Genomic DNA, 57,671 nt, shown 5'->3' on the forward strand with positions numbered 1-57,671 from the left:
CTGTCGCAAGAGGATTAATTATGGTGGCTGAACTGACCGCGCTACGCGATCAAATTGATGAAGTTGATAAAGCGCTGCTCGATCTGCTGGCCAAACGTCTGCACCTCGTCGCTGAAGTCGGCGAGGTAAAGAGCCGTTATGGATTACCGATTTATGTTCCAGAGCGTGAAGCCTCAATGCTGGCTTCACGCCGCAAAGAAGCTGAGTTGCTCGGTGTCCCGCCTGACCTGATCGAAGATATTCTTCGTCGGGTGATGCGTGAATCCTACACCAGCGAAAATGATAAAGGCTTTAAAACGCTGAATCCCGATCTGCGCCCGGTGGTGATTGTCGGTGGCAGAGGGCAGATGGGGCGTCTGTTTGAAAAGATGCTCACGCTGTCCGGCTATCAGGTGAAGATCCTTGATAAAGAAGACTGGGAACAGGCTGAGAGTATGCTGTCTGATGCCGGAATGGTGATCATCAGCGTACCGATCCACCTGACCGAGCAGGTGATTGCCGGGCTGCCGCCATTGCCTGACGACTGTATTCTGGTCGATCTGGCATCGGTAAAAAACAGTCCGTTGCAGGCGATGTTGGCGGCGCACAGCGGCCCGGTTTTAGGCCTGCACCCGATGTTTGGTCCTGACAGTGGAAGCCTGGCGAAGCAGTTAGTGGTGTGGTGCGATGGCCGTCAGCCAGAGGCCTATCAATGGCTGCTGGAACAGATTCAGGTGTGGGGCGCGCGTCTACACCGCATCAGCGCGGTGGAACACGATCAGAACATGGCCTTTATTCAGGCGCTGCGTCACTTCGCAACCTTCGCTTATGGCTTACATCTGGCCGAAGAGAATGTGCAGCTCGAACAGCTGCTGGCGCTCTCCTCGCCAATCTACCGGCTGGAGTTGGCGATGGTGGGCAGGCTGTTTGCTCAGGACCCACAGTTGTATGCGGACATCATTATGTCGTCCGAGAATAATCTGGCGCTGATTAAACGTTACTACGAGCGATTCGGTGAAGCTATCAAGCTGCTGGAGCAGGGCGATAAGCAGGCGTTTATTACCAGCTTCCGCAAAGTGGAGCACTGGTTTGGCGATTATGCCCAACGTTTCATGCTGGAAAGCCGTACGCTGCTACGCCAGGCGAATGACAGCCGACCGTAATCTCTCCATTAAAAGGCCGGAAACGGCTTTTTTCTATTCACTGCAAAAAACCGCATCCTTAAATATCTGCTGAGCCCTGGCTGACAGTAAAAATGCTGCCAGTGGTTGCGCACGCTCCTGACACACGGCAAAAGCATAATCAGCCGTGATTTGCCAGGGCGCGGGAATGGATAGCGTAACCAGGTTTCCCTTCTCTTTCAGCAATGGCGCGTAGCTCTGATAGCCAATAAACATCTCAGCCTGTTTGGTATTCAGTAACCAGCTCGCAGCCAGTTCTCCGGCCGGGATGGCTGTGCTTTGCGGGCCACCAACCAGTGGCATCGCTCGCTGCTTTAACGCCGTGCCTTCTCCGGGATGCGTCGCGTCAATACGATCAAAAAGCTGCCAGGTATAATCGCCTGACGGATCGCTTAATGGCGTGGACGTTGCCAGGCGCAAGTGCGGATCCCGCAACAGATCTAACCAGTCACGACCTTGTGCAGCCAGCGTAGCGGTAACGCTCAGACAGAGTTGATTGTGGGTAAACAGGGCGGTATGGATTGCCTGTCCTTTCTCAACCAAAGTCTGAGGATGGGCTGAATTGGCTGACGCAAACAGATCGCAGGCTTCGCCCTGTTCGATGCGTTGCAACAGCAGGCCAGCAGGACCAAAATCAGTCGTCACGCTGATGCCACTTTCCCGTTCGAATGCCATCATTAATCTGGGCCAGACCACCCGCAGGCTGCCGGCCGCTAAGACCGTTATGCTGCACATCAATTACCGCCAACGTAGTGAGTACGGTAGAAACGTTGATACCAGCTGTCGGCTCTTTTCTGCATATCGATATCGCTGAATTTTTCAGGATACAGCTTCTTCGCCATCCACAGTTCGCCCAGTGCCAGCGCTTCCGGCATTGGATAACCCCAGGCCTTTGCATACTCAGGCATCAGATAAACGCGGTGATTTTTTACCGCATCTACGGCTTGCCAGGCTGGCTGCTGATTGATCTCATCGATCACTTTTGGGTAACGGTCCTGTACAAAGATCACCTGCGGGTTCCAGGCGATGATTTGCTCCATCGAGACCTGCTTGAAGCCTTTGACCGTGGCTGCCGCGACGTTCAACGCACCGGCATGTGCCATCATCAACCCGGTGTATTTTCCGGAACCATAAGTCGTCAGATCCGGATTGGCCATATAAGCGCGGATCCGCCGTTCGGCAGGAATGTCTTTCAGTCGATCCGCCGTTTGCTGGCGCTCGTCAAAAGTCGCTTTAATCAGCGCTTCGGCCTGTGGCTGATGGTTTACCACCTCACCGATCAATCTGATCCCGTCCTTCAGGCCCTGGTTATAAGCCTGATCTTCGTTCTGTAACTGAGGGGTCAGTTCACCTTGCTGTTTCTCATCACCGCTACGCAGTGAAATCGCAATCACCGCAATGCCAAGGTTTTGGATCTGGTCGATCATCTCTTTCGGGGCGTAGTTGGTGACAAAAACTACCTGCGGATGCAGCGCGACCAATTTCTCCACGTCAACATGCGTCAGATCGCCCAGCGCAGGAATGGTGGCCAGCTGCGGGACCAGACGCTGATAGCCGTCTCCTAACTGTTGTTTCCAGTTACCCAGAATGCCAACCATGGTATTGGTCGCGTCGAGCTGGACTAACAGGTTCAGCGTCTGATGCTGCAGAACCACCACGCGATCGACACGATCCGGGATGGTGACCTGCCGGCCTAACTGATCGGTGACCTGACGGGCAGCCTGGGAGCAAAAAGGAGCAAGGGCGAGTAGGGCGGTAAAAGCAGCAGTCTTGAAGGCGCGCAACATGGTGATTCCCTGAGTAACGTTATATAAAGCATAATATAGCGTTAGGTCGAAAGGAGACAATGATTCTGCGCAAACAAGTCGAGGAGGCATCGGCCGGGGTTGAGATGGCCAATGCCTGGAAGGCGTTAAAGCTTATTCAGGTTCAACCGGGATAACGTTTTCGCTCGGGTAGCAACCCAGCACTTTCAGGGAACGGGTAATCGGCGTCAGCTCTTTCAATGCCTGCTGAACCTCATCGGAACGCAGGTTGCCCTGGAAATCGATATAAAACATCTCTTCCCATGGATTGCCGTTGATGGGACGGGATTCCAGCTTACTCATCACCAGGTTGTGCTGACGCAGAACCAGCAGGGCTTCTACCAGCGCACCCGCTTGCTGGCCTGTAGCCATAATCAGCGTGGTTTTAGCGGGAACCTGCGGCGTCACCTCTACCGGTTTGCGGGCGAGGATAATGAAGCGGGTGATATTTTGCTTCTGATTCGCCAGGTTACGTTCCAGTACCTGCAGCCCATAAAGATCTCCGCCTGCTTCGCTACCAATGGCGGCAACTTTAGGCGAGTTCATGGCGGCGACTTTTTCCATCGCGGCAGCAGTGCTTTCGGTGTACTCAATTTTCCAGTGCGGATAGCGATTAATGAACTGGCTACACTGCTGGAAAGGCTGAGGATGACTGTAAACCGTCTCGATTTGTTGCAGATCGGTGCTGCCGTTGACCAGCACGCAGTGATCGATCGGAATGGTCATCTCGCCGACAATTGAAAGGCTGGTCAGTTGCAGCAGGTCATAGACATCGTTGATCGAGCCGGAGCTGGTATTTTCGATCGGCAACACCGCATAGTCCGCCTGGCCGGTTTCAACCTGATTAAAGATGTCCTGGAATTTCAGACAGCCGCTTTCGATAAATGTCTCAAAATGGCGCGCGGCGTAGTTGCGTGCAGCCAGATGGGAGTAAGAACCTTTCGGGCCGAGGAAGGCAACGCGTGCGGATTGAGCCGTGGTCTTATTGAGGTGCTTTTGCAGCAGGGCTTGCTGCGTCAGCACCGAGTCTTCGATAATCAGCTGAAACAGACGCGTGATGTAATGCGCGTCCAGCTTGTGGCCTTTGCCAAGGGTAATCAGATGCTCAAGCAGGTCTCGCTCGCGGTCGATGTCGCGGATAGGGCGATGTGTTGCCATCTTCGCCGTTGCAACCTCAATCGCCAGCGCCCGGCGTTGAGCAAGCATATTCAGCAGTTGTTCATCCAGCGCGCTGATTTTATCGCGCAGGCCGAGCAGGGGATTCTCAGGGGTCATAAGGCTACCTGTCAGATGTTCATAAAAAAAAAGCCTCCCGCTGGGGAGGCTTTGTAGTTCGTCTTCGCATTCATTCTTACACGACGAATTGCCTCCCAATCAGGGGAAGGTAAAGAAGGTAAAAAAGAATGCGAAGAAGAACGGTCGTTTGTGCATTGTGCTATCCAGAACCGGAGAGCGTTTAAAGTAACCGCTGCAATTTATTTCTGTCAATAAAAAACGCGCCCTGAGGCGCGTTATCTTCCTTTTGACGTCTATTCCTGATCGATGATGCTCAGGTCTTTCACACTGGCATTGGCGCGGCGCGCTTCACCTTTATGCTGAACCTTGTTCAGCTGGCGTTCCAGTTTTCCGATCAGATCATTGATAGCCGTATACATATCATCATGCTTCGCGCTGGCGACCAGCGGGCCATTTGGCGTATTGATGGTGGCATCAGCGACAAATTCCTTCGGCTCCTTTGAAAGAACGATATGGGGTTTTATCAGGTCAGTTTGCCATTTTTCGAGCTTGGCGAGACGGTCTTCGACATGTTGGCGGATAGCCGGAGTGATTTCCATGTGCTTGCTGGTAATGTTCAGAACCATAGTGCTTACCTCTCTGTCATTTCCGTCGAATGTAGGTCCAGCATACCTCGAAAAAGAGGTTTATGCGTGATTCACATCACGTTTTTTTGTCACTTTTTGTCAATGTGGAGAAATCTGTGAGATGGGAGGAGAAATGCTGAAATGGGGGTTGTCGGGGCGCTTTTTAGCGGGCATTATTGACTGGATAACTCAGAAGAGAACTGGGCAATTAGCAGGAATTCTGAGCAAAAAAATGGCAGCCACGGGCTGCCATTTTTCATTTCAACGCTTAAGCCTGATTTGCTGCAATCAACTTAGCGACTTTGTCCGCTTCAGCATTTAACTGCAGCTGACGGTATGCATTTTCCATCAGTGGCAGTGCCGTGCGCGTAGCCTGAGTGTCCGGATAATCTTTCATCATTTGCTCAACACGGTTAACTACTGCGACATAAGCCTCGCGCTTAGTGTAGAATTGAGCAACGGATAATTCATATTTCGCCAGACGATCTTTCAGATACACCAGACGCTTTCTTGCATCTGTTGCATATTGACTGTTCGGGTAACCGCGCAGCAGCTGAGAGAAATCATGGAAGGCGTCACGCGCATGCGTCGGATCGCGGTCAGAGCGGTCGATGCCGAAAAAGCCCTGCAGTGCGCTATCGTCCAGCGCCATATCCGTCAGACCACGCATATAAATCACGTAATCAATATTCGGGTGGGTTGGATTCAGACGCATGAAGCGGTCAATTGCGGCCTGCGCCAGCGGCAAATCGGCATTTTTGTAGTAAGCGTAGATCAAGTCTAGCTGAACTTGCTGGGAGTAAGGGCCGAACGGGTAGCGGTTATCAAGCGCTTCCAGTTGCGTTATTGCTCCTTTAAAGTTACCGTCCTGCAGTTTTTGCTGGGCTGTGGCATAGATTTCAGAAGGCGGATTGTCAGGCACCGTTTCCTTCGAACCGGAACAACCAGCCAATGCCAGGCTCAACGTGGCTGCAGCCACCAGATATTTCATACGCGTCATGACGATTTGATTATCCTCAGAGTGTTATTCAGGAAGCTGTCCATGTAGCTCCCGATAGTGACCAGGTACAATAGCACATTATATTAAACGGCATCGCCGTGAAAACCCAACGTTAACGAAGAAGCTGTTTATGGCACAACAAGTAAAACTCAACGCAACGGTATCCGAATCACAACTCGGACAACGCTTAGATCAGGCTTTGGCCGAATTGTTCCCTGATTATTCTCGATCTCGTATAAAAGAGTGGATTCTCGACCGTCGCGTCACCGTCAATGGCGTAATCATCGACAAACCGAAGGAAAAAGTGCTCGGTAGCGAACAAATCGCTATTGATGCTGAAATTGAAGAAGAAGCACGCTGGGAAGCGCAGGACATTCCTTTAGACATCGTATATGAAGATGAAGACATTCTGGTCATCAACAAACCACGCGGTCTGGTTGTCCATCCCGGTGCCGGTAATCCCGATGGCACCGTGCTGAATGCACTGTTGCATCATTTCCCGGCCATCGCTGACGTGCCGCGTGCGGGTATCGTTCATCGCCTCGATAAAGACACAACGGGTCTGATGGTGGTGGCGAAAACCGTTCCAGCGCAAACGCATCTGGTGGAATCTTTGCAGTTAAGAGAAATCACCCGTGAGTATGAAGCTGTGGCGATCGGCAGAATGACGGCGGGCGGTACGGTTGACGAGCCTATCAGCCGTCACTCCACCAAGCGTACGCATATGGCGGTTCACCCAACCGGTAAACCTGCCACTACGCATTACCGCATCATGGAGCATTTCCGTGTGCATACGCGCCTGCGTCTGCGTCTGGAAACCGGCCGTACTCACCAGATCCGTGTCCATATGGCGCACATTAACCATCCGCTGGTGGGCGATCAGTTATACGGTGGCCGTCCGCGTCCGCCGAAGGGCGCGTCGGAATCATTTATTGCGATGCTGCGTAAGTTCGATCGTCAGGCTCTGCATGCCACCATGCTTCGCCTGTACCATCCGATTAGCGGCATTGAAATGGAATGGCATGCGCCGTTGCCTCAGGATATGGTTGACCTGATCGCAGAGATGAAAGCGGATACCGCTGAATTCAAGGATCAGATGGACTGGTAATGAGCCTGATCACGCCTGACTGGACGCTGCCTGCCACTGTGCGGGCATGCAGCTCAACCCGGGTGGGTGGCGTAAGCTGCTTGCCGTGGGACTCATTGAATCTTGGCGCACATGTGGGGGATAATCCTCTGCATGTGCAGGCTAATCGTCAGCGTCTGGTTGAGCTGGGCGAGCTGCCTGCAATGCCAGTCTGGCTTGAACAAGTTCATGGTACTGAGGTGCTTCACCTGACGGGCGGTCAACCTGACAGCTTAAAGGCGGATGCCGTTTACACCCGTCAGCGCGGAATAGCTTGCGCAGTGATGACAGCCGACTGTTTGCCGGTGCTTTTTTGTTCTTCAGATGGCAAGGAAGTGGCGGCGGCACATGCTGGCTGGCGAGGTCTTTGCCAGGGCGTACTGGAATCGACGCTGGCAGCATTTAATGCGCCGCCGGAAGAGATACATGCCTGGCTGGGGCCGGCGATCGGGCCAGACGCTTTTGAAGTGGGTCCCGAGGTTCGGGACGCATTTTTAGCGCAAAAAATGCACAGTGACAGGGCTTTCAGGCCTGTTGGTGAAAAATATTATGCGGATATTTGGCAACTTGCCAGAGAGCGTTTAGTCCGCAGCGGAGTGCGCCACATCTCGGGTGGCGGCCTTTGCACCCTCTCAAAACCCACTGAATTCTTCTCCTTCCGACGCGATGGCATCACCGGCCGTCTGGCAAGTTTGATCTGGCTGATATAACCTAGCGCCATAAGACGGTCCAGAATGATGTATTTTTCACCAAAATATTTAGGTCATTAAACTTGAAAATTTGAGGGATGACCTCATTTAATCTCCAGTAGCAATTTGACCTGAATGGGGGAATTATGCGTCTGGATCGTCTTACTAACAAATTCCAGCTTGCTCTCGCCGATGCCCAGTCTTTAGCCCTGGGTCGCGACAATCAATTTATCGAACCTCTCCACTTAATGAGTGCATTACTGACTCAGGAAGGCGGATCCGTACGTCCTTTACTGACCACCGCCGGTGTTGATACCGCTGCTTTGCGCAGCAGTGTTGAACAGGCTATCGGCCGTTTGCCGCAGGTGGAAGGAACGGATGGCGATGTTCAGCCTTCTGCGGACCTGGTTCGTGTTCTGAATTTCTGTGACAAGCTGGCTCAAAAACGTGCTGATAATTTCATTTCATCCGAACTGTTTGTTCTGGCTGCTCTTGAGTCGCGCGGTTCGCTGGCCGATCTTCTGAAATCTGCCGGTGTGACCACTGACAAACTGAGCAAGGCAATTGACCAAATGCGTGGAGGCGAAAACGTGAACGATCAAGGGGCTGAAGATCAGCGCCAGGCACTGAAAAAATACACCATCGACCTGACCGAACGTGCTGAGTCCGGCAAACTGGACCCGGTGATTGGTCGTGATGAAGAAATTCGTCGCACCATTCAGGTTCTGCAGCGCCGTACAAAAAACAACCCGGTTTTGATCGGTGAGCCTGGTGTAGGTAAAACCGCTATCGTCGAAGGGCTTGCCCAGCGAATCATAAATGGCGAAGTGCCGGAGGGGCTGAAAGGGCGCCGGGTGCTTTCTCTTGATATGGGTGCGCTGGTGGCCGGTGCGAAATACCGCGGTGAGTTCGAAGAGCGTCTGAAAGCCGTACTGAACGATCTCTCTAAACAGGAAGGCAATGTCATTCTGTTTATTGATGAGCTGCATACTATGGTTGGCGCAGGTAAAGCTGACGGCGCGATGGATGCCGGTAACATGCTCAAACCTGCACTGGCTCGCGGTGAGCTTCACTGCGTGGGCGCGACCACTCTCGATGAGTATCGTCAGTATATTGAGAAAGATGCGGCTCTGGAGCGTCGTTTCCAGAAAGTGTATGTGGCTGAGCCAACCGTGGAAGATACCATCGCGATCCTGCGTGGTCTGAAAGAGCGTTATGAGCTGCACCACCATGTGCAGATCACCGATCCGGCTATCGTGGCTGCGGCAACCTTATCGCATCGCTATATTGCCGACCGTCAGCTGCCGGATAAAGCCATCGACCTGATTGATGAAGCCGGTTCCAGCATTCGTATGCAGATTGATTCAAAACCGGAATCTCTGGATCGCCTGGAACGCCGCATCATCCAGCTGAAGCTTGAGCAACAGGCTCTGAAGAAAGAGACTGACGATGCCAGTATCAAACGGCTGTCTATGCTGGAAGAAGAGCTGAACCAGAAAGAGCGTGATTACTCTGAGCTTGAAGAAGAGTGGAAATCGGAGAAAGCCTCTCTTTCCGGCACTCAGACAATTAAAGCTGAGCTGGAACAGGCGAAGCTGGCAATGGAACAGGCGCGTCGTCTTGGCGATCTGGCTCAGATGTCTGAACTGCAATACGGGAAAATCCCTGAGCTGGAAAAACAGCTGGCTCTGGCTACGCAGTCTGAAGGCAAAACCATGCGTTTGCTGCGTAACCGGGTAACCGAAGTTGAAATTGCTGACGTGCTGGCTCGCTGGACCGGGATCCCTGTCGACAGGATGATGGAAGGGGAGCGCGATAAGTTACTGCGTATGGAGCAGGATCTGCATCAGCGTGTGATTGGACAGAATGAAGCGGTCGAAGCCGTGTCGAATGCGATTCGCCGTAGTCGTGCGGGTCTGGCGGATCCTAATCGTCCGATTGGTTCATTCCTGTTCCTTGGCCCGACAGGGGTGGGTAAGACCGAGCTGTGCAAAGCGCTGGCTAACTTTATGTTCGACAGTGACGATGCGATGGTACGTCTCGATATGTCCGAGTTTATGGAGAAGCATTCAGTATCCCGTTTGGTGGGTGCACCTCCAGGTTATGTCGGATATGAAGAGGGCGGTTACCTGACTGAAGCTGTCCGTCGCCGGCCGTATTCGGTGATCCTGTTGGATGAGGTGGAGAAAGCGCACCCGGATGTCTTCAACATCTTACTGCAGGTTCTGGATGATGGACGTCTGACGGATGGTCAGGGTAGAACGGTCGACTTCCGCAACACGGTGGTGATCATGACCTCTAACCTGGGCTCCGATCTGATTCAGGAACGGTTTGGCGCGCTTAGCTATCCGGAAATGAAAGACGTGGTGATGACGGTAGTCGGTCAGCACTTCCGTCCGGAGTTCATTAACCGTATAGATGAGCTGGTGGTCTTCCATCCGTTGGGTGAGCAGCATATTGCTTCTATAGCCAAGATTCAGTTGCAGCGTCTTTACGATCGCCTGGCCGATCGCGGATATGACTTACACATTTCCGATGCTGCGTTGCATAAGCTTGCTGAAAATGGCTATGACCCGGTTTATGGTGCTCGTCCGTTGAAGCGTGCTATCCAGCAGCAGATCGAGAACCCGCTGGCGCAGCAGATACTTTCTGGTGCACTGATCCCGGGTAAAACGATCGAAATGGATGTAAAAGACGATGCCATAGTGGCTCAGCAGTAATCGCGGTAAAAATAAAAATGGGCCTTCGGGCCCATTTTTGTTTAATAAGTGGTCGTAAAAGGGGCCAATTTGGCGTTTTGGGTTGAAAATTGAGCGGTTGAATGTTTTTTTGCATTTAGCCCTTGTCAGTCTCCAGAAATTCCCTATACTGCGCCTCCACTGACACGGAACAACGACTTACGAGTCACCGGGTCAGAGGTTCAGGAAGCTGAATCGCCAGAGAAAAACTTCCCAAAAAGAAGTTGACTCTGAAGGAGGAAAGCGTAATATACGCCACCTCGCAGTAAGGCGCTAAGGCACTTACCGCAACGCTCTTTAACAATTTATCAGACAATCTGTGTGGGCACTCGCAGGATTGATATCAGCGCCGCAAGGCGCAAAAAAATATCAAGCCTTAAGAGTGAACACATAATGAAATTCATTATGACGTTTTACACTTGAGCACCGCTGAACTTGTTTCAGCAAATCGAACTTTTAATTGAAGAGTTTGATCATGGCTCAGATTGAACGCTGGCGGCAGGCCTAACACATGCAAGTCGAACGGTAGCACAGAGAGCTTGCTCTCGGGTGACGAGTGGCGGACGGGTGAGTAATGTCTGGGAAACTGCCTGATGGAGGGGGATAACTACTGGAAACGGTAGCTAATACCGCATAACGTCTTCGGACCAAAGTGGGGGACCTTCGGGCCTCACACCATCGGATGTGCCCAGATGGGATTAGCTAGTAGGTGGGGTAATGGCTCACCTAGGCGACGATCCCTAGCTGGTCTGAGAGGATGACCAGCCACACTGGAACTGAGACACGGTCCAGACTCCTACGGGAGGCAGCAGTGGGGAATATTGCACAATGGGCGCAAGCCTGATGCAGCCATGCCGCGTGTATGAAGAAGGCCTTCGGGTTGTAAAGTACTTTCAGCGGGGAGGAAGGCGATAAGGTTAATAACCTTGTCGATTGACGTTACCCGCAGAAGAAGCACCGGCTAACTCCGTGCCAGCAGCCGCGGTAATACGGAGGGTGCAAGCGTTAATCGGAATTACTGGGCGTAAAGCGCACGCAGGCGGTCTGTCAAGTCAGATGTGAAATCCCCGGGCTTAACCTGGGAACTGCATTTGAAACTGGCAGGCTAGAGTCTTGTAGAGGGGGGTAGAATTCCAGGTGTAGCGGTGAAATGCGTAGAGATCTGGAGGAATACCGGTGGCGAAGGCGGCCCCCTGGACAAAGACTGACGCTCAGGTGCGAAAGCGTGGGGAGCAAACAGGATTAGATACCCTGGTAGTCCACGCCGTAAACGATGTCGACTTGGAGGTTGTGCCCTTGAGGCGTGGCTTCCGGAGCTAACGCGTTAAGTCGACCGCCTGGGGAGTACGGCCGCAAGGTTAAAACTCAAATGAATTGACGGGGGCCCGCACAAGCGGTGGAGCATGTGGTTTAATTCGATGCAACGCGAAGAACCTTACCTGGCCTTGACATCCACGGAATTCGGCAGAGATGCCTTAGTGCCTTCGGGAACCGTGAGACAGGTGCTGCATGGCTGTCGTCAGCTCGTGTTGTGAAATGTTGGGTTAAGTCCCGCAACGAGCGCAACCCTTATCCTTTGTTGCCAGCGAGTAATGTCGGGAACTCAAAGGAGACTGCCGGTGACAAACCGGAGGAAGGTGGGGATGACGTCAAGTCATCATGGCCCTTACGGCCAGGGCTACACACGTGCTACAATGGCGCATACAAAGAGAAGCGAACTCGCGAGAGCAAGCGGACCTCACAAAGTGCGTCGTAGTCCGGATCGGAGTCTGCAACTCGACTCCGTGAAGTCGGAATCGCTAGTAATCGTAGATCAGAATGCTACGGTGAATACGTTCCCGGGCCTTGTACACACCGCCCGTCACACCATGGGAGTGGGTTGCAAAAGAAGTAGGTAGCTTAACCTTCGGGAGGGCGCTTACCACTTTGTGATTCATGACTGGGGTGAAGTCGTAACAAGGTAACCGTAGGGGAACCTGCGGTTGGATCACCTCCTTACCTGAAGATACTCTCCCGCGTAGTGTCCACAACAGATTGTCTGATAGAAAACGTAATGAGCAACAGTAACAGAGTCCCCATCGTCTAGAGGCCCAGGACACTGCCCTTTCACGGCTGTAACAGGGGTTCGAATCCCCTTGGGGACGCCATCTCCTGATAATGAGTGAAAGACATTATCAACCCGTATCTCAAAACTGATTCTCTCCGCAAGGACGAGTCACGTTTGAGATATTTGCTCTTTAACAATCCGGAACAAGCTGAAAATTGAAACGACATGTCGTTTTCATTCTCCGTAATAAGAATGAAATCAACGATATGTTCGAGTCTCTCAAATGCTTACAACAGCAATGTGTCTTTCGGGACGCTTGTGGGTTGTGAGGTTAAGTGACTAAGCGTACACGGTGGATGCCTAGGCAGTCAGAGGCGATGAAGGGCGTGCTAATCTGCGATAAGCGTCGGTAAGGTGATATGAACCGTAATAACCGACGATACCCGAATGGGGAAACCCGGTGCACTTTGGTGCATCATTGCAACATGAATACATAGTGTTGCAAGGCGAACCTGGGGAACTGAAACATCTAAGTACCCAGAGGAAAAGAAATCAACCGAGATTCCCCCAGTAGCGGCGAGCGAACGGGGAACAGCCCAGAACCTGAATCAGTTTGTGCATTAGTGGAAGCGTCTGGAAAGTCGCAGGGTACAGGGTGATACTCCCGTACACAAAAATGCACTTGCTGTGAGTTCGATGAGTAGGGCGGGACACGTGACATCCTGTCTGAATATGGGGGGACCATCCTCCAAGGCTAAATACTCCTGACTGACCGATAGTGAACCAGTACCGTGAGGGAAAGGCGAAAAGAACCCCGGCGAGGGGAGTGAAACAGAACCTGAAACCGTGTACGTACAAGCAGTGGGAGCACCTTCGTGGTGTGACTGCGTACCTTTTGTATAATGGGTCAGCGACTTATATTCTGTAGCAAGGTTAACCGTATAGGGGAGCCGAAGGGAAACCGAGTCTTAACTGGGCGTTAAGTTGCAGGGTATAGACCCGAAACCCGGTGATCTAGCCATGGGCAGGTTGAAGGTTGGGTAACACTAACTGGAGGACCGAACCGACTAATGTTGAAAAATTAGCGGATGACTTGTGGCTGGGGGTGAAAGGCCAATCAAACCGGGAGATAGCTGGTTCTCCCCGAAAGCTATTTAGGTAGCGCCTCGTGAACTCATCTTCGGGGGTAGAGCACTGTTTCGGCTAGGGGGCCATCCCGGCTTACCAACCCGATGCAAACTGCGAATACCGAAGAATGTTATCACGGGAGACACACGGCGGGTGCTAACGTCCGTCGTGAAGAGGGAAACAACCCAGACCGCCAGCTAAGGTCCCAAAGTCATGGTTAAGTGGGAAACGATGTGGGAAGGCACAGACAGCCAGGATGTTGGCTTAGAAGCAGCCATCATTTAAAGAAAGCGTAATAGCTCACTGGTCGAGTCGGCCTGCGCGGAAGATGTAACGGGGCTAAACCATGCACCGAAGCTGCGGCAGCGACGCTTATGCGTTGTTGGGTAGGGGAGCGTTCTGTAAGCCGTCGAAGGTGGACTGTGAGGTCTGCTGGAGGTATCAGAAGTGCGAATGCTGACATAAGTAACGATAAAGCGGGTGAAAAGCCCGCTCGCCGGAAGACCAAGGGTTCCTGTCCAACGTTAATCGGGGCAGGGTGAGTCGACCCCTAAGGCGAGGCCGAAAGGCGTAGTCGATGGGAAACAGGTTAATATTCCTGTACTCGGTGTTACTGCGAAGGGGGGACGGAGAAGGCTATGTTAGCCGGGCGACGGTTGTCCCGGTTTAAGCATGTAGGCGGAGAGTTTAGGTAAATCCGGACTCTTTTAACGCTGAGGTGTGATGACGAGGCACTACGGTGCTGAAGTAACAAATGCCCTGCTTCCAGGAAAAGCCTCTAAGCATCAGGTAACACGGAATCGTACCCCAAACCGACACAGGTGGTCAGGTAGAGAATACCAAGGCGCTTGAGAGAACTCGGGTGAAGGAACTAGGCAAAATGGTGCCGTAACTTCGGGAGAAGGCACGCTGGCGCGTAGGTGAAGGGACTTGCTCCCGGAGCTGAAGCCAGTCGAAGATACCAGCTGGCTGCAACTGTTTATTAAAAACACAGCACTGTGCAAACACGAAAGTGGACGTATACGGTGTGACGCCTGCCCGGTGCCGGAAGGTTAATTGATGGGGTTATCCGCAAGGAGAAGCTCTTGATCGAAGCCCCGGTAAACGGCGGCCGTAACTATAACGGTCCTAAGGTAGCGAAATTCCTTGTCGGGTAAGTTCCGACCTGCACGAATGGCGTAATGATGGCCAGGCTGTCTCCACCCGAGACTCAGTGAAATTGAACTCGCTGTGAAGATGCAGTGTACCCGCGGCAAGACGGAAAGACCCCGTGAACCTTTACTATAGCTTGACACTGAATATTGAACCTTGATGTGTAGGATAGGTGGGAGGCTTTGAAGCGTGGACGCCAGTCTGCGTGGAGCCAACCTTGAAATACCACCCTTTAACGTTTGATGTTCTAACCTGGCGCCGTAATCCGGCGTGGGGACAGTGTCTGGTGGGTAGTTTGACTGGGGCGGTCTCCTCCTAAAGAGTAACGGAGGAGCACGAAGGTTAGCTAATCACGGTCGGACATCGTGAGGTTAGTGCAATGGCATAAGCTAGCTTGACTGCGAGAGTGACGGCTCGAGCAGGTGCGAAAGCAGGTCATAGTGATCCGGTGGTTCTGAATGGAAGGGCCATCGCTCAACGGATAAAAGGTACTCCGGGGATAACAGGCTGATACCGCCCAAGAGTTCATATCGACGGCGGTGTTTGGCACCTCGATGTCGGCTCATCACATCCTGGGGCTGAAGTAGGTCCCAAGGGTACGGCTGTTCGCCGTTTAAAGTGGTACGCGAGCTGGGTTTAGAACGTCGTGAGACAGTTCGGTCCCTATCTGCCGTGGGCGCTGGAAGATTGAGAGGGGTTGCTCCTAGTACGAGAGGACCGGAGTGAACGCACCACTGGTGTTCGGGTTGTCATGCCAATGGCATTGCCCGGTAGCTAAGTGCGGAAAAGATAAGCGCTGAAAGCATCTAAGCGCGAAACTTGCCTCGAGATGAATCTTCCCTGGGCCTTTAAGGCCCCTGAAGGGACGTTGAAGACTACGACGTTGATAGGCCGGGTGTGTAAGCGCAGCGATGCGTTGAGCTAACCGGTACTAATGACCCGTGAGGCTTAACCTTACAACACCAGAAGCGTTCTGGTGGTGTCTGAGAGACACGAACAATATTTTCAGCTTGAACCGGATAAATTTGCGCGGCCCTATGGCGGCGTGAATAACAGAATTTGCCTGGCGGCTTTAGCGCGGTGGTCCCACCTGACCCCATGCCGAACTCAGAAGTGAAACGCCGTAGCGCCGATGGTAGTGTGGGGTCTCCCCATGCGAGAGTAGGGAACTGCCAGGCATCAAACAAGCAGACAAGCCTCATGCGAAAGCATGGGGCTTTTTTGTGTGCGTAAAAAGCAAAAATCCACGCCAGACCCGCCTCAAAACGGCTCCCGGACTCCCCAGGCCCGCCTGATAACGGCCAAAACCCACCACTGAAATCCTGAAGCACCCCAAAACCAGAAAACTAAAACGCCGTGCTGACGCACCACGCCCTTCATTTATGGCGATCTTAAACACTTACTCTATAATCCGACCTGCTTCACAGTTCTGTAACGTTAATACTTAAAACAATTCATTAACATCTTGCCGGTAAGGTTTACTACCGGTTGTTGTTTCACTTCTATCGCTAATTATTAGCAAGGAATAATAAAAGAGGTTAATTCTATGGCAGATGCCACGTCAGAACGGCAGCCTGAGGCTACGGCCGATGCGCTCTCCACGCGCCAACGTATCTGGGCAATTGTTGGTGCATCATCAGGGAATCTGGTCGAATGGTTTGATTTTTATGTCTATTCATTCTGTTCTCTCTATTTTGCTCACGTCTTTTTCCCGTCAGGAAACCCAACAACTCAGCTGTTACAGACCGCAGGCGTCTTTGCCGCTGGCTTTCTGATGCGACCCATCGGTGGCTGGCTGTTTGGCTACATTGGCGACAAGCACGGTCGTAAGAAATCAATGCTGATTTCGGTCTGCATGATGTGTTTCGGATCGCTGGTGATTGCCTGTTTACCGGGTTACGACACCATCGGTGTCTGGGCGCCGGCTTTACTACTGTTAGCGCGTTTGTTCCAGGGGCTGTCTGTAGGCGGCGAGTACGGCACCAGCGCAACCTATATGAGTGAAGTCGCTGTAGAAGGGAAGAAGGGATTCTATGCTTCATTCCAGTATGTCACCCTGATTGGTGGGCAATTGATGGCACTGCTAACCGTGGTGGTGTTGCAGCAGATCCTGAGTGATGAAGAACTTCGTGCATGGGGCTGGAGAATACCGTTCGCAATCGGAGCCGTGCTGGCCGTCGTTGCACTCTATCTGCGCCGTTCCCTGAATGAAACATCCGATCAGAAAACCCGTCAGCATAAAGATGCCGGATCGTTGAGAGGTCTGTGGAAACACCGTCGCGCGTTTATTATGGTGCTTGGTTTTACGGCGGGCGGCTCGCTAAGCTTCTATACCTTTACCACCTATATGCAGAAGTATCTGGTAAACACGTCGGGTATGGATGCGCGAACGGCCAGTATGCTGATGACCGCTGCACTGTTCATTTTTATGCTGATTCAGCCGTTGATTGGAGCGTTGTCAGATAAAATTGGACGCCGGAGCTCAATGCTGATCTTTGGTGGGCTGGCGGCGATATGTACCGTGCCGGTGCTGACATTGCTGCAAAACATCAGCAGTCCGTGGGGGGCATTTGGACTGGTCATGATCTCACTGCTGATCACCAGCTTCTACACGTCGATCAGTGGGATCCTGAAGGCAGAGATGTTTCCACCGGAGGTACGCGCGTTAGGTGTGGGACTGTCTTACGCGGTAGCCAACGCTTTGTTTGGCGGTTCAGCAGAATATGTGGCGTTGTCGCTGAAGGCGGCGGGCAGCGAGACCAGCTTCTTCTGGTATGTCTCGGCGATGGGGGCCGTTGCATTCCTGGTGTCGCTGATGCTGCACCGAAGAGGGAATGGCATCAAGCTTTAACGGGCAAGACTCCATAACGTGTAGCCGGTGGCAGCACCGGCTACATCCCAACTGAAATCTTTCCAGCTCCAGCCAGAACCTCCCTCCCGACTGTCGTACAACTCTTTCGCCGCGCCCAAACTGAGCGCAAACATCAAGCCAAAGCTGGCGCTTCGGCCTTCGCTCCAGTGTTGTTTATCGCCATAAGCACTTCCCGCCGCCGACAGTACCGCAGAGGAAACAAAATGCTCCGCTTTATCCTTGCCGGTCCAGCTGTCGTTGGCCATATGGGTACAACCGGTGCAACAGAGAACCATCAGCAACACGAGTTTGCGCATTACTTCTCCTTAAAAAAAAGCCCCGTCACTGACAGGGCCTGATTTAAGCGAACTTACAGAATGCGGCTAATCAGCCTGTCGATACGGATACGGCGCAGACGGCGGATCAGCTTACGCACTTTAAGCGGGTAATCGGCAATGCTTTCCAGATCGCGGAAGTGTTCAACCACGGTGGTGTTTTGACGGATCAGCGCCAGCTCGTGGCGGCTTTGCTCAACCAGCTGCTGGAGTGGATCGTGGATGAGGACGGCATTTTCCAGATCGAGACGCCATGCGCGCGGATTCAGGTTATTCCCGGTAATAAGCAGCCATTCGTCATCTACCCACATGCCTTTAAGATGGTAGCTGTTCTCGCCGTCTTTCCACAGGCGAACCGTCAACTGGCCGTTAGTGACGTAATATTGCAAACGGCTCAGGAAGCGGCGCAGGTTGATCTCATACAGGTAAGGCAGGGCACCGATAATCTTGAACGGCTGATCTTCAGGGATGTAGAAGTCATTCGCCGTTTTATCCCCGACGATGATCTCAACTTCGCGGCCCTGACGCAGTAACCAGATAATGTTGCGCACCAGGATGGCGGGCATATTGAAGTACGGAGTACAGAGCGTCAGCTTTTGCTCAGCACAAGGCATCAGGTGGAAGATGGTTTTGTTGAGCAGGCTGCGTTTGCCCAGCCCAACTAACGGAGTCACTGCCAACTGTTCATTATTGGCATCGCCTTCGAACTCATAATCAAACCCGCGCAGATCCTGGCGGAACTGACGAGTTTCATTTTTGATTTCCGGACTTTTTGGCCGCTCATGCTGATCGAGACGATGCACCGCTTCAGCCTGGATAAGGTTGGTTTCTATCCAGTCGAACATGGTGTTAGCCAGCGTGGGATTGGTAATCAGCTGATAGCGGTCATAACGGTATTTATCATGCTGATGCAAGTAGACGTCATTGAGGCTGGCACCGGTGTAAAAAAGGGTATCATCGATGATCGACCCTTTCAGATGCAGCACGCCTAAGGCTTCACGGGTATTTACCGGCACGCCATAAACGGTGATGTGAATGTCAGGGTGAGCATCTGCCAACTCACAATACCAGTCGGCATTGGTTGCCGTACGCGCTGCGCCAATACGACCACGCTGTGCGCGGTGCCAGTCCACAAGGACACGGACATCCAGCTCAGGGCGAAGGCGTTTGGCTTCATACAGCGCGTTGAGAATGCTGCGACCACCGTCATCGTTTTCCAGATAAAGCGCCACAATACAGATACGATGTTTCGCACCGGCGATTTTCTCAAGCAAAGTCTTACGGAAATCAGCCGCTGAATACAGCGTCGTGAAGTCAGCAGCCGACTGAGACAGTTTTGGCAGTTGCGCAAGGTGCTGTTGGTGTTTATTACGTTTGAATTTAGACAACATCACAGTGCGTATCTTCTCTGTTCATAGAATGGCCTTTTGCCATAAAATCATCACCCTAACCGCGAATATTACCATTAGTCGGGCCCGATGGTTTTAGTTTTACGTTTCCAGACATTATCAGGGTGGCGAAAAAGGCAGCGAAAGGGCCACAATGCCGTCTTCAATCTGCACATCAACCCTAAATCCCAGTTTGCGTGCCAGCGTAATCATCCCCTGATTGCCCGGCATGGTAATACCGTTTAACTGCTGTAACCCATGTTGACGGGTATAGATAATCATTTTCTCCAGCAGCCGCCGACCCAGGCCCAGCCCTTTAAGATCGGAACGTACCAGCACGGAAAACTCCGCATCGATGTTATCGGCATCGGAAATAGCACGCGTCACACCAATGATCTCATCACTGCCATTTTGCTGACGGACAGCAACAAAGGCCATCTCTCGATCGTAGTCGATCTGCGTCATGTTAGCCAAATCGTCATGAGTGAACTCATTGATCTCACTGAAATAGCGATAATAAAGATCTTCCTTCGTCACCCGGCTAATGAACTGGCGTAACAACGGCTCATCTTCAGGCAGGATCGGGCGGAACAGGCAGCTCTCGCCATTTTTCATCTCAACCCATTCTTCAAGCGCATGAGGATAAGGGCGAATAGCCAGACGCGCTTCGGGATCGCCGACAAAATCAGCCAGTTGCATGGTGACATCCAGCAGTGAGAATTCAGACCCCGACGCCAGTAGAGGATGAATGTCCAGCCGCACGATCTCAGGGCAATCAACGATCAGGTTGGAAACCTGCACGAGCACCTGGCTGATGCCGGCAATATCCAGCGGCTGGAGCGCGCTGCGGCTGCGGATTTTACCGCTCTTGATGGCCTGAATAACCAGATAGCGCGCCAGCGTCATATTCAGCGGCGGTAAAGCAACCACCGCCTGTTTGTCGGCTTGCCACTCAATGCCACCTTCTCCCAGCATGATCATCGGTCCAAACACCGGGTCCTGTTCTACCACAATTCTTAACTCCTGGGCTCCGGCACGGTTGGCCATGCTTTGCACTAAAAGCCCATGAATATTTGCCTGCGGCAAGGCCAGTTTGACGCGATCGATAATGGCTTCTGCTGCCTGCTCAACTTCGCTGGCGGTGCGCAGATACAGCATCACACCCTGAACCTCCGACTTATGGGGAATGTCCGGCGACCGCAGTTTCAGCGCAACGGGATAGCCAATCTGACCGGCGATGTGCACCGCTTCGGCACTGTCGCTAGCAATCCAGGTTGGCAATGTATTGAGCCCATAGGCGCGTAAAATGGCCTGAACTTCATGCGTGTCGAGCGTAATGGCGCCATCTTCCAGCGCCTGGCGGATCAAATGATGAGCCTCAGCGGTATTCGCCGTCAGGTTCGGCGGCAGAGCCGGCGTTTCACGCAACTGCTTCTGGTTGCGACGGTACTCCACCATATGCATAAAGGCGGTGACCGTCCCTTCAGGCGTGCGGTAGGTTGGGATACCGGCATCACTGAACAACCGGCGCGCATCCAGTGAAGAGAACTCTCCGCACCAGTTGGTCAACAGAGAAATCTGTTTGGCGCGGGGATGTTTAAGGATGGTTTCAATCAGCCTTTGTGCAGTCAGCGTGGCGGGTGCGACAGCGCTGGGAGCGTGAATAATCATCAGCGCGTCAATGTCCTGGCTATCCAGCAAGCGCGAGACCACCTGAAGATAGCGATCCGGTGTGGCATCATCCTTTAAATCCAGCGGATTACCTGCGCTGATCTCATCAGGCAGCAGGCTTTGCAGGTCAGTGAGCAGTTCCTCACTTAATTGTGCCAGCTTGCCGTTTCTGGCATCCAGCGCATCAAGCGCAAGTGCCGCGGGGGCCGCGCCATTACTGACGATCATCAACCGCTCGCCGCGCAACGGGCGCATATGGCTAAGCGTTTCTACCGCTGAGAACAGCTCATGGGTGTCCTGTACCCGCAACAAACCCGCGCGCTGGATAGCGGCATCCCAGGCGGCATCAAGGCCGGCATGGGTTTTCAGTAATTGTTGTGCCTGCTGACTGCGACCGCTTTTGATCACCAGAATCGGTTTATTCCTTGAAGCACTGCGCGCCGCAGAAACAAAGCGCCGGGCGTCGCTGAGATGCTCCAGATAGAGCAGGATCGCGCTGGTTTTGCCATCTCTGGCGAGGAAATCCAGCAGGTCGTCGGCATCAATATCCAGGCTGTCGCCAAGTGCAATAAACCAGGAAAATCCGAGTTGCCGTTGCTGAGCCCAATCCAGGATAGTATTAGAAACTGCGGCAGACTGAGAGATAAAGGCGAGTTTTCCCTGTTGAATCGGGACAGGGGAGAAGCTGGCGTTTAAGCCCTGCCAGGGAGCCAGCAGGCCAAGACTGTTGGGGCCAAGCAGACGAATTTGCCACTCGCTGGCACACTGCTTTAGCGCATCAAGCTGACTGGCGGGCGCCGAAAGAATGATGCAGGCTTTACAGCCGCGCTCACCCAGCGCTTTCAGCAAGTCGAGGTTGCGGCTGGCATGGGTACAGAGGACAGCAAGATCGGGTGATAAGGGCAGGCTGGCGATATCAGGCCAGGTGAGCACGCCACAAACGGCCTGGTATTTCGGGTTGACCGGCAGGATTGGGCCGTTAAAACCGCCCGCCAGCAGGTTACGCATCATCAGATACCCAGCGCGATCCGGTCGTGAAGAGGCACCAATCACCGCAATCGATTTAGGTCTTAACAGCGCTTCTAATCCGCGTTGGCTCATTTCCCCTCCCTTCGAAAAGATTCATCCTGATTCTAACGCTTTCTGGCCAGTCTGCCGCACTCAGCCGGAAAACAGCGTTAAGGATAAAGCGATCAGGGAATAACTTCCTCGTGCGAAGCCGCATTTTGATGAAGTGGGTGATGCGGTTTGCCGGCTAAATAGCGATGGCGGAACAGGTCGAAATGGCGGAACAGCGCTTCACCGGCCGCAGTATCACCTGCCTGAAGCAGCAGCTCAGCCGCCACTTCCGCGGTACAGTGCTGACCTTCGCCATGCACTTCACGCAACTGATAGTTCGACGGTCTGGTCAGCGTCAACGACATCACCGGGAAGGTATCCAGCCAGGGGCTTTTACGGAACATCTTACGGGCTTCAGTCCAGGTGCCATCGAGCATGATAAAGAGGGGCGGTTTGCCTGTCATCGGCGGGATGTTCATCACCGGACGCCCGGCATCGGCATAGGACTCGGGGAAAACGACTACCGGCTGAACATCGGGATTTTGCACCGCCGCCAGCAGTGCCGGATCGGGATCGATGCGTGACCAACCAAAGGCTTGCGTGTCCGGCAGTATATCAGCAATTAAGCGACCGGTATTGCTTGGCTTCATTGGTTCTGTATCAAACATCACCAGACAGAAACGGCTGCGGGCTTGCTGCGGCGCCATCGTTGCGCACAGGCAGTTTTTCCTCGGCAGCAGGCAGCGTTGGCAACGAATGGTACGGTTTCCGCGTGCCAGGAAGGGGCGAGTGGCGCGAGCAAGGCGTTCGGCGCGCAGGCGCAGGACAGCGTTTTCAGTCATGAGCGTTAATCTGAGGAAAACGTCATTCTAACGGGATTGGCGGTTAAGCAGTAGTGGCCAGGCAAGCCTGACCACGGAGGGAAGATCAGATGTTTTCGTTCAGCCATTCATCGAATTGCGTCTTCGGCATTGCGCCATTGAGCATATCGACCATCTTGCCCTGCTTATACACCATAATGGTAGGAATACTGCGGATACGGAAACGGGCGCTAAGCTCAGGCTCCGCTTCGGTGTTCACCTTAATAAAGCGCACTTTACCGTTACGTTCGTCAGCGACGTTTTCATAAACCGGGGCGAAGTTGACGCAAGGGCCACACCACGGCGCCCAGAAGTCGATCACCACAGGCAGTTCATCCTGCAGATATTTATCCAGCGTGGCGGCAGTGGCGTTAACCACTTCACCGGTAAATAATTCGCTGCCGCAGCGGCCGCATTTCGCGCCATCAGTGATACGCTCTGGCGGAACGCGATTCGTCGCCTGGCATGAAGCACAAACCGTATTCATTGATTCACCTCGGTGATGAGTAGGGGGTAAGCATTCACTTACCGCATTCCTGAGTAAAAGTGACGATAATTATGGTTGAGAGAGTCTCAGCCAACAAAGTGGTTTGTTCAATGGGTATAATAGGCTGTGGCTGACAGAATTTTCAGCATCTTCAACCCGGGAGAAGCGCGCTCTCTGCCCGGATAACGCGTGCAACGCGGTTTTAGTGGAAGTTGATAGCTAAGCGCCGCCACATCAGGTACTCTGCGCGCTTCGCGCTCAGCCAGGTGGAGGGAAAATGAACGACGAATTTAAAGGTAAAAGCGGCAAAGTCAAAGTGATGTATGTCCGCGGTGATGACGAGAGTAGCAAGGGCGGGCAAAATCCCCGCACGGGTAAAGGTGGACCTCGTCAGGATGGCAGTCGTCGTCCTTCTTCACGTAGTAACACAGACAGCAAACCGCGTGGCGGGCGCGATCGCGACGTAGCACCGGGTGATTCACCATGGCGTACGGTTTCACGCGCTCCGTCTGCAATTGATGACAGCAAACCGGATCACGGTGGCATCAGCGGAAAAAGCTATATCGACCCGGAGCAGATCCGCCGTCAACGTTTGGAAGAGACGCGTGTGTATGGCGAAAACGCCTGCCAGGCCCTGTTCCAGAGCCGTCCTGACTGCATCGTGCGTGCCTGGTTTGTCCAGGAAGTGACCCCGCGTTTCCGCGAGGCGCTGAAATGGATGGCGGCTAACCGTAAGGCTTATCATGTGGTGGACGAGGCCGAACTGGTCAAAGCGTCCGGCACAGAGCACCACGGTGGCGTCTGCTTCTTGATCAAAAAACGTGTCGGAATGCCAGTCAGCGAATGGCTTTCCAACGCGGGCGAGAAAGATTGTGTTGTTGCTTTAGAGCAGATTGGTAATCCACACAACCTGGGCGGCATGATGCGCAGCTGTGCGCACTTTGGTGCGAAAGGGTTGCTGGTGGATGATGCTTCTTTACTGGAGTCCGGTGCCGCAGTGCGCACGGCAGAAGGTGGAGCAGAGCATGTTCAGGCCATCAGCGGCGAAAGCTTTGCTGAAGGGTTGAATGCATTCCGTAAGGCGGGCTATACCATCGTCACCACGTCAAGTCATAAAGGAACCCCGTTAGCGCAGGCTGAACTGCCAGCGAAAACGGTACTGGTTCTGGGACAGGAACGTGATGGTCTGTCAGACAGCACCTGGCAACAGGGCGATCTGAGCGTCTCTATCGGCGGCACCGGCAACGTTGAGAGTCTTAACGTTTCGGTAGCGACCGGCATTCTGCTGGCAGAATGGTGGCGTCAGAACGCTTAAGCTGTTGCTCTAAAGAAAAACGGGCCCCGCAAGGGCCCGTTTTTTTTGGCTGAAACTCAGCAATCGTCAGTGTGCGCCACTGCCGCCACCGCCAGCACCAAATGGCGGACGGGCGAACCAGATCAATACCAGCAGGAACAGGAACACCGCCGCCGACGCCCAGAAGATCTCATTGGCGGAGATAATCAGCCCCTGATTGGTGATCTGTTGGGCAATCCAGGCCGAGGCCTGATCGTGGGTCATTCCCAGTTGCTCCAGCTTGGTATACATCTCCTGCGAGATAACGTTGTAAGCGTTCACTGACTCGCTAAGGTAGCTGTGGTGCATCGATTCCCGATCGGTCCACATGGTTGTGGTGATCGAGGTGCCGATGGAGCCCGCCAGGGTTCGCGTAAAGTTCGACAGGCTTGAGGCCGCCGCCATCCGATCGGGAGGAAGCCCGGAAAGGGTGATGGTGGTCAGTGGCATAAAGAAGCAGGCCACCGCAAAGCCCTGAATAAATTGCGGCCACGCCGAGGCGCCAAAATCCATTCCCGGTTCAAACGTATACGCTCGCCAGTAGAAGCAGACGGCATACATGATGAAGCTGAAGGTCACCAGTTTTCGCATATCCAGCTTATGCGCGAACCGGCCGATGATCGGCGACAGGATCACCGGCAATATTCCCACCGGTGCCGAAGCCAGCCCCGCCCAGGTTGCCGTGTAGCCATAGACTTCCTGTAGCAACTGCGGCAACAGGACAATCGAGCCGAAATAGAGCATATAGGCCAGACTGATCGACAGGCAGCCAATGGTGAAGTTTCGCGATTTGAACAGCGATAAATCCACAATCGGATGGTCATCCGTCAGCTCCCACACCAACAGGACAAGCAAAGCGATGACCGCCACCACCGTCAACACAACTATTTCTGGTGAGCTGAACCAGTCCAGCTCTTTACCCCGGTCCAACATCACCTGCAGGCAGCCTATGCCAACGACCAGCAACACCAGCCCGACGGTATCTATCGGCCTGATCACGGTCTCCGTTTCCCGGTTTCGCAAGGTTTGCAGCGTCAGCATCACTACCACCACGCCAATCGGCACGTTGATAAAGAAGATCCAACCCCAGTGATAGTTATCACTGATCCAGCCACCGAGGATCGGCCCGCAAATGGGCGCCACAATCACCGTCATCGCCCATAACGACAGGGCGACGCTTCGCTTCGCTGGCGGATAGTTGTTGAGCAGCAAACTCTGTGAAAGCGGGATCAGCGGGCCTGCGACCACACCCTGAACCACGCGGAAGAAGATCAGCATGGTCAGGCTGTCGGACATGCCGCACAGCCAGGAAGCCACGGCAAACGCCGCCGTGGACCACAGGAACAGCTTCACTTCGCCTACGCGCTTGGCCAGCCAGCCGGTAATCGGGATGGAGATGGCGTTAGCCACCCCAAACGACGTGATAACCCAGGTGCCCTGAGAGTTTGAAGCGCCCAGGTTACCGGCGATGGTCGGGATAGCCACGTTGGCGATGGTGGAGTCCAACACCTGCATAAACGTGGCCAGCGACAGCGCGATGGTCATCAGAACAAGCTGAGTACCCTCAAGCGGTTTTTGTGCCATAACAGCCTCCCGCTTGCTTAACCTGCATTGGCGCGGATGATTTCAGCAATCATCTTGTCCGCAGGCGCCAGATCCAGAGCCAGCGCATTGGTTTCATAAGCTGGCGCAGAGCGCACGCTGGTGGCCAGCACGCCGCCATCGGTATTGGTGGTATCGACCGTCACCAGCGTAGACAGACCTATACGCAGTGGATGCTGGGCGACTTCCTTCGGATCCAGCTCAATACGCACCGGCAGACGCTGAACCACTTTGATCCAGTTGCCGGTGGCGTTCTGTGCTGGCAGCAGCGAGAAGGCGCTACCGGTACCCATGTCCAGACCGACCACTTTGCCGTGATAAACCACGTCGTCACCATAAATGTCGCTGACAACGGTGGCAGACTGACCGATGCGAACGCCGGCTAACTGAGTCTCTTTGAAGTTGGCATCGACCCACAAATTGTTGGCCGGAACGATGGCTAACAGCGGCGTGGTGGAGGAGATTTGCGAACCAACCTGCACGCTACGGCGGGAAACATAGCCATCAACCGGACTGACCACTTCGGTACGTGCTAATGCCAGCCAGGCATCACGCAGTTCAGCCGCGCTCTGTTTCACCGCCGGCTGATTTTCCAGCGACGTGTTGAGGATCATTGCCTGATTTGCATTGTATTGCTGCGTGGCAACATCCAGCTGAGCTTTCGCGGTGGCGACGGCATCACGCGCATGTTGCAGGTCTTCACGACCAATCAGGTTCGCAGCCCCTAAAGGCTCGCGACGTTTTAAATCTGACTGAGCCTGTTCCAGCGCGGTCTTTTGCAGATCGATGGTAGCCTGATACTGCTTACCATTAATGATTAGCTGGTGAGTCTGACGAACCGTTGTCGCCAGAGCGGTCTGCGCTTTTTCAAATGCCTGTTGAGCATCGGTTTTATCCAGCGTGACCAGCACATCGCCTTTTTTGACATAGTCGGTATTGTCGAACCACACCTTATTGACGCTACCTGAAACCTGCGCCATCACCTGCGCCTGGTTGCCTGCAACATACGCATCATCGGTATCCTGATAATGGCGCAACACCATAAACCAGTACACCAGGTAAGCCACCCCGATAACAATGAACAGCACAGCAAGAAAAAGTAACGCTATTTTACGTGTTTTCTTCTTTTTAGCCGGCGGTTGCGGGTTTTGGATCTCCGCATTTGCACTCATGGTCTTCTCCACTTATCCATGCCAACCGGGCATGGCTCAAATGAGTCATGCCCGGATTCTAAAATGCCAGCGGGTTAGCGCTGGCATAAATCAAAAATTTGCGGTCTAAAATAGCGGTTACTGGCAGGCAGGTTGTCGCACAATATGCTATTGAAGGAAAGGTTATCTGGAAAGGGCGGTGACCACTTCCTCTTCGTCCATTTGATCCAGTCGGGTCAATAGCTTACGGGTGATCCCTTCGAGCTGAGATTTTTCTGAAGGATTCAGTGAAGACCACAACAGCTGCAGACATTTATGCTGAGGTGGCAGCAACTGACGCAGGAACTCATTCCCTTTATCGGTCAGGTGCAGGTGCAGGCAACGGCGATCGCTATCGCTTTCACGGCGTTCAATCCAGCCGCGTTTTTCCAGTTCATCGGCAATGCGAGTCGCGTTGGTGCGGGATGATCCCAGCGCAGCGCTAAGTTCTGAAGGCTGAATGCTGTGATTTTCCTGCGCATCAAGGGTAATCAATGCCATAAACAACGTCTCGTTAATTCCCTGAGCCTTGAGCATTTTGTTGCGGTTTTCCAGCAGTTTGCTCTGCATGTGCATGCACAGACGCGTCAACATGATTTCCTGCAAAGGGAAATCTTTCTGGCGGTTAGCGCGGAAATTTAGCATCTGTTCAATGGGAGAAAACGAACTTTCCATCTGGGACCTCATAAGTTGCAACTGGTATCGTATCGATGGTGATAAGTCAAAACATCAATCCTGTCGGCAGGGGTTGTTCACATGCCAGTGGACACCATCAGTAATTTCCAGGTCACTCCATAACCCAGGGCGCTCAGCAGCATCAAAAAGGGCGATACTGCTGGTGTTATAAAAGGTAATACCTGATAAGCCTAAGCCCCTGAGGGTAAGCTCAAAACGGTCATCAATCTGAAGAAGCCCGAGAACGCCAGTTAACAGCACTCTGCTGATTGGCGCGACTCGGGCTCTGCTCAGTTGCAGACCGGTAATCCCCCACCGTCACGGCGGAGTTGATTTATTGGCGTGCGGTAATACCGCAAAGAGCGAATCAAACAGCGACGCTCCAACCCGCACACTCAGTAACAAGATGGTCGTATTCTTGCCGGGTCCTTTACTCTGCTGTGGGGATCGACACCACCGCTCAACGCAAAGCACCGGGACGCAATAATGTGGTTAAAACAAACAGGCTGGTTGCTGCGAGCAACACACAATAGAAGAAGATCACGTGCAGCGAGCGGGGCAAATTGTCGGGACATTCTGAACGTCTTCCTGCCTGTGACTTAATAGTTTCATACGAAAAAATAACTAACCTGTATAAGTGCAGACTAACCATACCAGAGTGTGTAAACGCATAACAGGGCAGTCACCCTGAAATTTACGCAATTTACTATTTGCAGGCTAAGAAGTAGCCTGCTCATTATGTGCGCCGCGCCACCAGCTTAAAATATTAAGCAAAGTTAACAAAGCACCGGCACTACAAACGCCATACCAGCCAGCATGTTGAAACGCCGTCGCGGAAACCAGCGAGCCCACGGCACCGCCGATAAAGTAACTGGTCATATATCCGGCGGTTAAGCGGTTGCGTGCCTCGGGCATCTGCCGGTAGATAACACTCTGATTTGTAATGTGAACGGCCTGCACCGCTAAATCCAGCAGGATGATACCAATGATTAATGCAATCAATGAGTGACTTCCCAGCGCGGTGATCCCCCAGGAACACAGCATAATCGCCAGCCCGACGGTGGTGGTTAAGCGGGCTTTGCCTTTGTCGGCCAGCGTGCCGGCTTGTCTTGCCGCCAGTGCGCCCGCTGCACCCACCAAACCCAGTAACCCGATGGTCCCTTCAGAATAACCATAAGGCGGGGAAGCCAGCAGGAAGGCCATCGATGTCCACAACACGCTGAAGTTGGCGAAGGCGAGGCAGCCGGTTATGGCGCGGGTTCTTAACAGAGGGGAATGCGCATACAGGCTGAAAATAGAGTTGAGCAACTGTACGTAGTTCAACGGAACCGATTGCTTGAAGCGCGGTAAAAAGCGCCATAAGGCCAGGGCCATCAGCACCATAAGGACGCTGGCGACCCAATACACCGTGCGCCATCCTCCGAGTTGGGCAAGGCCACCGGCGACGGTTCTGGCTAACAGGATCCCCAGCAGCAAGCCGCTCATCACCGTGCCAACCACCTTGCCGCGTTTTTCCGGCGCGGCCAGGGTGGCGGCTAAGGGCACCAGAATCTGCGCCACAACCGAGAAGAGTCCGGTGAGCACGGTGCCCAGTAACATTAAGGGAAGTGTTGGAGAAAGGGCGGTGATCACCATTCCTCCCGCCGCCAGCAGGCTCATGATGACAATCAGGCCACGGCGTTCCAGCATATCTCCCAGCGGCACCAACAGCAGGAGTCCGGCGGCATAGCCAAGTTGGGCGGTGGTAACGATAAAGCCGGCTTGATTAACGGAAAGATGAAACGTGCGGGCGACGGTCTCCAGCAAGGGCTGTACATAATAGTTACAGGCAACCGACAGACCTGTTGCCACGGACATCAGGGCAACCAGAGAGGGAGTAAGACCAGCTTGCGGGGATTTCATCGCGCTCAGTATGGTAGTAAAAATCTGAGGGGCAATGGTAACTCAAATTACTATTTCACTCACAGATTAATTAACAGGACAAACCAGTACGAAAAAGGGGCGACGCCAGCGCCACCCCTTTCTACCGCGAAGAATGCAGTTTATTTCGCTGCAGACATCGCGTCTTTCACCCAACCATCAAACTGTGCCTGGTGACCTTTGATCCAGCCATCAACGTGCGCGTTAATGTCGGCTTCAGAAGACTGGCCCTGATGCATACGGGAGTTCTGTGCATTGATATCCGCAATAGGCAGCTTCATCTCTGAGAACAATTTCGCCGCTGCCGGGTTTTTCTCAGCCCAGGCTTTGTTGGCGACGATATGCATGGTGTTGACCGGGAAACCGTAGTTCGCGCCGTTCGGCAGCTTGGTATCCACATCTTTCTGTGCGCCAGGCATAGAAGAGAAGGGTACCTGCAGCCAGACGGTATCGCGGCCCGGAACCAGCACATCGCTCACCCAATAAGGCGTCCAGGTGTAATACAGGATCGGTTTACCTTCTTTGAAGCGGGTGATGGTATCGGCAATCATCGCCGAATAGTTACCCTGGTTATGCACCACGGTATTGCTCAGGTCATAGGCTTTGATCTGGTGGTTAATCACCGCTTCACAGCCCCAGCCTGGCGTACAACCCGTCAGGTCAGCCTTGCCATCGCCGTTGCTGTCGAACAGCTTCGCCAGCTTAGGATCTTTCAACTGGTCGATACGGGTAATGTGGTATTTCTCGGCGGTTTTCTTGTCGATCAGGTAACCCTGTGCGGCACCCTGAACATAGGTGCCTTCGCGGAAGAACTTCTTATCGCCGCCGGCTGCGTTGTACATATCATCATGCAACGGCTTCCAGTTAGTGGCGATAAAGGTGCCGTCACCCGCAGCGATAGTGGTATAGGCGACGTTGTAATCCACTTCACTTGGCTGATCAACGGTGTAACCCAGTTTTTCCAGCGCACGGCTGACCAGCAGGGTCTGGAAGGTTTCTTCTGAAATGGTGCTTTGAACCGGCTTAACGGTAATGCCTTTGCCTGGCAGATCGGCGGCGGAAACCTGAGTGGCGACCAGGGTAGTCAATGCGGCGGCTAACAATGCTGTCTTACGCATGGGATATCCTTTTTTGAGTTATCGTAGCTTGGGCTGCCGGTGGCGCGGCGGGCACGCCACCAGCAGCAGAAGGTGTTACTTGATAAACGGACGGGTAAACAGGCCCAGTGGTCCGGTGTTGTACCAGCGGCGAGCGCCCCGGCTGCGGCTGTCGCGGCCAACGGACTGCGTCAGACGGTCAAGGATAATGGCGAGGATAACGATGCCCACGCCACCGACGGTAGCCAGACCCATATCCAGACGACCAATTCCGCGCAGAACCATCTGGCCCAGGCCGCCGACTGCGATCATCGAGGCGATTACCACCATCGACAGTGCCAGCATCAGCGTCTGGTTTACGCCAGCCATAATGGTGGGCATCGCCAGCGGCAGCTGCACTTTAAACAGCATCTGACGTGGGCTGGCACCAAAGGATTCACCGGCTTCAATCAGATCGGCGGGCACCTGCTTAATCCCCAGGATGGTCAGACGAACAATCGGCGGCAGTGCAAAGATAATGGTGACCACCACGCCCGGCACGTTGCCGATACCGAACAGCATGACAATCGGCACCAGATACACGAAGGCCGGGGTGGTTTGCATCGCATCCAACAGCGGCCGGATAATTTTCGCCGCGCGGTCAGATCTCGCCAGCCAAATGCCTAACGGCAAACCGATCAGAATACAGAACAGCAGGGCGGTGAGAACCAACGCCAGCGTGACCATCGCCTGTGACCAGGCACCAATCGCCCCAATCGCAATCAGTGAGACCAGGGTGGCGATACCCATTCCAAGGCTGGACATCTGCCAGGCAATCAGGGCAAAAATCACTATGGCGACCGGCGCCGGCATACCCAGCAGCAGTTGCTGGAAAGCGCTGAGGATGTAATCCACCGGCACACGAATGCCCTGGAACACCGGACGGAAGTGGGAAACGATCCAGTCGATACCGGTGGTCACCCAGCTGTCCAGCGGGATCAGCGTTTTGTGGAACGGGTCGAGAATGTTGAAGTGCTCGGCTTGTGGCGCCGGCGTGCTGTTTAACCAGTCGCTGCCGCTGGCCGCCGCAGCATCATGACCCCCTGATGGCGTTCCCCATGCATCGCCACCGCCTGTGGGTGCTGCGTCTGTTGGGGCAGACGTTGCGGAACCGCCGTCAGCAGGGGCTGAAGACGTGGTGCCACCATCAGAAGGCGCGGCGGTAGACCAGGGATCGCTGCTGCTGGCGGCAGACTGGGTGCTGTCAGTCGCCGGTGCGCTGGTGGCTGCAGGGGCGTTCGTCGCAGGCGTGCTCGAGGCCGCCCATGGATCGGTTGCGGTTGTTTGTTCACTCATTGCTGGCTCCTTCGCGGTCTAATGCCTGTAGTAACGTGCCTTTGGAGATAATCCCGATGTACTGATGGTCTTCACCGACAATCGGCACGGCACAAGGTGCCTGAGCCACGTGAGTCAGCAAGTCGCTCAGCGAGGTATCGCCAGGAACGGCGGCAGGAGTTGCAAGGATGGCGCCATCCAGACCCTCACCGGAAGCCAGCGCGGCTTTCAGGGAGTCGGTGGAAACCACACCAACGAAGCGTTGTTTTTCAAGAATGTAGCCGTATTCACGGTCAGCATCCTGCAACAGCTTAAGCGCAGAGCGAGGGCCAAAGCCGGGTGCTTTACGCATCAATGCGCCCGCGCTGCGACGGGCAATATCTTTCGCGCTGTACACGTGGCTGATATCCACGCCGCGGAAGAAGGTGCGGACATAGTCATTCGCCGGATTATTCAGGATCTCATCCGGGGTTCCCACCTGGATGACTTCACCGCCCTGCATAATGGCAATTCGGTCGCCAATGCGCATGGCTTCATCAAGGTCATGGGAAATAAAGACGATGGTGCGCTGGTGGCGCGACTGCAGTTTCACCAGCTCATCCTGCATTTCGGTACGGATTAACGGATCAAGTGCTGAGAAGGCTTCATCCATCAATAAAATATCCGGATTAATTGCCAGAGCGCGGGCTAATCCAACACGCTGGCGCATACCGCCAGATAATTCGTCCGGGTAAGCATGAGCATAATTATCCAGGCCCACCTGACGCAGTGCATCAAGCGCTTTTTCCTGACGCTCCTGCAGCGGAACGCCAGCTAATTCCATGCCAAATGCGGCATTATTCAGAACTGACATATGCGGCATTAATGCGAATGACTGGAATACCATGCTGATTTTATTTCTGCGAACTTCACGCAGCGCGCTGTCGGATATTTTGGCAATATCGACGCCATCAATGATGACCTGACCCCTGGTGGGTTCTATCAGACGATTGAGAAGGCGAACCATGGTGGATTTTCCTGAACCGGACAACCCCATGATCACGAATATCTCGCCTTCTTCAATGGCCAGACTGGCATCTTTCACCCCGAGAGAGAGTCCTGTTTTCTCGAGCAGTGCTTCTTTGCTGATCCCCTTCTCGATGTGCTTAAACGCACGATCGGGATTTTCCCCAAATACCTTATATAAATTCTTAACTTCTAGTTTAATTGCCATGCAATATTTAAATTCCTTGTTAGCGGTTAATTTCTTATATTTCTTCTTTTACCTGGTTGAATATTAGCGGGCTATACCGTAGCACACTGAGATTCTGAGACAACCCTTCAGGCGCAGTGCGAAATTATCACTGAGACAGCGATCTCCGAAAAATTCAGTAGGGGTAAGGGATTGCGGCGAATTGAGGTGCGGGAAAATAAATGAATATTTCGCTCAGGATCATCCAGTAAAGCGCCGAATTATTGCCTCAGCAACAGTGATTTGTTGTCAAATATGCCACACAAAACTGCCATTAATCTGTCATTCAATTTTTGTTGAACGACTGATTAATAAAAAATAAATGACGGGTGATGAGAGGAAAGATGGCTGCCGGGCGCAGCCATCTGGCAGGCAGTTAAAAATTCCAGTCTTCGTCTTCCGTATCGACCGCTTTGCCCATCACATAGGATGACCCCGATCCGGAGAAAAAATCGTGATTCTCATCGGCATTAGGCGATAGCGCGGAGAGGATGGCCGGGTTCACGTCGGTCATTTCTGCCGGGAAAAGGGCTTCATAACCGAGGTTCATCAGCGCCTTGTTGGCGTTGTAATGCAGGAATTTTTTCACCTCTTCGCTCCAGCCCACGCCGTCGTACAAGGCTTCGGTATAGGCCAGTTCGTTTTCATACAGCGCCAGCAGTAACTCTACGGCAAATTGCTGCAGCTCATCCTGACGGGCAGGGGGCTCTTTTTCCAGCGCTTTCTGGTACTTATAGCCGATGTAGTAACCGTGCACCGCCTCATCTTTGATGATCAGACGGATCAGGTCGGCGGTGTTGGTGAGCTTGCCGCGGCTTGACCAGTACATCGGTAAATAGAAACCGGAATAGAACAGGAAGGACTCCAGGAACACGCTGGCAATCTTCTTCTTCAGCGGGTCGTCATGATGGTAATGTTCCAGAATGATTTCTGCTTTGCGCTGAAGCGGTTGATTGTCCTCGCTCCAGGCATAGGCGGCATCCACATCGGTGGTATGACAGAGCGTTGAGAAGATCGAGCTGTATGAGCGGGCATGCACGGCTTCCATAAAGCTGACGTTAGACATCACCGCTTCTTCATGTGGCGTGACCGCATCCGCCATCAATGCCGGTGCGCCAACGGTATTCTGAATGGTGTCCAGCAAGGTGAGCCCGGTAAATACGCGAATGGTCAGTTGCTGTTCATCCGCATTCAGGCTGTTCCAGGCGGGAATATCATTGGAGAGCGGCACTTTTTCTGGCAGCCAGAAGTTGGAGGTCAGACGGTTCCAGACTTCCAGATCTTTATCATCTTCGATCTGGTTCCAGTTAATAGCGTGTACACGTTTTAAGGTCATATTTTTTTCTTCCGGGGCGCGTTATCCGCCCCTTAGGGTGAGCTTACAGCGAGCAGGAAACGCAGCCTTCTACTTCAGTGCCCAGCAGGGCCATCTGACGCAGGCGAATGTAGTACAGCGTTTTAATGCCTTTCTTCCAGGCGTAAATCTGCGCCTTGTTGATATCGCGCGTGGTGGCGGTATCGCGGAAGAAAAGCGTCAGAGAAAGCCCCTGATCGACATGGCGCGTGGCCTCGGCATAAGTGTCAATAATCGCTTCGGGACCGATATCATAGGCATCCCGGTAGAACGCCTGATTGTCGTTATTCATAAACGGTGCCGGGTAATACACGCGGCCAGTTTTACCTTCTTTACGGATTTCAATCCTCGACACGATCGGGTGAATGCTCGACGTCGCGTGATTGATATAGGAGATAGAACCCGTCGGTGGGATCGCCTGAAGATTCTGGTTGTAGATCCCGTGCTTCATCACCGCTTCACGCAGTTCCCGCCACTCTTTCTGGCCCGGTAACGTAATTCCCGCGCGGGCAAACAGCGCGGCGACTTCTGGTGTACGTGGCTGCCAGCGTTGCTCAACGTACTGAGCGAAGTATTCACCGCTGGCGTAACGCGATTCTTCGAAACCGGCAAAGCGCTCTCCACGCTCCTGAGCAATCAGGTTAGAGGTGCGCAGAGCGTGATAGGTGATGGTATAGAAATAGAGGTTGGTGAAGTCCAGCGCCACCTCAGAGCCATATTGAATGCCTTCGCGTGCCAGATAGCCGTGCAGGTTCATTTGCCCCAGACCAATGGCGTGCGACTGGGCATTGCCACGTTCAATGGAAGGAACCGAATGGATATGGCTTTGATCGGACACCGCCGTCAGACCCCGCACCGCAATTTCCACCGTGCGTGAAAAATCTGGCGAATCCATCGTGTGAGCAATATTCAGTGAGCCAAGATTACAGGAGATATCCTTACCGATACGGCGATAGCTGAGGTCGTCATTGTATTCGGTTGGCGTGTTCACCTGCAGGATCTCAGAGCAGAGGTTGCTCATGTTAATCCGGCCTTTAATCGGGTTCGCGCGGTTTACCGTGTCTTCAAACATGATGTACGGATAGCCGGATTCGAACTGGATTTCCGCCAGCGTCTGGAAGAATTCACGCGGATTGATAAAGGTGCGGGTGATACGGTCGTCCGCCAACATCTCTTCGTATTTTTCGCTAATGCTGATATCCGCGAACGGCAGGCCGTAAATACGCTCAACGTCATACGGCGAAAACAGCGCCATCTGCTGGTTAGTCTTGGCCAGCTGGAAAGTGATATCGGGAATCACCACGCCCAGCGACAGCGTTTTAATACGGATTTTTTCGTCGGCGTTTTCGCGCTTGGTATCCAAAAAACGCAGGATATCCGGATGATGAGCATGCAGATAGACGGCACCTGCACCCTGACGCGCGCCAAGCTGATTGGCGTAAGAGAAGGCGTCTTCCAGCATTTTCATCACCGGGATCACGCCCGATGACTGGTTTTCGATACGCTTTATTGGCGCACCCGATTCACGCAGGTTGGAAAGCAGAAAAGCGACGCCGCCACCGCGCTTGGAGAGCTGTAAAGCGGAGTTCACCGAGCGGCCAATTGACTCCATATTGTCTTCAATACGCAGCAGGAAGCAGGAAACCAGCTCGCCTCGCTGCTGTTTTCCACAATTGAGGAAGGTCGGCGTGGCCGGCTGGAAACGACCAGACAGCATCTCTTCCATCAGCGATAAGGCCAGCGACCGATCGCCTTTGGCCAGCGTCAACGCCACCATGCAGACGCGCTCGGTAAAGCCTTCCAGATAGCGTTTACCATCAAAGGTCTTCAGCGTGTAGCTGGTATAAAACTTCCACGCGCCAAGGAAGGTCTGGAAGCGGAAACGGCGTTGATACGCCTGTTCAAAAAGCGAACTGACAAATTCAAACGGATAAGCATTCAGCACGTCGGCTTCGTAGTAGCCCTCTGAAACCAGGTACTCTAAGCGCTCACCAACGGAATCAAATTTCACGGTGTTCGGCAGAACATGTTGCAGGTAATACTGACGCGTGGCTTCTTTATCTTTCTCAAACTGAATGTTGCCGTCGGCATCGTACAGATTGAGCATCGCATTCAGCGAGTGATAATCCAGCACGGCCGGATTCGGGGTTATGAGTGTACTTTCTGTCGCTGCCAAAATTCGGTTACTCCCTGATAAACGTTGGCGATGTCGTCGGCGGTGCCCAGTAGCTCGAAGCGGTACAGGCATGGCACCTGGCATTTCTGCGCAATGATGCTGCCGGCCAGGCAATAGGCTTCGCCGAAATTGCGATTACCGGCGGCAATCACGCCGCGGATAAGTTGGCGGTTACTGACATCGTTTAAAAACTGGATGACTTGCTTAGGCACCGCGCCCTGACTGGTGCCGCCGCCGTAGCTGGGCACCACCAATATATAGGGTTCATCCACCTGCAAACGCTGCGCGGCATCCAGTGGAATGCGGCGCGCAGGCAGGCCGGTGCGGATGACAAAACGGTGCGTGTTTTCAGACTGGCTGGAAAAATAGACCAGCGTCGACATCGTCTTAACCCTGCATCGCCGTGAGTGGGCGAAGCGCGGAGATTTTGTCCGGGCGGAAACCGCTCCAGTGATCTTCTTCCGCCATCACGACGGGCACCTGGCGATAACCCATCGATTTCAGCGTTTCAACGGCAGCCGGCTCGTGGTCGAGGTTAACCAGTTGGTAATCGAGGCCGTGCTTGTCCATGGCGCTTTTTGTCGCATTGCACTGGACACAGTTGTTTTTTGTGTAAATAATAATGCGCATGATTCGTATTTACCTTGTTATCTGGTTGACGTCTCGTCTGGCACGCTTTTTGCTGCAATCCGCTGCCGTCGTTTAACCACATGTAGTGGCTGAGTTGATGGGGTAAATACTAGATATAGTGTTTAGATATTGCAACCACACAATATCCAGGTATAAGAATTTTCTTGATGAGGAAAATGGACAGGCCTTGTCAGGCGCGGGATGCAGCGTTTTAAGACCGGCAAAAAAAAATCCCCACACCATCAGGTGCGGGGATTTGTCTGTAAAGTAAACGAAACTAGTTACGCGATGAGGTGGTCGTTGCAATCAACGCCCCAACAAAAATACCTAATGCAGTACCAATCCCAACTCCATGCCACGGTTTGTCACGCACATAAGAGTCAACTTGCCCACCGGCATCTTTTGCCGCCTGGGTCACACGGTTATTGCCGTGGAGTTTGGCGCGAGTCTCTTTCAACATCGCTTCTGCGCGGGAACGTGCACCGTCGACTTCATCTTTAGTCTTACTTCCGTAAGATTTCAGCAGATCGTCAAGGGTATCGGCCAGCTGATTGACGTCCTGATTGATATCAATGTCTTCATTTTTAGTGTTTCGGTTAAACATTTTTCTCTCCCTTGGAAATGAAACGTACTATTAACTATAGACCATCATGCAGATTTTTAGTGACCCGGACCGGAAAGCAGGGCGTTTATGGATTATTCCGAAAGCGCTTAACCTTCACGCTGTTGTAAGGTTGCAGGGTTGGCACGTTTTAGAGGAATGAGTATGTATTTACGCCCTGATGAAGTTGCTCGCGTACTGGAAGGTGCGGGATTTGAAATGGATGCGGTCACCGCAAGAGCCTATGGTTACCGTCGAGGCGATAACTATGTCTACGTTAATCGTGAAGCGCGCATGGGCCGTACCGCACTGATTATTCATCCTGTGTTGAAGGAAAAAAGCCACGGCTTTGCGCATCCGGCCTCCGATATGAAAGCCTGTGAAGAGTACGTGCAGTTTCCGATGTATCTGGCTGGAGAGAATCAGGATCACTACGGCATCCCCCACGGTTTTAGCTCCCGCGCGGCGCTGGAACGCTATATCGTAAACATGTTTGGCTGAGTAATCAGCCCGTTGAGTTTTCGGCGCACGCGTTGGTCGCGCTGAAAATCTCGCCCCCGCACGATCATCCCTCACACTCAGTAACGTTGCTTTCACCGGCCAGAATCGGTATAACGCTGACCCCATGTAGAAGTTTAGACGTCTAAACGGATAAATCAGCGATGCAGCAAAGCAAGCCCGAGACAACTCAACAATTCAAGCGCAGCATGAAAGCCCGCCATCTGGTGATGCTCTCGTTAGGCGGCGTGATTGGCACCGGCCTGTTCTTCAATACTGGCTATATCATTTCCACCACGGGTGCAGCTGGCACCTTGCTCGCCTATATCATTGGGGCGCTGGTGGTCTATCTGGTGATGCTGAGCCTTGGCGAGCTGTCGGTGGCGATGCCAGAGACCGGGGCTTTCCATGTTTACGCGGCCCGCTACCTGAGCCCGGCGACGGGTTACACCGTTGCATGGCTTTACTGGCTGACGTGGACGGTCGCCCTTGGCTCAAGCCTGACCGCTGCGGGTTTCTGTATGCAGTACTGGTTCCCGCAATCGCCGGTATGGCTGTGGTGCTTACTGTTTTGCGCGCTGATTTTTATGCTGAACGTGGTCTCTTCCCGCTTCTTCGCGGAAGGGGAGTTTTGGTTCTCGGTGATCAAAGTGGTCACCATCCTGGCCTTTATACTCCTCGGCGGGGGAGCCATGTTCGGTTTTATCCCGCTGAAGGATGGCAGCAGCGCGCCGTTCTTCCACAATCTCACCGCCTCTGGCTGGTTGCCGCACGGCGGCCTGCCGATCCTGATGACCATGGTGGCCGTCAACTTTGCATTTTCGGGTACCGAGCTGATTGGCATCGCGGCGGGTGAAACCGAGAATCCGCACAAAGTTCTGCCAATGGCGATCCGTACCACGGTCGCACGGTTGATCATTTTCTTTGTGGGTACGGTACTGATCCTGGCAGCGCTGATCCCGATGGATCAGGCGGGGATCGTCAAAAGCCCGTTTGTGATGGTCTTTGAAAAGATCGGTATTCCGTATGCGGCCGATATCTTTAACTTTGTGATCCTCACGGCGATCCTCTCGGCGGCGAACTCAGGATTATATGCTTCGGGCAGGATGCTCTGGTCGCTGTCGAATCAGAATACCTTGCCGCGCTGCTTTGCCAAATTGACCTCCCGCGGTATCCCGCTGATGGCGATTTCAGTCAGCATGCTGGGAGGCTTGCTGGCGCTGTTTTCCAGCGTGATTGCGCCGGATACGGTGTTTGTCGCGCTGTCGGCTATTTCGGGTTTTGCGGTGGTGGCCGTCTGGCTGAGCATCTGCGCTTCCCATTTCTTCTTCCGCCGTGAGCATGTGCGGGCGGGTAAACCGCTGACAGACTTGAAATACCGTGCGCCCTGGTATCCGGTGACGCCGATCCTCGGCTTTCTGCTTTGCCTGCTGGCCTGCGTTGGGCTGGCGTTCGATCCGGAACAACGCATTGCGTTATACTGCGGCCTGCCTTTCGTAGCGCTGTGCTACGCGGCCTATCATTTCACTCAGCGACTGAAAAATCGCGAGCTGGCAAAGGAGAGTGTGCGTGTTACCGAATAAACTTTCTGTAGAACAACAGGTGGCCGCGGGGCTGGTGCTGGATGGCGCAATGGCCACCGAACTTGAAGCGCGCGGCTGCGATCTGACCGACGCGCTGTGGTCGGCCAAAGTGCTGATTGAGAACCCTGAACTGATTTATCAGGTGCACTACGACTATTTCAACGCGGGCGCGCAGGTGGCCATTACCGCCAGCTATCAGGCAACCCCGCTGGGCTTCGCCAAACGTGGGCTGAGTGAAGAACAGTCGCTGACGCTGATTGCCCGCAGCGTGGAGCTTGCCAGCCGTGCCAGAGCGGATTACCAGGCTGCTGAACCGCAGGCTGGCAATTTGCTGATTGCCGGCTCAGTCGGGCCCTATGGCGCCTATCTGGCGGATGGATCCGAATACCGGGGTGACTACAACCTGCCGCAAGCAGAGATGATGGCTTTTCATCGCCCACGTATTCAGGCATTGGTTGCAGCTGGCGCGGATATCCTCGCCTGTGAGACGATGCCATCCTTTGCAGAGATTCAGGCGCTGGTGGCTTTGCTGGCCGAGTTTCCCGGCACTCCAGCCTGGTTCTCTTTCACGCTGCGTGACGGAGAACACCTGAGCGACGGTACGCCATTAAGCCAGGTCGTCAGTGTGCTGGAGAGTTGTCCGCAGGCCGTTGCGCTGGGACTGAACTGTATCGCGCTGGATAAAGTGACGGCTGCGCTGCAGACCCTCAGCTCACTGACCAAAAAGCCGCTGGTGGTCTATCCCAACTCCGGCGAGCAGTACGATGCGATCAGCAAAACCTGGCACAGCGATGCCTCAACCTGTACGTTGATCGACAATCTTTCTGCCTGGCAGTCTGCCGGGGCTAAATTGATCGGTGGTTGCTGCCGGACAACGCCTGCTGATATCGCCGCGATCGCCCAGCGCTGCCATTCACGATAAGCCGCTAAAAATTTGTCTTATTACGCCCGCAATGGTCGGGCGTAATTAATGAAAACCCGTCAGACTCCGCTTAGACTATTCTGAATATTTAAATTGGCAGGAATGCATATGAGAAGGCTTTTGCTGGCGCTGGCTTCAGCGTGGTTATTGAGCGGATGTGCCACCATTGTTGGCGATCAGACCCAGGACGTTTCCATCCAGACCTGGCCTCAGGGCGTGAAATTTGTGGTGCAGGATGAAACGGGAAGGGCCGTTGCAGAAGGGATTACCCCTAAAACAGTCTCACTGCTGAAGTCTGATGGCTCGTACCTTGGCAAGAAGAAGTACACGCTGCAACTGGAGCGCGCGGGTTATGTGCCGCAGACGATCCCACTGGAAGAGAGAGCCAACCTCTGGTACATCCTCGGCAACATTCCGCTGGGTGGCATTCCTGGCTGGCTGTTTGTCGATCCGTTTAATGGCGGCATGTACAACATCCATCCGGAGAAGGTAAATACCATTATGAATCCGGTGGGCGCGCGCGGCTAGATGCGGGCAACCAGGGGAAGATCGCTCTTCCCCTGATAGCGCGTTTTGACGGGTTCAAAACCGTCCCGACGCTATTGCGCCGTCGGGTTCAGCATCACGTGTGCGGGTTTATGTTTTGCCAGATACTGCTGCTGGAAAATGCACATGCGAATGGTGTTACGGTATTCGCCGTTAATAAAGAATTCGTGGATAAGTTCGCCTTCAATATCGAAGCCTAATTTGGTGTAGATGTGAATGGCTTTCTTATTTTCTTTATCAACGATCAGGTAAAGTTTATACAGGTTCAGCACGGAAAATCCGTAATCCATCGCCAGCTTGACGGCTTTACTGGCAAGGCCTTTCCCTTGATGGCTGGGGGCAATGATAATCTGAAATTCAGCACGTCGGTGAATATGGTTAATCTCAACCAGTTCAACCAGTCCCGCTTTATCCCCTTCAAATTCAACCACAAACCGACGTTCGCTCTGATCGTGAATATGCTTATCGTAGAGATCGGACAGTTCCACAAACGCTTCGTACGGCTCTTCAAACCAGTAACGCATAACGCTTGCGTTGTTATCAAGCTGGTGAACAAAACGCAGATCTTCACGTTCGAGAGGACGCAGTTTTAAGCCATCTTCGGCAGGCATGGGAGACATATAAGTTCCTTTTATCAGATGCAATATTGCTGAGGAATTATACGTCTGACGGGAGGAAATGGCACGGCGTAAGCGTAGAAACAATAACGCCAGCACGGTTTACGGTGCTGGCGTTTAGAATGCGTTAAGGCATCAGAAGTTGTAGCCAGCGACCAGGTAGTAACCCCAACCGGTGGATTTCACTTCGAACTGACCGTTACCAAAGTTCAGCTCCTGGCCATCAGCCCACTGTCCGCCGTTGTGGAAGTAACGCGCCACGAACGAGTAATGCCAGTGATCGTAACCCAGCGAGAGGATATGGCTGGAAGCGATAGAGTTGCTGGTACGGGACGGGCCGGTCTCATCACGCAGATCGGAGCCCCAGTCAAAGTTGGTGAAGCCGATGTAGCTCAGATTTCCGCCCCACAGGCTGGTAATCGGCACGAAGTATTTCACCTTAAAGCGATAGCCATCCCAGCTGTTTTCGTTCGCTGCACCGTAGTTTTCCCACTGGTATTTGGCATACACGTTCAGTGAAAGGCCAACATCTGAGTGGGTATCGATATCGGTACCCAGACCCATGAACCAGGTGTTCTGGCGGTTATCGCTGTTACGGCCCATATCGTAGATATAGTTGTTCGCGAAGTACCACTCTTTGAACGGGCCGAAGCTCAGGTCCGTGTTGGTCAGCTTGTCGATAGAGAAACGAGGTTCGATTTCCATAAACAGCGGGGAGCCGTGGTCAAAGATACCGTTAGCATTGGAGTTACCCACGCCGAAGAAGTTAGTCGCATCGATATAGCCGTAGAAATCGAACCAGTCTTTTTTGGCGAACGCTTCGTATTCCAGATATACGTCGTTATTGAACTGAGGTCCGAAACGGGTGTGGTAGCTTCCCACCACGTTGACGCTCTGATGCCACCAGTCGGAAACATACTCCGGCGAATCGGTAGCAGCAGTTGAAGAGGCACTATAAGAGAGCGCTGCGAGTGCGCCAGCCATCAGAATTTTATATTTCATTATATTACCACAGGCTTAATGACCCTTTTATGAAGCCACTGCGAAGGTCTTATTAAGTCGTCAACAGAAGAGGAAAGGGTGACTGTTTTCACAGCAAAAAACACCCGCGATGAATGCTGCGGCAGTGTGCCGTCATCCGCGCTTAAGGAAATAGATATCGCTCACACTTGTCAAACCTTGTTTCATTTCACTTTAGGTAAAGTGTGATGGGTGTCACAAATATGTTTGACCGGATGGTCTGAAAGGGGATTGAGGACAGGAAGGGGGTTTTTTGAGCCAGGTAATCGTTTGCATCGCTGTTTAAGGTACAACAGGCAAAAAGCGGAAGTGGATTTACCGATTCTGCAGTGGGAAGAGAAGGGGAATGGCAGCGGCTTATAATAAGGTAAGCTTATGGATGGTGGCGTTTTTTAGCATCGCGTCATCCTGGCGAGATGAGCCCTTTTTGGTTTCATTAAGAAGATCGCGGGGAGTGATCTCCTTAATAACACCTGCAAAATAGCCGCAGAATTTTACCGGGGCAGAATCATCTACTCTTCGTCGCGTTCTTTATTTGCCCGCTGACGTTCGTAATAGTCATCTTCCGCCGTAATGATTTCATCCATCAGCGAGTCCATATCGACTTCATGAATCTCTTCGACGAACAGTCCTGTCAGCGGAGTTTCTGGGGTTAACTTGCCGTCTTCATACAGCAGCCAAATTTCTTTCGCATAACGGGTTTTCAGCAACTGCGGAGCAAACTGACCGTAGTACGCCGTGATGTTATTCACGTCACGCTCGAACATGGCTTCAGCATGGTTATTCGCTGCAGCATCGACAGCCTGAGGCAAGTCGATAATGACCGGGCCTTGTGCATCGAGCAGTACGTTAAATTCCGACAGGTCACCATGCACGATACCGGCACACAACATGCGTACGATATTACGGATCATGGTATGGAAATCAGTCACCGCGCTTTCTTCGGACATAGTCACATCGCTAAGACGTGGAGCCACCATGCCGTCTGCATCCGTCACCAGTTCCATCAGGAGCACGCCGTCGATACAAAGATAGGGCTGAGGGACTCGTACGCCCGCTTCTGCCAACCGGAACAGCGCATCCACCTCTGCGGTTTGCCAGGACTCTTCCTGCTGCTTGCGGCCGAATTTAGAGCCTTTCTGCATCGCACGGGAGCTACGTGAGTTACGGACCTTGCGGCCTTCCTGATACTGCACGGCCTGCTTAAAGCTGCGCTGTGTCGCTTCCTTGTACACTTTGGCACAATTGATCTTGTCACCGCATAACACAGTGTAAACGTCGGCTTCCTTTCCGCTTTTAAGGCGTTGGAGCACATCGTCTATCAGGCCATCATCAACCAGAGGTTGGATTCGGTTTGGGATTTTCATGCGGCTTTATACCTTATTTCAGCCAGGTTACGAAAGATATCAGGCACAAAAAAACCCACAAGGTTTTCACCGTGTGGGTTCTCAGGACTTCATCGAGTGGGTCTGGTAACCATCGACCAAGAATTTGGTGGAGCTGGCGGGAGTTGAACCCGCGTCCAGAATTACTACACCGTCGGCACTACATGCTTAGTCCAGTCTTTACATTCGCCGGTTAGCTGCGAACGGACACGCCACTAACCAACTAGCCTGATTAGATTTAGTGTTTCAGCCCCAGGCAGGACATCCACACGAGTTCTTTTGTTTTTGACCTCTCTTGATCCCCGTCCTAAGAACGGAGGCTAGGGAGAGAGGGCTCTGAGCAGGTTATTAAGCTGCTAGTGCGTAGTTTTCGTCGTTTGCAACTATTTTTTTGCGGCTTTTAACGAGGCAAACCGCCCCTCGGCATGCTCCTAGGGCTTCGCAAATCCTGTCGAATCCAGAATCAGCCCCATGTACTACTGTGAAGCAGTATAACAGAAAAACCTGTCGCTACGCCATAGGCTTAGCGATTTGCGTGTTTCATAATACGTGCTTTGTCGGTCTTCCATTCGCGATCTTTGATATCACCGCGTTTGTCGTGCTCTTTCTTACCTTTAGCTACGCCAATCTTCAGCTTGGCCCAGGCATTTTTCCAGTACAGCGATAAAGCGACGATGGTGTAACCATCGCGGTTGGCTTTATCGAACAGGATTGCCAGCTCGCGCTCCTTAAGCAGAAGCTTGCGGGTGCGGGTAGGGTCGCAGACCACATGCGAGGATGCGCCAATCAACGCCTGGAAGGTTGCGCCGAACAGAAAGGCTTCGCCATCACGCAGCATGATGTAGCTTTCGCTGATGTTAGCCTTTCCTGCGCGGAGTGATTTGACTTCCCATCCCTGGAGCGACAGTCCCGCTTCGAATTCATCTTCAATGAAGTATTCATGGCGGGCCCGTTTGTTCATGGCAATGGTAGCGGAACCGGGTTTATGTGCTTTTTTCTTAGTCATAGTGCCACTTAGTTTACATGAAGCAGTGATTGAAGGCATCCCCTGTAACAAACGAGACGGGGAAAAGCGCTATTTTAGCAGAACGCTGGCGGCTGAGAATTTTTGTTTGCCTGCCGGCGATGGTATTATTGAAAAGTTGAAGATTAACAGGAAACGTTATGTCTCAGATTAGTCGTTCCGCGTTGGTGCCCTACAGCGCAGAGCAGATGTTCCGGTTGGTAAACGATGTGGATGCCTATCCGGAATTTCTTCCAGGGTGTACCGGTAGCCGTATTCTCGATGCCAGCGAACAGCAGATGACCGCGTCAGTGGATGTCTCTAAGGCTGGGATCAGTAAAACGTTTGTCACGCGAAATACACTGACGGATAACCAGAGCATTGCTATGCAGCTGGTTGATGGCCCGTTCCGCAAATTGAACGGTGGCTGGAAGTTCACTGCGCTCAGTGATGATGCCTGTAAGGTTGAGTTGAGTCTGGACTTTGAGTTCACCAATATGCTGGTTGAACTGGCCTTTGGACGCATCTTCAAAGAGCTGGCAAGCAGCATGGTGCAGGCGTTTACTAAACGCGCGAAAGAGGTCTACAGTGCCTGATATCGCGGTTGAAGTGGTCTATGCGTTGCCAGAAAAACAGTATCTGTACACGGTCAACGTGGAAGAGGGCGCGACTGTCGAAGACGCTATCAAAGCTTCCGGCATTCTTGAACTCAGAAGTGATATCAATCTCGCCAGTAACAAAGTGGGTGTTTTTAGTCGTCCGGTAAAACTGGGGGATGAGGTACACAGTGGCGATCGCATTGAAATCTATCGCCCGTTACTGGCCGACCCGAAAGAACTCCGCCGTCAGCGCGCCGAACGCGCGGCAAAAAAATAAGGCGCCTTAGCGCCTTACGATTTCATCAACAAGCCTGCTGTTAACCGCTTTTCTTGCCGCTCAGGGTTGGCTTGTTATCAATGTTGGTCAGGGTACCGCTACCATCAAAGGTCAGCGTCAGCGTCTGCTGAGTCACAGGCTCATGGCCTGGCTCCTGGCGGAACACGTAATACCAGACGTTGCTACCAAACGGGTCGCGCATCATCGGCGTGCCCAGGGTGTAAGCCACCTGCTGTTGCGTCATGCCGGTATGAATTTTGGAAACGTCATTCGCAACCAGGTAATTGCCCTGGTTGATGTCCGGGCGGTAAACCACTCGCTCCAGAGTGGAACATCCAGCAGTCATCATCAGAAGAACCACCGCCGCAGCAGTCAGCGTTTTACAGCGCATAAGTATCTCTATTCCTTTTCGGGCCAACAATCTGGCTGCATCGAACGTTCGCTACGATTACAGCGTAAGAAGACGATGATAATAAACCTTTCCGCAGTTTGAAACCTCTACGGAGCAAGGATATGACCACAACAGGCCAAAAAAGTGCGGCAATCAGGCTGCTAAAAGCTCCTTTGCGTTCGCCAGCGTGTTGCGAGTGACCTCGCTACCGCCCAGCAGACGGGCCAGTTCCTGCAGACGGGCACGTTTATCCAACGGGATCATATGGGTTTCAGTCATTTCGCCATCGGTCTCTTTACTGACGTAGAAATGATGATTTCCACAGCCCGCAACCTGCGGAAGGTGGGTCACACACATAACCTGCGTGGATTCCCCTAACTGACGCAGCATCTTACCGACCACGGCTGCGGTAGGACCGCTGATGCCCACATCCACCTCATCGAAAATCAACGCTGGCGTATCCATCTTACGGGCTGTAATCACCTGAATGGCGAGGGCAATACGCGACAGCTCACCGCCAGAGGCCACTTTAGACAACGGTTGAAGCGGCTGACCAGGGTTAGTGGTCACACGGAAATCGATACGGTCTGCACCCTCAGCGGTCAAATGGTCAGCGTTAAACAGCACCTCAATCCCCAGCTTACCGTGCGGCATGGAGAGCGCATGCATGCTCTCACCAATCAGGCGGCTCAATTCTTCTGCGAAATGCACACGGCGCTGATGCAACTGCTCAGCACAGGTCATTGCCGCACGATGATGGCGGGAAACGGTCAGCGTCAGATCTTCCTGATCGCTCTCCTGCTGATCGAGCAGACCTTGTTCTTCCAGCAGCTGCTGGTGGAAGAGCGGCAGTTCTTCAGGGGAGATGTGGTGTTTGCGCGCCAGAGCGATCTGTTTAGATATCCGCTGTTCAAGCTCATGCAGACGGTTTGGATCGAGATCCAGACGTTCGCAGTAGTGACGGAGTTCATCGCTGGCTTCACTGATTTGAATGGATGCTTCATCCAGCAGCTTATAGACCCCGCTGAGCTTGTCATCCATCGTCAGCAGCTCGCTAAGCAATTGCTGAGCGGTATACAGCTGATTCTGCAACGTGGCGTCTTCGCCATCAGCCAGCAGCATCAGAGCTTTTTGACTGGTGGAGAGCAGCTGCCCGCTGTTGGCCAGACGCTTGTACTCTTCATCAATCGCTTCATATTCACCGGTCACGGGCGCGAACTCGTTCAGCTCTTTCAGCTGATATTGCAGAAGCTCACGGCGAGCCTCGCGCTCCTGAGAGAGTTGCTGATGCTGTGCCAGCACGCGGCAGCTCTGGTGCCATGCACGATAGCTGGTCGCCATTTCCTGCATCAGGCCTGTTTCTCCGGCGTAACCATCAAGCAGCGTTTTCTGATGTTCCGGTTTCAGCAGAAGCTGGTGAGCATGTTGACCGTGGATCTGGATCAGCAACTGACCGAGGTCGCGTAGCTGAGAAAGGGGAACCGCAGTGCCGTTGATAAAGCCGCGTGAACGGCCGTCACTGTTGATCACCCGGCGCAACAGGCACTCGTTACCTTCATCAAGCTGGTTTTCAATCAGCCACGTCAAAGCAGAAGGGGTATCTTTCAGAGAGAAGCGCGCACAAATATCGGCGCGGGAAGCGCCAAGGCGAACCATATCCGCTTCCGCCCGACCGCCCAGGCACAAGCCGAGCGCATCAATAGCAATGGACTTCCCTGCGCCGGTCTCGCCGGTGATGGCGGTCATGCCACGCTGAAAATCGATTTCAAGTTCACGAACAATCGCAAAATTACTGATGGTCAGTTGTGCCAGCATAGTGGGTATTCCTGTACGTAAACACAGATATGGTTTTTCATACAGTATATACTGGTTTTATAACCAGTAAAGTAGCTGGCGTTGGTTTTTAAAACAATTTTTTCGACCAGGCGAGCTTAGAGCTCAGCGTATTGAAATAATTATAGTTTTGGGGATGGATGAGATTGAGGTGATCGTTATTCCGGCGGATCAACACGTCTTCACCTTCCTGAATTGGCAGGGCAATCTGGCTGTCACAGCTGACTTCCAGGTCGCCGCGCATATGGGAAAAGCGCAGGCGAATGGTGCTGCTGCTGTTAATCACCAGTGGCCTTGCGGAGAGCGTATGCGGGAACATCGGCACAATCGCGATGGCATCCAGAGACGGCGTTAGAATGGGGCCGCCTGCGGAAAGTGAATACGCCGTTGAACCGGTCGGCGTGGAGATGATCAAGCCATCTGAGCGCTGAGAGAAGGCGAACGACTCGTCAATGTAGACTTCGAACTCAATCATATGGGCGACTTTGCCCGGATGCAGCACCACTTCATTAATGGCCGTGCCGATGCGCGGTTCACGTCCCTGGCGGCACACCTGCGCTTCAAGCAGGAAGCGGCTTTCTGTAATGTACTTACCTTCCAGCACGTCGGCTAACTGCTGCTGGGCATTATCCGGATCGAGGTCGGTAAGAAAGCCAAGATTGCCACGGTTGATCCCAATCACTTTGATATCGTAACGCGCCAGTACGCGCGCCGCGCCCAGCATATTGCCATCACCGCCGACCACTACGGCAAGGTCGGCTCGCTGACCAATTTCCGCCAACGTGCCGGTTTCAACGTCCGTCAGATTCAGCTCACGGGCGATCTGCTGCTCGATAATCACCTCGTAGCCTTTGGTTGTCAGCCAGCGATAGAGCATCTCGTGTGTCGTCAACGCGGTAGGATGGCGCGGATGGCCCACAATACCGATACAGTTGAAATGTTTGTTCATGATGCTGGCGTTCCTCATGAGGTAAACTACCTCAGACAATGTGACGGGTTCCCTTGAAACCGCAATTCTGATCCCCATAATAAGCGAACCAGCGAGATGAATGTGCATAAACGCGGAGAAATTCATGAGTAGTAAAGAACAGAACACCCCAAACGAGCAAGTCTCAGACGATATCGAGATGGAGCAGGCGCAGAATCAGGGCGCAGACACAGCCGAAGCGGTCGATCCGCGTGATGAGCGTATTGCCGAGCTGGAAGTCCAGCTGGCACAGTCTCAGGGTGGCGTACGTGAAGCTCAAATCCGTGCCCAGGCTGAGATTGAGAACATCCGTCGCCGTACCGAACTGGACGTCGAAAAAGCGCACAAATTTGCGCTGGAAAAATTTGCCAACGAACTGCTGCCAGTGATCGATAGCCTTGAGCGCGCGCTGGAAGTGGCTGACAAAAGCAATCCTGAACTGAACTCAATGGTCGAAGGGATTGAGCTGACGCTGAAATCTTTGTTGGGCGCAGTCCGTAAATTCGGTGTGGAAGTGATTGGTGACATTAACGTGCCGTTCAACCCTGAATTGCACCAGGCGATGTCGATGATGGAATCTGAGGATGTGGCGCCAAACCACGTTCTGATGGTGATGCAACGTGGTTACACGCTGAATGGCCGTCTGCTTCGTCCGGCGATGGTTGCCGTAGCGAAAGCCAAAGCGTAATCGCGCTGACCCAGTAAAAAAGCACCCTCGGGTGCTTTTTTTTATGCTGTTATTCCGGCAAAACCGGCTGCCAGTCGATCGGTTTTTCGCCGTGCTGCTCCAGCCATTCGTTGGTGCTTGAAAAATGACCGCTACCAAAAAAGCCACGATGGGCTGAGAGTGGGGAAGGGTGAGGTGCCAGCAACACATGGTGCCGCTGACGATCGATAATGCTGCCTTTCTTTTGCGCATGTGCGCCCCACAGCAGGAATACCACCCCTTCGCGATGTTCGTTAATCGCAGCGATCACTCTGTCGGTAAAGGTTTCCCAGCCAAATTTCGCGTGTGAATGGGCATTGCCGCCTTCAACAGTTAAAACGGTGTTGAGCAACATCACGCCCTGACGTGCCCAGCTCTCGAGGAAGCCGTGCTGCGGACGTACGAAACCGGGAATGTCTGTAACCAGCTCTTTGTACATATTCACCAGTGATGGCGGCACAGCCACGCCAGGCAGCACTGAGAAGGCCAGACCATGAGCCTGATTGGGGCCGTGATAAGGGTCCTGACCGAGGATAACCACTTTGATATCCCCTAATTCCGTCATCCTTAGCGCGTTGAACACATCTTTCTGAGGCGGATAGACGATTTTGCCCGACGCACGTTCATGAGCCACTTTGGCCAGCGTTTCAATGAAATAGGGCTTCTCTTTTTCCTCTGCCAGCACGTCGTGCCAGGTCAGTGTGTTGGCCATTATCGCCTCCTTAACGTTTAAGCCGTGTAGCTTAACGTGGAACCGCGATCGGTAAAACTTAAAATATTGTTGATATTTTACAAAAAAATATGAAGCGAGAGTTTGACGAAAATTGAGCTAAATCATTAAGTTGTTCAGGGATGCATTTTCATCCGCGGTAGAATATTGATTTTGGTCAAAGAGGCACCACCTTCGGGCTGATATACAGATCGGATATGAGTCAATCCTGCTCCATTATCCTTGCTGATAGTTATCAGCCCTGAACTGCCTGGAGGCACAATCATGATTACCGGAATTCAAATTACTAAAGCATCCAACGCCGGTCTGCTGAACTCATTCTGGCTGCTGGACGACGAAAAAGCTGAAGCACGCTGCGTGTGTGCCAAAGAAGGTTACAACCAGGATCAGGTTGTGCCGGTCGCTGAGTTAGGCCAAATCGAATACCGTGAAATTCCGTTGGAAGTGAAGCCGGAAGTGCGTGTGGAAGGCGGTCAGCATCTGAATGTTAACGTGCTGCGCCGCGAGACGCTGCAGGATGCTGTCGATCATCCCGAAAAGTATCCTCAACTGACAATCCGCGTTTCTGGCTATGCTGTGCGTTTCAATTCATTGACGCCAGAACAGCAGCGCGATGTGATCGCCCGTACCTTCACAGAAACTTTGTAATAATCGGGAAAATTACCGCTGTTATCGCCATGAAAATAGGACGCGTGTTGAAAAGTGCAGCAGCGCTATTTTCATTGTAATGTGATGAAAGTTAATGAAAATGGGGGATTGTTGTTTCAGGGTTAAATTGGACTGAGGCAACAATGCCCATTTCCAGGTTGAAAAGTTGTTGGAACCGTTATTTTTCTGCATCACAGACATAAAAAAACCGCCTGCTACGGGCGGTTTTTTGTTATGCGGTGCAATTATTCAGCACTGTCCGGTTTCGCCACTGCGGTAGGCTTACGACGCTTACCAATGTTCTTGGTATCGCGATGGCGCTCTTTCGCACGCGGCTGCGCTTCTTTCGCTTCCGTCTGTTTAAGCTCTTTACGCTTGGCCAGCACTTTCTTCGACGGCTTGCCGTTCAGCTTCTCACTCGGTGGACGAGTGGTTGGACGCAGTTCGTCAATGGTGCGGGATTTCAGCGGCTCTTTGATATAGCGAGTCACTTTACCCAACAACACGTTGTCGTGTGCTTCAACCAGCGAAATCGCGATGCCTTTCTTACCCGCGCGGCCAGTACGACCAATACGGTGCAGGTAGGTGTCGGAGGTGCGTGGCATATCGAAGTTGAACACGTGGCTGACATCTTCAATGTCGATACCGCGCGCGGCAACATCGGTTGCGACCAGCACGTTTACACGGCCATCCACCACACGTTTAATCGCTTCGTTACGCTTGAACTGCTCCAGTTCGCCTTCCAGATAGCTGGTGTTAATGCCCGCTTCACGCAGCCAGCCACACAGCTCGTGCACACGCTCACGTTTACGCACAAACACCACGGAGCGGGTGACTTCAGGCTGTTTCAGCATGTGGATCAACAGCGCGGTTTTATGCTTAACGTCATCTGCGCGATAGTACCACTGCAGGATTTTTTTACGTTCGCGGCGGGCCGGATCGGCTTCAATTTCTTCCGGCTCGTTCAGCAGACGTTCAGAGAAGTCTTTAATCGCATCGCCTTCCAGCGTGGCGGAGAACAGTAATGTCTGTTTGCGCCAGCGGGTTTCAGCCGCGATGGTTTCGATATCCTGGGCAAAGCCCATGTCCAGCATGCGGTCCGCTTCATCGAGGATCAGCGATTCTACCGCGCGGCAGTCAAAGTTCTCTTCTTTGATGTACTGCAACAGACGGCCGGTGGTGGCGACCACGACGTCCTGGTTTTCGCTGAACACTTCCGCGTGGTTCATGTACGCAACGCCACCGGTTATCGTCGCGATATCCAGATGGGTGTATTTAGCAAGCTCACGGGCCTGATCGGCAACCTGCATCGCCAGTTCGCGCGTCGGCGTTAAGATCAGAACGCGCGGCGGTCCGGATTTTTTACGGGGGAAGTCGAGCAAATGCTGAAGCACGGGCAGCAGATAAGCCGCCGTTTTGCCTGTACCGGTTGGTGCCGAACCCAGAACGTCACGACCCTCCAGTGCAGGCGGGATCGCAGCGGCCTGGATAGCCGTAGGGCGTGTATAGCCCTTCTCCTGCAATGCTTTCAGCAGGCTTTCATCTAGTTCGAGTTCGGAAAAAGTGGTTACAGTCATGGTCTACCTCAGTTTGGGGCGCTGATTATAGACAGATTGAACACGATCTTCATCTGTTTGTGTGGTCTGAATGACTTTTCCTTACGAGGATATTGTCCTATGCTAGCGCCGTTTCCATTTCAGGTCAGTCAAATGTCTCAACAGAAAGCGGTCCTTCGGTCCAACGGATTTACCTTCAAACAGTTTTTTGTCGCCCACGATCGCTGTGCGATGAAGGTTGGAACCGATGGCGTGTTGCTGGGTGCCTGGGCGCCAGTCGCAGGTGCGCAACGCGTGCTGGATATCGGCACCGGCAGCGGGTTGATTGCACTGATGCTGGCTCAGCGAACCGGGCAGGACGTTGAGGTTGATGCCGTTGAGCTGGACGAGCAGGCCGTTGGTCAGGCGCGGGAAAATGCCGCTGAGTCCCCCTGGGCAGACAGAATTCACGTCTGGCAGGACGACATTGTTCACTGGTCAAAAAACGCTGAGCAGCGTTACTCGCTGATCGTCAGCAATCCGCCGTATTTTGTGCCCGGAACAGACTGTGCCAGCCCTGAGCGCGCATCTGCTCGTTATACCACGGATTTAACGCACGATGTGTTGCTGAGCTGCGCGGAAGAATTAATTACCGAGGAAGGCTATTTCTGTGTGGTGCTGCCAGCCTCAGCGGGAGAAAAACTGGTTGAGCTGGCTCAACAGCGCGGCTGGCATCTGCATTGCCGTACGGATATATCGGATACCGAAATGCGCCCGCCGAATCGCGTGCTGTTGGCACTGTCACCCAAACCCGGCGAACCGTTTGTTGATCGTATGACGATTCGCGGGCCAGACCACAATTATTCCGAAGCGCATTGCAGCCTGACGCGCGATTTCTATCTGTTCCGCTAACTCACTACGGCGAGAGAAGGGTAGGCTTCGCCTCATCCAGCAGCTCGGGATAATCGAGCGTGAAATGCAATCCACGGCTCTCCTTTCGCTCCATCGCACAGCGGACAATCAGCTCCGCAACCTGCACCAGGTTACGCAGCTCCAGCAGGTTATTTGAGATGCGGAAGTTAGCGTAGTACTCGTCAATTTCCTGTTGCAGCATATTGATGCGGCGAAGCGCGCGCTCAAGACGTTTCGTGGTGCGCACGATCCCCACGTAGTCCCACATCAACAGGCGAAGCTCGTGCCAGTTATGCTGGATCACCACGCGTTCATCAGAATCATCGACCCGGCTTTCATCCCACTGCGGCAAGCTTTCCGGCATGCTGACGTCCTGCAAATGCTGATTGATGTGCTCCGCTGCCGACCAGCCGTAGACCAGACACTCCAGTAGCGAATTCGATGCCAGACGGTTCGCGCCATGCAGGCCGGTATAGCTGACTTCGCCAATGGCATACAGCCCGGTGATATCCGTTAGACCCTGGCGATCGACGACCACGCCGCCGCAGGTGTAATGGGCGGCAGGAACAATGGGGATCGGCTCTTTGGTTAAGTCAAAGCCCAGCGTTTGCAGTTTCTCATCGATCATCGGGAAGTGCGCACGGATGAATTCAGCCGGTTTATGGCTGATATCCAGATACATGCAGTCTGCCCCCAACCGCTTCATTTCGTGGTCGATTGCGCGGGCGACAATATCGCGCGGGGCCAGCTCAGCGCGTGGATCGAAGTCGGGCATAAAGCGGCTGCCATCGGGACGCTTGAGGATCGCGCCTTCGCCACGCAGCGCTTCCGTTAACAGGAAATTACGGGCGTCAGGGTGGAACAGGCAGGTGGGATGAAACTGGTTGAATTCAAGATTGGCGACCCGACAACCCGCACGCCAGGCCATCGCGATGCCATCCCCTGAAGCCACATCCGGATTGGTGGTGTATTGATACACCTTGGCGGCGCCGCCCGTGGCCAGCACCACAGAGCGTGCCCGGCAGGTTTCCACCTTTTCGCGCTTACGATTCCAGATGTAGGCGCCGACCACGCGGCGTTCGCCCGGCAGACCAATTTTGTCAGAGACAATCAAATCCACCGCATTGCTGCGTTCAATAATATGAATGTTGGGATGGCTCAATGCCTGGCTGACCAGTGTGGTTTCGACCGCACGACCGGTCGCATCCGCACTGTGAAGAATTCTGCGATGGCTGTGGCCACCTTCGCGGGTCAGATGGTAACGACCTTCCAAAGCGTCCGGGTTTTCTTTATCAAACAGCATGCCGTTATCAATCAGCCACTGAACACAGTGGCGCGCATTGCTGGCGATGAACGAGACCGCGTCCCTGTCGCACAGGCCGCCACCGGCAATCAAGGTGTCTTCAACATGAGATTCAATGCTGTCCGTCTCATCGAAAACGGCGGCGATCCCGCCCTGAGCATAAAAGGTTGAGCCTTCGCTAACCGGGCCTTTACTCAATACGGTGACCTGGTGCTTTTCCGCGAGGCGCAACGCTAAGGTCAGGCCCGCGGCACCGCTACCAATGATCAACACGTCACAGCTGTATTCAGGAGAAGAAGTCATAGTGTTTAATTTACTAAACAGGTTGTTTGCTGAGCATAGCACTCAACTTCGGCACGAAAAAAGGCTTTTTCGTTGTCAACAGGCAGAGTGTGAGCTGGTCGAGACTTTCGAAAATGTAAGAATTAAGTCAATTTGCGTCAATAAAGCGAGGATAAGGTTTAATATTGAGAACAGCCTTGGATTACCGTGATTTTAAGGTGAAAAAGCGGGCTCCATGGGGTACTCTGCGGCGTTGACGGGGCACTTTTTGCTAACATGCGGAAGTGCAAAGGGGGCAGTGGCTGCTTAATCAGTCAGAAATCATAAAAATGATCGCTGATTTATCCTTTTCCGGCAGAACATCACAAATATAATGGCGCAACGGAACTTTACTCATGATGATCACTCAAAGCGGATGCTTGCTCGAAAAATATGAGTTATTGCGGGTAGTTCAAGAACGCGTGGAACAAGATTTGGGGAGACATTACCTCGGATGAGCGAGCAGTTAACGGATCAGGTTCTCGTTGAGCGAGTACAGAAAGGGGATCAGAAGTCATTTAACTTACTGGTGGTTCGCTACCAGCACAAAGTGGCGAGTCTGGTTTCCCGTTACGTCCCCTCCGGAGATGTGCCTGACGTAGTGCAGGAATCCTTTATAAAAGCCTATCGTGCGCTGGAATCTTTCCGTGGCGACAGTGCGTTTTATACCTGGCTCTACAGAATCGCCGTCAATACGGCCAAAAATTACCTGGTTGCTCAGGGGCGTCGTCCACCGGCGAGTGATGTGGATGCAATAGACGCCGAAAACTTCGAAAGTGCAGGAGCACTGAAAGAAATTTCGAACCCTGAGAACTTAATGTTGTCTGAAGAATTGAAGCAGATAGTTTTTCGCACCATTGAGACGCTGCCTGAAGATCTCCGTATGGCGATCACCCTCAGGGAGTTGGATGGTTTGAGCTACGAAGAGATAGCCGCCATTATGGATTGTCCGGTCGGTACGGTACGTTCCCGTATTTTCCGTGCGCGAGAAGCTATTGATAATAAAATTCAACCGCTTATCCAACGCTAGTCATAGCGTACACAGGAAGGGTACTGAGGCATGCAGAAAGAACAACTTTCCGCTTTGATGGATGGTGAGGCTTTAGATAATGAAGTTTTATCCGCATTGTCTAAAGACGCTACGCTGCAGAAAAATTGGGAAAGCTATCACCTGATCCGCGACACTATGCGTGGCGATGTGGGTCAGGTTATGCATTTCGATATTGCCGCACGCGTTGCCGCCGCCATTGAACTTGAGCCGGTCAATAAAACCACGACGCTGATCCCTGAAGCGCAACCCAAACCAGAGCGCTATGAAAATATGACGTTCTGGCACAAGGTGCGTCCATGGGCTGCCCAAATCACTCAGATTGGGGTTGCTGCGTGTGTGTCAT

At 53.1% G+C, this 57,671-nt stretch carries 50 protein-coding genes, 1 tRNA gene, 3 rRNA genes, 1 other RNA gene and 1 other annotated feature (2 of these 56 running past the window's edge); of the genes, 22 read left to right on the forward strand and 33 right to left on the reverse strand.

Annotated features, from left to right (window positions below; all coding sequences use genetic code 11):
* Positions 1–18, forward strand: the 3' end of a protein-coding gene (locus AC0IXH_RS23375; protein ID WP_206403679.1) for a 3-deoxy-7-phosphoheptulonate synthase. The gene continues 1,062 nt to the left of window position 1, outside the view; the window shows 18 of its 1,080 coding nt (coding positions 1,063–1,080); the start codon falls outside the window, past its left edge; it ends in the stop codon at positions 16–18.
* Positions 19–20: 2 nt separating this feature from the next.
* Positions 21–1,142: a bifunctional chorismate mutase/prephenate dehydrogenase gene (tyrA, locus tag AC0IXH_RS23380; protein WP_471721090.1), complete on the forward strand. Its 1,122-nt coding sequence runs from the start codon at positions 21–23 to the stop codon at positions 1,140–1,142.
* Positions 1,143–1,175: 33 nt separating this feature from the next.
* On the opposite strand, the gene AC0IXH_RS23385 is transcribed toward tyrA, so the two are convergent.
* The 5 genes from AC0IXH_RS23385 to bamD all read right to left on the reverse strand — a co-directional run bounded on the left by AC0IXH_RS23385 (position 1,176) and on the right by bamD (position 5,827).
* A complete protein-coding gene (locus AC0IXH_RS23385; RefSeq protein ID WP_471721091.1) occupies positions 1,176–1,895 on the reverse strand; it encodes a substrate-binding domain-containing protein in 720 nt (239 codons plus the stop codon).
* On the reverse strand, positions 1,895–2,947 hold the full coding sequence (locus AC0IXH_RS23390; protein WP_471721092.1) for an ABC transporter substrate-binding protein: 1,053 nt from the start codon (positions 2,945–2,947) through the stop codon (positions 1,895–1,897). Before AC0IXH_RS23390 ends, AC0IXH_RS23385 begins: the two co-directional genes overlap by 1 nt.
* Before the next feature lie 132 nt (positions 2,948–3,079).
* Positions 3,080–4,240, reverse strand: coding sequence for a bifunctional chorismate mutase/prephenate dehydratase (gene pheA / locus AC0IXH_RS23395; protein ID WP_053143930.1), 1,161 nt, complete (start codon positions 4,238–4,240; stop codon positions 3,080–3,082).
* Between the two features lie 23 nt (positions 4,241–4,263).
* Positions 4,264–4,397 (reverse strand) — a sequence feature (Phe leader region).
* A 97-nt stretch (positions 4,398–4,494) separates the two neighbouring features.
* Entirely contained in the window at positions 4,495–4,827 is a 333-nt protein-coding gene (gene raiA, locus AC0IXH_RS23400; protein ID WP_013203478.1) for a ribosome-associated translation inhibitor RaiA, read from the reverse strand.
* A gap of 268 nt (positions 4,828–5,095) precedes the next feature.
* Positions 5,096–5,827, reverse strand: coding sequence for an outer membrane protein assembly factor BamD (gene bamD, locus AC0IXH_RS23405; protein WP_013203477.1), 732 nt, complete (start codon positions 5,825–5,827; stop codon positions 5,096–5,098).
* Between the two features lie 130 nt (positions 5,828–5,957).
* On the opposite strand from bamD, the gene rluD reads away from it, so the two are divergent.
* From rluD to AC0IXH_RS23445, 8 genes are all read left to right on the forward strand, one after another.
* The gene (gene rluD / locus AC0IXH_RS23410) at positions 5,958–6,935 is read left to right on the forward strand and encodes a 23S rRNA pseudouridine(1911/1915/1917) synthase RluD (protein ID WP_013203476.1); all 978 of its coding nucleotides are present in this window, start codon (positions 5,958–5,960) and stop codon (positions 6,933–6,935) included.
* Positions 6,935–7,663 carry a purine nucleoside phosphorylase YfiH gene (gene yfiH / locus AC0IXH_RS23415; protein ID WP_471721093.1) on the forward strand — a complete coding sequence of 243 codons (729 nt, stop codon included), beginning with the start codon at positions 6,935–6,937 and terminating at the stop codon, positions 7,661–7,663. Before rluD ends, yfiH begins: the two co-directional genes overlap by 1 nt.
* Before the next feature lie 125 nt (positions 7,664–7,788).
* A complete protein-coding gene (gene clpB, locus AC0IXH_RS23420; RefSeq protein ID WP_471721094.1) occupies positions 7,789–10,362 on the forward strand; it encodes an ATP-dependent chaperone ClpB in 2,574 nt (857 codons plus the stop codon).
* 475 nt (positions 10,363–10,837) lie between these two features.
* Positions 10,838–12,378: ribosomal RNA gene (locus AC0IXH_RS23425) — 16S ribosomal RNA — on the forward strand.
* 73 nt (positions 12,379–12,451) lie between these two features.
* Positions 12,452–12,527, forward strand: a tRNA-Glu gene (locus AC0IXH_RS23430).
* Positions 12,528–12,756: 229 nt separating this feature from the next.
* Positions 12,757–15,663, forward strand: a 23S ribosomal RNA gene (locus AC0IXH_RS23435).
* Between the two features lie 106 nt (positions 15,664–15,769).
* Positions 15,770–15,885 (forward strand): 5S ribosomal RNA (rrf, locus tag AC0IXH_RS23440).
* Together the 16S, 23S and 5S rRNA genes with 1 tRNA gene alongside form the textbook arrangement of a ribosomal RNA operon.
* A gap of 368 nt (positions 15,886–16,253) precedes the next feature.
* Entirely contained in the window at positions 16,254–17,558 is a 1,305-nt protein-coding gene (locus AC0IXH_RS23445; protein WP_206403704.1) for an MFS transporter, read from the forward strand.
* Here the strand turns inward: AC0IXH_RS23445 and AC0IXH_RS23450 are convergent.
* The 5 genes from AC0IXH_RS23450 to trxC all read right to left on the reverse strand — a co-directional run bounded on the left by AC0IXH_RS23450 (position 17,555) and on the right by trxC (position 23,358).
* On the reverse strand, positions 17,555–17,875 hold the full coding sequence (locus tag AC0IXH_RS23450; RefSeq protein ID WP_013203472.1) for a YfiM family lipoprotein: 321 nt from the start codon (positions 17,873–17,875) through the stop codon (positions 17,555–17,557). The genes AC0IXH_RS23445 and AC0IXH_RS23450 overlap by 4 nt on opposite strands.
* 53 nt (positions 17,876–17,928) lie before the next feature.
* A complete protein-coding gene (gene pssA / locus AC0IXH_RS23455; protein WP_013203471.1) occupies positions 17,929–19,284 on the reverse strand; it encodes a CDP-diacylglycerol--serine O-phosphatidyltransferase in 1,356 nt (451 codons plus the stop codon).
* A gap of 117 nt (positions 19,285–19,401) precedes the next feature.
* Positions 19,402–22,053 carry a bifunctional acetate--CoA ligase family protein/GNAT family N-acetyltransferase gene (locus tag AC0IXH_RS23460; RefSeq protein ID WP_134822593.1) on the reverse strand — a complete coding sequence of 884 codons (2,652 nt, stop codon included), beginning with the start codon at positions 22,051–22,053 and terminating at the stop codon, positions 19,402–19,404.
* Positions 22,054–22,145: 92 nt separating this feature from the next.
* Positions 22,146–22,853 (reverse strand): tRNA-uridine aminocarboxypropyltransferase, encoded by a 708-nt coding sequence (locus AC0IXH_RS23465; protein WP_013203469.1) that lies wholly within the window; start codon positions 22,851–22,853, stop codon positions 22,146–22,148.
* An 85-nt stretch (positions 22,854–22,938) separates the two neighbouring features.
* A complete protein-coding gene (trxC, locus tag AC0IXH_RS23470; protein ID WP_013203468.1) occupies positions 22,939–23,358 on the reverse strand; it encodes a thioredoxin TrxC in 420 nt (139 codons plus the stop codon).
* Positions 23,359–23,635: 277 nt separating this feature from the next.
* Between trxC and AC0IXH_RS23475 the strand changes: the two genes are divergently transcribed.
* The gene (locus AC0IXH_RS23475; protein WP_013203467.1) at positions 23,636–24,673 is read left to right on the forward strand and encodes a tRNA/rRNA methyltransferase; all 1,038 of its coding nucleotides are present in this window, start codon (positions 23,636–23,638) and stop codon (positions 24,671–24,673) included.
* Positions 24,674–24,739: 66 nt separating this feature from the next.
* Here the strand turns inward: AC0IXH_RS23475 and emrB are convergent, their stop codons facing one another.
* The 12 genes from emrB to AC0IXH_RS23535 form a co-directional block, all read right to left on the reverse strand.
* Entirely contained in the window at positions 24,740–26,275 is a 1,536-nt protein-coding gene (gene emrB / locus AC0IXH_RS23480) for a multidrug efflux MFS transporter permease subunit EmrB (protein ID WP_471721095.1), read from the reverse strand.
* Between the two features lie 17 nt (positions 26,276–26,292).
* On the reverse strand, positions 26,293–27,465 hold the full coding sequence (gene emrA, locus AC0IXH_RS23485; RefSeq protein ID WP_013203465.1) for a multidrug efflux MFS transporter periplasmic adaptor subunit EmrA: 1,173 nt from the start codon (positions 27,463–27,465) through the stop codon (positions 26,293–26,295).
* A gap of 162 nt (positions 27,466–27,627) precedes the next feature.
* Complete coding sequence (gene mprA / locus AC0IXH_RS23490; RefSeq protein ID WP_013203464.1) at positions 27,628–28,158, reverse strand: transcriptional repressor MprA; 531 nt, start codon at positions 28,156–28,158, stop codon at positions 27,628–27,630.
* Positions 28,159–28,875: 717 nt separating this feature from the next.
* Positions 28,876–30,060 (reverse strand): MFS transporter, encoded by a 1,185-nt coding sequence (locus AC0IXH_RS23495; protein WP_471721096.1) that lies wholly within the window; start codon positions 30,058–30,060, stop codon positions 28,876–28,878.
* A gap of 140 nt (positions 30,061–30,200) precedes the next feature.
* The gene (gene proX / locus AC0IXH_RS23500) at positions 30,201–31,196 is read right to left on the reverse strand and encodes a glycine betaine/L-proline ABC transporter substrate-binding protein ProX (RefSeq protein ID WP_013203462.1); all 996 of its coding nucleotides are present in this window, start codon (positions 31,194–31,196) and stop codon (positions 30,201–30,203) included.
* 75 nt (positions 31,197–31,271) lie between these two features.
* On the reverse strand, positions 31,272–32,510 hold the full coding sequence (gene proW, locus AC0IXH_RS23505; protein ID WP_013203461.1) for a glycine betaine/L-proline ABC transporter permease ProW: 1,239 nt from the start codon (positions 32,508–32,510) through the stop codon (positions 31,272–31,274).
* The gene (gene proV, locus AC0IXH_RS23510; RefSeq protein WP_013203460.1) at positions 32,503–33,702 is read right to left on the reverse strand and encodes a glycine betaine/L-proline ABC transporter ATP-binding protein ProV; all 1,200 of its coding nucleotides are present in this window, start codon (positions 33,700–33,702) and stop codon (positions 32,503–32,505) included. The genes proW and proV overlap by 8 nt, the downstream gene beginning before the upstream one ends.
* Positions 33,703–34,096: 394 nt before the next feature.
* A complete protein-coding gene (gene nrdF, locus AC0IXH_RS23515) occupies positions 34,097–35,056 on the reverse strand; it encodes a class 1b ribonucleoside-diphosphate reductase subunit beta (RefSeq protein ID WP_053144608.1) in 960 nt (319 codons plus the stop codon).
* 43 nt (positions 35,057–35,099) lie between these two features.
* The gene (nrdE, locus tag AC0IXH_RS23520; protein WP_471721176.1) at positions 35,100–37,205 is read right to left on the reverse strand and encodes a class 1b ribonucleoside-diphosphate reductase subunit alpha; all 2,106 of its coding nucleotides are present in this window, start codon (positions 37,203–37,205) and stop codon (positions 35,100–35,102) included.
* A gap of 17 nt (positions 37,206–37,222) precedes the next feature.
* Positions 37,223–37,633, reverse strand: coding sequence for a class Ib ribonucleoside-diphosphate reductase assembly flavoprotein NrdI (gene nrdI / locus AC0IXH_RS23525; RefSeq protein ID WP_013203457.1), 411 nt, complete (start codon positions 37,631–37,633; stop codon positions 37,223–37,225).
* Between the two features lie 4 nt (positions 37,634–37,637).
* Positions 37,638–37,880, reverse strand: a complete 243-nt coding sequence (gene nrdH, locus AC0IXH_RS23530; protein WP_471721097.1) for a glutaredoxin-like protein NrdH — start codon at positions 37,878–37,880, stop codon at positions 37,638–37,640.
* 277 nt (positions 37,881–38,157) lie between these two features.
* Entirely contained in the window at positions 38,158–38,484 is a 327-nt protein-coding gene (locus AC0IXH_RS23535; RefSeq protein WP_053144600.1) for a DUF883 family protein, read from the reverse strand.
* A gap of 162 nt (positions 38,485–38,646) precedes the next feature.
* Here AC0IXH_RS23535 and AC0IXH_RS23540 point away from each other — a divergent pair, with 162 nt between their 5' ends.
* From AC0IXH_RS23540 to AC0IXH_RS23555, 4 genes are all read left to right on the forward strand, one after another.
* Positions 38,647–38,982, forward strand: a complete 336-nt coding sequence (locus AC0IXH_RS23540; RefSeq protein ID WP_013203454.1) for a DUF2002 family protein — start codon at positions 38,647–38,649, stop codon at positions 38,980–38,982.
* 161 nt (positions 38,983–39,143) lie between these two features.
* Complete coding sequence (gene mmuP / locus AC0IXH_RS23545; protein WP_013203453.1) at positions 39,144–40,562, forward strand: S-methylmethionine permease; 1,419 nt, start codon at positions 39,144–39,146, stop codon at positions 40,560–40,562.
* A complete protein-coding gene (mmuM, locus tag AC0IXH_RS23550) occupies positions 40,549–41,484 on the forward strand; it encodes a homocysteine S-methyltransferase (protein WP_471721098.1) in 936 nt (311 codons plus the stop codon). Before mmuP ends, mmuM begins: the two co-directional genes overlap by 14 nt.
* 108 nt (positions 41,485–41,592) lie before the next feature.
* The gene (locus AC0IXH_RS23555; protein WP_041692100.1) at positions 41,593–42,012 is read left to right on the forward strand and encodes a hypothetical protein; all 420 of its coding nucleotides are present in this window, start codon (positions 41,593–41,595) and stop codon (positions 42,010–42,012) included.
* Between the two features lie 71 nt (positions 42,013–42,083).
* On the opposite strand, the gene speG is transcribed toward AC0IXH_RS23555, so the two are convergent.
* From speG to smpB, 5 genes are all read right to left on the reverse strand, one after another.
* The gene (gene speG, locus AC0IXH_RS23560) at positions 42,084–42,641 is read right to left on the reverse strand and encodes a spermidine N1-acetyltransferase (RefSeq protein ID WP_041692388.1); all 558 of its coding nucleotides are present in this window, start codon (positions 42,639–42,641) and stop codon (positions 42,084–42,086) included.
* Between the two features lie 141 nt (positions 42,642–42,782).
* Positions 42,783–43,649, reverse strand: a complete 867-nt coding sequence (locus AC0IXH_RS23565) for a nucleoside-specific channel-forming protein Tsx (protein WP_013203449.1) — start codon at positions 43,647–43,649, stop codon at positions 42,783–42,785.
* A gap of 530 nt (positions 43,650–44,179) precedes the next feature.
* The gene (locus tag AC0IXH_RS23570; protein WP_013203448.1) at positions 44,180–45,034 is read right to left on the reverse strand and encodes a PA4780 family RIO1-like protein kinase; all 855 of its coding nucleotides are present in this window, start codon (positions 45,032–45,034) and stop codon (positions 44,180–44,182) included.
* Between the two features lie 125 nt (positions 45,035–45,159).
* Positions 45,160–45,523, reverse strand: a transfer-messenger RNA (tmRNA) gene (gene ssrA / locus AC0IXH_RS23575).
* Positions 45,524–45,575: 52 nt separating this feature from the next.
* Complete coding sequence (gene smpB / locus AC0IXH_RS23580; protein WP_013203447.1) at positions 45,576–46,058, reverse strand: SsrA-binding protein SmpB; 483 nt, start codon at positions 46,056–46,058, stop codon at positions 45,576–45,578.
* Positions 46,059–46,216: 158 nt separating this feature from the next.
* Here smpB and AC0IXH_RS23585 point away from each other — a divergent pair, with 158 nt between their 5' ends.
* Positions 46,217–46,651, forward strand: coding sequence for a type II toxin-antitoxin system RatA family toxin (locus AC0IXH_RS23585; RefSeq protein WP_013203446.1), 435 nt, complete (start codon positions 46,217–46,219; stop codon positions 46,649–46,651).
* Positions 46,644–46,931 (forward strand): RnfH family protein, encoded by a 288-nt coding sequence (locus tag AC0IXH_RS23590; protein ID WP_013203445.1) that lies wholly within the window; start codon positions 46,644–46,646, stop codon positions 46,929–46,931. Before AC0IXH_RS23585 ends, AC0IXH_RS23590 begins: the two co-directional genes overlap by 8 nt.
* Before the next feature lie 40 nt (positions 46,932–46,971).
* Here the strand turns inward: AC0IXH_RS23590 and bamE are convergent, their stop codons facing one another.
* The 3 genes from bamE to nadK all read right to left on the reverse strand — a co-directional run bounded on the left by bamE (position 46,972) and on the right by nadK (position 50,104).
* Positions 46,972–47,322 carry an outer membrane protein assembly factor BamE gene (gene bamE / locus AC0IXH_RS23595; protein WP_013203444.1) on the reverse strand — a complete coding sequence of 117 codons (351 nt, stop codon included), beginning with the start codon at positions 47,320–47,322 and terminating at the stop codon, positions 46,972–46,974.
* Between the two features lie 153 nt (positions 47,323–47,475).
* The gene (gene recN / locus AC0IXH_RS23600; protein WP_471721099.1) at positions 47,476–49,137 is read right to left on the reverse strand and encodes a DNA repair protein RecN; all 1,662 of its coding nucleotides are present in this window, start codon (positions 49,135–49,137) and stop codon (positions 47,476–47,478) included.
* An 88-nt stretch (positions 49,138–49,225) separates the two neighbouring features.
* Positions 49,226–50,104, reverse strand: coding sequence for an NAD(+) kinase (gene nadK, locus AC0IXH_RS23605; RefSeq protein WP_013203442.1), 879 nt, complete (start codon positions 50,102–50,104; stop codon positions 49,226–49,228).
* A gap of 124 nt (positions 50,105–50,228) precedes the next feature.
* Between nadK and grpE the strand changes: the two genes are divergently transcribed.
* Positions 50,229–50,810: a nucleotide exchange factor GrpE gene (gene grpE, locus AC0IXH_RS23610; protein WP_013203441.1), complete on the forward strand. Its 582-nt coding sequence runs from the start codon at positions 50,229–50,231 to the stop codon at positions 50,808–50,810.
* 49 nt (positions 50,811–50,859) lie between these two features.
* On the opposite strand, the gene ung is transcribed toward grpE, so the two are convergent.
* Positions 50,860–51,540 carry a uracil-DNA glycosylase gene (ung, locus tag AC0IXH_RS23615; RefSeq protein ID WP_053144587.1) on the reverse strand — a complete coding sequence of 227 codons (681 nt, stop codon included), beginning with the start codon at positions 51,538–51,540 and terminating at the stop codon, positions 50,860–50,862.
* A gap of 282 nt (positions 51,541–51,822) precedes the next feature.
* On the opposite strand from ung, the gene grcA reads away from it, so the two are divergent.
* Positions 51,823–52,206, forward strand: a complete 384-nt coding sequence (gene grcA, locus AC0IXH_RS23620) for an autonomous glycyl radical cofactor GrcA (protein ID WP_053144585.1) — start codon at positions 51,823–51,825, stop codon at positions 52,204–52,206.
* A gap of 245 nt (positions 52,207–52,451) precedes the next feature.
* On the opposite strand, the gene srmB is transcribed toward grcA, so the two are convergent.
* The gene (gene srmB, locus AC0IXH_RS23625; protein WP_013203438.1) at positions 52,452–53,783 is read right to left on the reverse strand and encodes an ATP-dependent RNA helicase SrmB; all 1,332 of its coding nucleotides are present in this window, start codon (positions 53,781–53,783) and stop codon (positions 52,452–52,454) included.
* Between the two features lie 132 nt (positions 53,784–53,915).
* Here srmB and trmN point away from each other — a divergent pair, with 132 nt between their 5' ends.
* The gene (trmN, locus tag AC0IXH_RS23630) at positions 53,916–54,653 is read left to right on the forward strand and encodes a tRNA(1)(Val) (adenine(37)-N(6))-methyltransferase TrmN (RefSeq protein WP_134822582.1); all 738 of its coding nucleotides are present in this window, start codon (positions 53,916–53,918) and stop codon (positions 54,651–54,653) included.
* A gap of 4 nt (positions 54,654–54,657) precedes the next feature.
* On the opposite strand, the gene nadB is transcribed toward trmN, so the two are convergent.
* A complete protein-coding gene (gene nadB / locus AC0IXH_RS23635) occupies positions 54,658–56,259 on the reverse strand; it encodes an L-aspartate oxidase (protein WP_053144583.1) in 1,602 nt (533 codons plus the stop codon).
* A gap of 472 nt (positions 56,260–56,731) precedes the next feature.
* Between nadB and rpoE the strand changes: the two genes are divergently transcribed.
* Positions 56,732–57,307 carry an RNA polymerase sigma factor RpoE gene (rpoE, locus tag AC0IXH_RS23640; protein ID WP_013203435.1) on the forward strand — a complete coding sequence of 192 codons (576 nt, stop codon included), beginning with the start codon at positions 56,732–56,734 and terminating at the stop codon, positions 57,305–57,307.
* A 30-nt stretch (positions 57,308–57,337) separates the two neighbouring features.
* Positions 57,338–57,671, forward strand: the 5' portion of a protein-coding gene (gene rseA / locus AC0IXH_RS23645; protein WP_471721100.1) for an anti-sigma-E factor RseA. It continues 323 nt past the right edge of the window; 334 of the gene's 657 nt are visible here — the first part of the coding sequence; its start codon is at positions 57,338–57,340; its stop codon lies beyond the right edge, outside the window.

The sequence above is a fragment of the Erwinia sp. AC075 genome, assembly GCF_979253995.1.

Coding starts and splice junctions, on each gene's coding strand:
- nrdH (WP_471721097.1), bottom strand. CDS start 37,880: ATGCGCATTATTATTTACACAAAAAACAACTGTGTCCAGTGCAATGCG.
- speG (WP_041692388.1), bottom strand. CDS start 42,641: ATGCCTGCCGAAGATGGCTTAAAACTGCGTCCTCTCGAACGTGAAGAT.
- AC0IXH_RS23450 (WP_013203472.1), bottom strand. CDS start 17,875: ATGCGCAAACTCGTGTTGCTGATGGTTCTCTGTTGCACCGGTTGTACC.
- AC0IXH_RS23445 (WP_206403704.1), top strand. CDS start 16,254: ATGGCAGATGCCACGTCAGAACGGCAGCCTGAGGCTACGGCCGATGCG.
- ung (WP_053144587.1), bottom strand. CDS start 51,540: ATGGCCAACACACTGACCTGGCACGACGTGCTGGCAGAGGAAAAAGAG.
- yfiH (WP_471721093.1), top strand. CDS start 6,935: ATGAGCCTGATCACGCCTGACTGGACGCTGCCTGCCACTGTGCGGGCA.
- pssA (WP_013203471.1), bottom strand. CDS start 19,284: ATGTTGTCTAAATTCAAACGTAATAAACACCAACAGCACCTTGCGCAA.
- mprA (WP_013203464.1), bottom strand. CDS start 28,158: ATGGAAAGTTCGTTTTCTCCCATTGAACAGATGCTAAATTTCCGCGCT.
- proX (WP_013203462.1), bottom strand. CDS start 31,196: ATGCGTAAGACAGCATTGTTAGCCGCCGCATTGACTACCCTGGTCGCC.
- rpoE (WP_013203435.1), top strand. CDS start 56,732: ATGAGCGAGCAGTTAACGGATCAGGTTCTCGTTGAGCGAGTACAGAAA.
- AC0IXH_RS23475 (WP_013203467.1), top strand. CDS start 23,636: ATGAACGACGAATTTAAAGGTAAAAGCGGCAAAGTCAAAGTGATGTAT.
- AC0IXH_RS23495 (WP_471721096.1), bottom strand. CDS start 30,060: ATGAAATCCCCGCAAGCTGGTCTTACTCCCTCTCTGGTTGCCCTGATG.
- emrA (WP_013203465.1), bottom strand. CDS start 27,465: ATGAGTGCAAATGCGGAGATCCAAAACCCGCAACCGCCGGCTAAAAAG.
- AC0IXH_RS23565 (WP_013203449.1), bottom strand. CDS start 43,649: ATGAAATATAAAATTCTGATGGCTGGCGCACTCGCAGCGCTCTCTTAT.
- AC0IXH_RS23570 (WP_013203448.1), bottom strand. CDS start 45,034: ATGAAAATCCCAAACCGAATCCAACCTCTGGTTGATGATGGCCTGATA.
- tyrA (WP_471721090.1), top strand. CDS start 21: ATGGTGGCTGAACTGACCGCGCTACGCGATCAAATTGATGAAGTTGAT.
- nadB (WP_053144583.1), bottom strand. CDS start 56,259: ATGACTTCTTCTCCTGAATACAGCTGTGACGTGTTGATCATTGGTAGC.
- emrB (WP_471721095.1), bottom strand. CDS start 26,275: ATGGCACAAAAACCGCTTGAGGGTACTCAGCTTGTTCTGATGACCATC.
- AC0IXH_RS23465 (WP_013203469.1), bottom strand. CDS start 22,853: ATGACTGAAAACGCTGTCCTGCGCCTGCGCGCCGAACGCCTTGCTCGC.
- grpE (WP_013203441.1), top strand. CDS start 50,229: ATGAGTAGTAAAGAACAGAACACCCCAAACGAGCAAGTCTCAGACGAT.
- recN (WP_471721099.1), bottom strand. CDS start 49,137: ATGCTGGCACAACTGACCATCAGTAATTTTGCGATTGTTCGTGAACTT.
- grcA (WP_053144585.1), top strand. CDS start 51,823: ATGATTACCGGAATTCAAATTACTAAAGCATCCAACGCCGGTCTGCTG.
- AC0IXH_RS23460 (WP_134822593.1), bottom strand. CDS start 22,053: ATGAGCCAACGCGGATTAGAAGCGCTGTTAAGACCTAAATCGATTGCG.
- bamE (WP_013203444.1), bottom strand. CDS start 47,322: ATGCGCTGTAAAACGCTGACTGCTGCGGCGGTGGTTCTTCTGATGATG.
- AC0IXH_RS23540 (WP_013203454.1), top strand. CDS start 38,647: ATGTATTTACGCCCTGATGAAGTTGCTCGCGTACTGGAAGGTGCGGGA.
- rluD (WP_013203476.1), top strand. CDS start 5,958: ATGGCACAACAAGTAAAACTCAACGCAACGGTATCCGAATCACAACTC.
- proV (WP_013203460.1), bottom strand. CDS start 33,702: ATGGCAATTAAACTAGAAGTTAAGAATTTATATAAGGTATTTGGGGAA.
- nrdF (WP_053144608.1), bottom strand. CDS start 35,056: ATGACCTTAAAACGTGTACACGCTATTAACTGGAACCAGATCGAAGAT.
- pheA (WP_053143930.1), bottom strand. CDS start 4,240: ATGACCCCTGAGAATCCCCTGCTCGGCCTGCGCGATAAAATCAGCGCG.
- srmB (WP_013203438.1), bottom strand. CDS start 53,783: ATGACTGTAACCACTTTTTCCGAACTCGAACTAGATGAAAGCCTGCTG.
- AC0IXH_RS23585 (WP_013203446.1), top strand. CDS start 46,217: ATGTCTCAGATTAGTCGTTCCGCGTTGGTGCCCTACAGCGCAGAGCAG.
- nadK (WP_013203442.1), bottom strand. CDS start 50,104: ATGAACAAACATTTCAACTGTATCGGTATTGTGGGCCATCCGCGCCAT.
- trmN (WP_134822582.1), top strand. CDS start 53,916: ATGTCTCAACAGAAAGCGGTCCTTCGGTCCAACGGATTTACCTTCAAA.
- AC0IXH_RS23390 (WP_471721092.1), bottom strand. CDS start 2,947: ATGTTGCGCGCCTTCAAGACTGCTGCTTTTACCGCCCTACTCGCCCTT.
- proW (WP_013203461.1), bottom strand. CDS start 32,510: ATGAGTGAACAAACAACCGCAACCGATCCATGGGCGGCCTCGAGCACG.
- AC0IXH_RS23385 (WP_471721091.1), bottom strand. CDS start 1,895: ATGTGCAGCATAACGGTCTTAGCGGCCGGCAGCCTGCGGGTGGTCTGG.
- clpB (WP_471721094.1), top strand. CDS start 7,789: ATGCGTCTGGATCGTCTTACTAACAAATTCCAGCTTGCTCTCGCCGAT.
- trxC (WP_013203468.1), bottom strand. CDS start 23,358: ATGAATACGGTTTGTGCTTCATGCCAGGCGACGAATCGCGTTCCGCCA.
- bamD (WP_013203477.1), bottom strand. CDS start 5,827: ATGACGCGTATGAAATATCTGGTGGCTGCAGCCACGTTGAGCCTGGCA.
- nrdI (WP_013203457.1), bottom strand. CDS start 37,633: ATGTCGACGCTGGTCTATTTTTCCAGCCAGTCTGAAAACACGCACCGT.
- AC0IXH_RS23535 (WP_053144600.1), bottom strand. CDS start 38,484: ATGTTTAACCGAAACACTAAAAATGAAGACATTGATATCAATCAGGAC.
- mmuP (WP_013203453.1), top strand. CDS start 39,144: ATGCAGCAAAGCAAGCCCGAGACAACTCAACAATTCAAGCGCAGCATG.
- AC0IXH_RS23555 (WP_041692100.1), top strand. CDS start 41,593: ATGAGAAGGCTTTTGCTGGCGCTGGCTTCAGCGTGGTTATTGAGCGGA.
- raiA (WP_013203478.1), bottom strand. CDS start 4,827: ATGGTTCTGAACATTACCAGCAAGCACATGGAAATCACTCCGGCTATC.
- smpB (WP_013203447.1), bottom strand. CDS start 46,058: ATGACTAAGAAAAAAGCACATAAACCCGGTTCCGCTACCATTGCCATG.